Origin of the sequence: Enterobacter mori LMG 25706 (assembly GCF_000211415.1) — a bacterium.
GTDB lineage: Bacteria > Pseudomonadota > Gammaproteobacteria > Enterobacterales > Enterobacteriaceae > Enterobacter > Enterobacter mori.
This window is the reverse complement of record NZ_GL890778.1, coordinates 138,384-196,054: the sequence shown is the minus strand read 5'-3', so window position 1 is coordinate 196,054 and position 57,671 is coordinate 138,384. Positions and strand designations below refer to the sequence as shown.

Annotated in this window: 50 protein-coding genes, 1 tRNA gene and 1 pseudogene (1 of these 52 only partly in view); 26 read left to right on the top strand and 26 right to left on the bottom strand. The window is 55.2% G+C overall.

From position 1 onward, the window contains the following. From bglF to ENTMO_RS0117085, 5 genes and pseudogenes are all read right to left on the bottom strand, one after another. Nucleotides 1–1,753, bottom strand: a pseudogene (gene bglF / locus ENTMO_RS0117105) (PTS beta-glucoside transporter subunit IIABC) (it extends 213 nt beyond the left edge of the window). Nucleotides 1,754–1,777: 24 nt separating this feature from the next. Next, the gene (gene licT / locus ENTMO_RS0117100) at nt 1,778–2,611 is read right to left on the bottom strand and encodes a BglG family transcription antiterminator LicT (protein ID WP_010433577.1); all 834 of its coding nucleotides are present in this window, start codon (nt 2,609–2,611) and stop codon (nt 1,778–1,780) included. 155 nt (nt 2,612–2,766) lie between these two features. Beyond that, nucleotides 2,767–4,074, bottom strand: coding sequence for a carbohydrate porin (locus ENTMO_RS0117095; RefSeq protein WP_085928921.1), 1,308 nt, complete (start codon nt 4,072–4,074; stop codon nt 2,767–2,769). 339 nt (nt 4,075–4,413) lie between these two features. Further along, the gene (gene dusC, locus ENTMO_RS0117090; protein WP_010433571.1) at nt 4,414–5,346 is read right to left on the bottom strand and encodes a tRNA dihydrouridine(16) synthase DusC; all 933 of its coding nucleotides are present in this window, start codon (nt 5,344–5,346) and stop codon (nt 4,414–4,416) included. Between the two features lie 41 nt (nt 5,347–5,387). Then, nucleotides 5,388–6,185, bottom strand: coding sequence for an AraC family transcriptional regulator (locus ENTMO_RS0117085; RefSeq protein ID WP_010433568.1), 798 nt, complete (start codon nt 6,183–6,185; stop codon nt 5,388–5,390). A gap of 59 nt (nt 6,186–6,244) precedes the next feature. Between ENTMO_RS0117085 and ENTMO_RS0117080 the strand changes: the two genes are divergently transcribed. From ENTMO_RS0117080 to ENTMO_RS0117055, 6 genes are all read left to right on the top strand, one after another. Next, nucleotides 6,245–6,961 carry a type 1 glutamine amidotransferase gene (locus ENTMO_RS0117080; protein ID WP_010433565.1) on the top strand — a complete coding sequence of 239 codons (717 nt, stop codon included), beginning with the start codon at nt 6,245–6,247 and terminating at the stop codon, nt 6,959–6,961. Nucleotides 6,962–7,152: 191 nt separating this feature from the next. Next, the gene (locus tag ENTMO_RS0117075; RefSeq protein WP_010433562.1) at nt 7,153–7,548 is read left to right on the top strand and encodes a CidA/LrgA family protein; all 396 of its coding nucleotides are present in this window, start codon (nt 7,153–7,155) and stop codon (nt 7,546–7,548) included. After that, nucleotides 7,545–8,240 (top strand): CidB/LrgB family autolysis modulator, encoded by a 696-nt coding sequence (locus tag ENTMO_RS0117070; RefSeq protein ID WP_010433559.1) that lies wholly within the window; start codon nt 7,545–7,547, stop codon nt 8,238–8,240. Before ENTMO_RS0117075 ends, ENTMO_RS0117070 begins: the two co-directional genes overlap by 4 nt. A gap of 129 nt (nt 8,241–8,369) precedes the next feature. Then, complete coding sequence (gene cdd, locus ENTMO_RS0117065; RefSeq protein WP_010433556.1) at nt 8,370–9,254, top strand: cytidine deaminase; 885 nt, start codon at nt 8,370–8,372, stop codon at nt 9,252–9,254. 126 nt (nt 9,255–9,380) lie between these two features. After that, nucleotides 9,381–10,100 (top strand): outer membrane permeability protein SanA, encoded by a 720-nt coding sequence (sanA, locus tag ENTMO_RS0117060; RefSeq protein ID WP_010433553.1) that lies wholly within the window; start codon nt 9,381–9,383, stop codon nt 10,098–10,100. Between the two features lie 120 nt (nt 10,101–10,220). After that, entirely contained in the window at nt 10,221–11,609 is a 1,389-nt protein-coding gene (locus ENTMO_RS0117055; RefSeq protein ID WP_010433550.1) for a glutamine synthetase family protein, read from the top strand. Between the two features lie 44 nt (nt 11,610–11,653). On the opposite strand, the gene mglC is transcribed toward ENTMO_RS0117055, so the two are convergent. From mglC to ENTMO_RS0117020, 7 genes are all read right to left on the bottom strand, one after another. Continuing rightward, nucleotides 11,654–12,664, bottom strand: coding sequence for a galactose/methyl galactoside ABC transporter permease MglC (mglC, locus tag ENTMO_RS0117050; RefSeq protein WP_010433547.1), 1,011 nt, complete (start codon nt 12,662–12,664; stop codon nt 11,654–11,656). Nucleotides 12,665–12,679: 15 nt separating this feature from the next. Further along, nucleotides 12,680–14,200: a galactose/methyl galactoside ABC transporter ATP-binding protein MglA gene (gene mglA, locus ENTMO_RS0117045; protein ID WP_010433543.1), complete on the bottom strand. Its 1,521-nt coding sequence runs from the start codon at nt 14,198–14,200 to the stop codon at nt 12,680–12,682. 79 nt (nt 14,201–14,279) lie between these two features. After that, entirely contained in the window at nt 14,280–15,278 is a 999-nt protein-coding gene (mglB, locus tag ENTMO_RS0117040) for a galactose/glucose ABC transporter substrate-binding protein MglB (protein ID WP_010433541.1), read from the bottom strand. A 296-nt stretch (nt 15,279–15,574) separates the two neighbouring features. Continuing rightward, nucleotides 15,575–16,597 carry an HTH-type transcriptional regulator GalS gene (gene galS, locus ENTMO_RS0117035; protein ID WP_010433539.1) on the bottom strand — a complete coding sequence of 341 codons (1,023 nt, stop codon included), beginning with the start codon at nt 16,595–16,597 and terminating at the stop codon, nt 15,575–15,577. Between the two features lie 155 nt (nt 16,598–16,752). Then, a complete protein-coding gene (gene yeiB / locus ENTMO_RS0117030; protein WP_010433536.1) occupies nt 16,753–17,910 on the bottom strand; it encodes a DUF418 domain-containing protein YeiB in 1,158 nt (385 codons plus the stop codon). 18 nt (nt 17,911–17,928) lie between these two features. Next, nucleotides 17,929–18,597, bottom strand: a complete 669-nt coding sequence (folE, locus tag ENTMO_RS0117025; RefSeq protein ID WP_010433535.1) for a GTP cyclohydrolase I FolE — start codon at nt 18,595–18,597, stop codon at nt 17,929–17,931. 102 nt (nt 18,598–18,699) lie between these two features. Further along, complete coding sequence (locus tag ENTMO_RS0117020; protein WP_010433532.1) at nt 18,700–19,848, bottom strand: YbfB/YjiJ family MFS transporter; 1,149 nt, start codon at nt 19,846–19,848, stop codon at nt 18,700–18,702. Nucleotides 19,849–19,986: 138 nt separating this feature from the next. Between ENTMO_RS0117020 and fghA the strand changes: the two genes are divergently transcribed. After that, nucleotides 19,987–20,814 carry an S-formylglutathione hydrolase gene (gene fghA / locus ENTMO_RS0117015; protein ID WP_010433529.1) on the top strand — a complete coding sequence of 276 codons (828 nt, stop codon included), beginning with the start codon at nt 19,987–19,989 and terminating at the stop codon, nt 20,812–20,814. A gap of 99 nt (nt 20,815–20,913) precedes the next feature. On the opposite strand, the gene cirA is transcribed toward fghA, so the two are convergent. The 3 genes from cirA to yieE all read right to left on the bottom strand — a co-directional run bounded on the left by cirA (nt 20,914) and on the right by yieE (nt 25,615). Beyond that, entirely contained in the window at nt 20,914–22,884 is a 1,971-nt protein-coding gene (gene cirA / locus ENTMO_RS0117010) for a catecholate siderophore receptor CirA (protein WP_010433525.1), read from the bottom strand. 225 nt (nt 22,885–23,109) lie between these two features. Beyond that, a complete protein-coding gene (locus ENTMO_RS0117005; RefSeq protein WP_010433521.1) occupies nt 23,110–24,579 on the bottom strand; it encodes an amino acid permease in 1,470 nt (489 codons plus the stop codon). 169 nt (nt 24,580–24,748) lie between these two features. Next, complete coding sequence (yieE, locus tag ENTMO_RS0117000) at nt 24,749–25,615, bottom strand: DNA-binding transcriptional regulator YeiE (protein ID WP_010433519.1); 867 nt, start codon at nt 25,613–25,615, stop codon at nt 24,749–24,751. Between the two features lie 98 nt (nt 25,616–25,713). On the opposite strand from yieE, the gene ENTMO_RS0116995 reads away from it, so the two are divergent. Together ENTMO_RS0116995 and nfo are read left to right on the top strand one after the other, a co-directional pair. Further along, nucleotides 25,714–26,760 (top strand): YeiH family protein, encoded by a 1,047-nt coding sequence (locus ENTMO_RS0116995; RefSeq protein WP_010433516.1) that lies wholly within the window; start codon nt 25,714–25,716, stop codon nt 26,758–26,760. Between the two features lie 64 nt (nt 26,761–26,824). After that, nucleotides 26,825–27,682 (top strand): deoxyribonuclease IV, encoded by an 858-nt coding sequence (gene nfo, locus ENTMO_RS0116990; RefSeq protein WP_010433514.1) that lies wholly within the window; start codon nt 26,825–26,827, stop codon nt 27,680–27,682. Between the two features lie 47 nt (nt 27,683–27,729). On the opposite strand, the gene fruA is transcribed toward nfo, so the two are convergent. Genes fruA through fruB form a run of 3 tightly spaced genes read right to left on the bottom strand, consistent with a single transcriptional unit; the run spans nt 27,730 to nt 31,500 of the window. After that, nucleotides 27,730–29,415 (bottom strand): PTS fructose transporter subunit IIBC, encoded by a 1,686-nt coding sequence (gene fruA / locus ENTMO_RS0116985; RefSeq protein ID WP_010433512.1) that lies wholly within the window; start codon nt 29,413–29,415, stop codon nt 27,730–27,732. Between the two features lie 16 nt (nt 29,416–29,431). After that, complete coding sequence (gene fruK, locus ENTMO_RS0116980) at nt 29,432–30,370, bottom strand: 1-phosphofructokinase (RefSeq protein ID WP_010433510.1); 939 nt, start codon at nt 30,368–30,370, stop codon at nt 29,432–29,434. Next, on the bottom strand, nt 30,370–31,500 hold the full coding sequence (gene fruB, locus ENTMO_RS0116975) for a fused PTS fructose transporter subunit IIA/HPr protein (protein ID WP_010433506.1): 1,131 nt from the start codon (nt 31,498–31,500) through the stop codon (nt 30,370–30,372). Before fruB ends, fruK begins: the two co-directional genes overlap by 1 nt. A 365-nt stretch (nt 31,501–31,865) precedes the next feature. Between fruB and setB the strand changes: the two genes are divergently transcribed. Further along, nucleotides 31,866–33,047, top strand: a complete 1,182-nt coding sequence (gene setB, locus ENTMO_RS0116970) for a sugar efflux transporter SetB (protein ID WP_010433504.1) — start codon at nt 31,866–31,868, stop codon at nt 33,045–33,047. Here the strand turns inward: setB and ENTMO_RS0116965 are convergent. Next, the gene (locus tag ENTMO_RS0116965) at nt 33,044–33,298 is read right to left on the bottom strand and encodes a YkgJ family cysteine cluster protein (RefSeq protein WP_010433501.1); all 255 of its coding nucleotides are present in this window, start codon (nt 33,296–33,298) and stop codon (nt 33,044–33,046) included. The two genes, setB and ENTMO_RS0116965, sit on opposite strands and share 4 nt — an antisense overlap. 164 nt (nt 33,299–33,462) lie before the next feature. On the opposite strand from ENTMO_RS0116965, the gene yeiP reads away from it, so the two are divergent. Next, complete coding sequence (yeiP, locus tag ENTMO_RS0116960; protein WP_008500940.1) at nt 33,463–34,035, top strand: elongation factor P-like protein YeiP; 573 nt, start codon at nt 33,463–33,465, stop codon at nt 34,033–34,035. Between the two features lie 117 nt (nt 34,036–34,152). Here the strand turns inward: yeiP and uxuA are convergent, their stop codons facing one another. Next, complete coding sequence (gene uxuA / locus ENTMO_RS0116955; protein WP_010433497.1) at nt 34,153–35,343, bottom strand: mannonate dehydratase; 1,191 nt, start codon at nt 35,341–35,343, stop codon at nt 34,153–34,155. A 205-nt stretch (nt 35,344–35,548) separates the two neighbouring features. On the opposite strand from uxuA, the gene ENTMO_RS0116950 reads away from it, so the two are divergent. The 9 genes from ENTMO_RS0116950 to yejF all read left to right on the top strand — a co-directional run bounded on the left by ENTMO_RS0116950 (nt 35,549) and on the right by yejF (nt 47,129). Continuing rightward, complete coding sequence (locus tag ENTMO_RS0116950) at nt 35,549–37,015, top strand: mannitol dehydrogenase family protein (RefSeq protein ID WP_010433495.1); 1,467 nt, start codon at nt 35,549–35,551, stop codon at nt 37,013–37,015. Nucleotides 37,016–37,139: 124 nt separating this feature from the next. After that, nucleotides 37,140–38,126: a CobW family GTP-binding protein gene (locus ENTMO_RS0116945; protein ID WP_010433492.1), complete on the top strand. Its 987-nt coding sequence runs from the start codon at nt 37,140–37,142 to the stop codon at nt 38,124–38,126. A 33-nt stretch (nt 38,127–38,159) separates the two neighbouring features. After that, on the top strand, nt 38,160–38,855 hold the full coding sequence (locus tag ENTMO_RS0116940; RefSeq protein WP_029485150.1) for a phosphatase PAP2 family protein: 696 nt from the start codon (nt 38,160–38,162) through the stop codon (nt 38,853–38,855). 434 nt (nt 38,856–39,289) lie between these two features. After that, the gene (gene mepS, locus ENTMO_RS0116935; protein ID WP_010433488.1) at nt 39,290–39,859 is read left to right on the top strand and encodes a bifunctional murein DD-endopeptidase/murein LD-carboxypeptidase; all 570 of its coding nucleotides are present in this window, start codon (nt 39,290–39,292) and stop codon (nt 39,857–39,859) included. Between the two features lie 127 nt (nt 39,860–39,986). After that, entirely contained in the window at nt 39,987–41,540 is a 1,554-nt protein-coding gene (locus tag ENTMO_RS0116930; protein WP_010433485.1) for a cyclic di-GMP phosphodiesterase, read from the top strand. 64 nt (nt 41,541–41,604) lie between these two features. Further along, nucleotides 41,605–43,410, top strand: a complete 1,806-nt coding sequence (locus tag ENTMO_RS0116925) for an extracellular solute-binding protein (protein ID WP_010433483.1) — start codon at nt 41,605–41,607, stop codon at nt 43,408–43,410. A 9-nt stretch (nt 43,411–43,419) separates the two neighbouring features. Then, nucleotides 43,420–44,514: a microcin C ABC transporter permease YejB gene (locus ENTMO_RS0116920; protein WP_010433480.1), complete on the top strand. Its 1,095-nt coding sequence runs from the start codon at nt 43,420–43,422 to the stop codon at nt 44,512–44,514. After that, nucleotides 44,514–45,539 (top strand): ABC transporter permease, encoded by a 1,026-nt coding sequence (locus ENTMO_RS0116915; RefSeq protein WP_010433477.1) that lies wholly within the window; start codon nt 44,514–44,516, stop codon nt 45,537–45,539. Before ENTMO_RS0116920 ends, ENTMO_RS0116915 begins: the two co-directional genes overlap by 1 nt. Next, nucleotides 45,540–47,129 (top strand): microcin C ABC transporter ATP-binding protein YejF, encoded by a 1,590-nt coding sequence (gene yejF, locus ENTMO_RS0116910; RefSeq protein ID WP_010433474.1) that lies wholly within the window; start codon nt 45,540–45,542, stop codon nt 47,127–47,129. Between the two features lie 3 nt (nt 47,130–47,132). Here yejF and ENTMO_RS0116905 read toward each other — a convergent pair whose 3' ends face one another. From ENTMO_RS0116905 to rsuA, 3 genes are all read right to left on the bottom strand, one after another. After that, a complete protein-coding gene (locus tag ENTMO_RS0116905; RefSeq protein WP_010433471.1) occupies nt 47,133–47,477 on the bottom strand; it encodes a YejG family protein in 345 nt (114 codons plus the stop codon). Between the two features lie 279 nt (nt 47,478–47,756). Next, nucleotides 47,757–48,953, bottom strand: a complete 1,197-nt coding sequence (locus tag ENTMO_RS0116900; RefSeq protein ID WP_010433468.1) for a Bcr/CflA family multidrug efflux MFS transporter — start codon at nt 48,951–48,953, stop codon at nt 47,757–47,759. Nucleotides 48,954–48,969: 16 nt separating this feature from the next. Next, nucleotides 48,970–49,677 carry a 16S rRNA pseudouridine(516) synthase RsuA gene (rsuA, locus tag ENTMO_RS0116895; protein WP_010433466.1) on the bottom strand — a complete coding sequence of 236 codons (708 nt, stop codon included), beginning with the start codon at nt 49,675–49,677 and terminating at the stop codon, nt 48,970–48,972. Nucleotides 49,678–49,828: 151 nt separating this feature from the next. On the opposite strand from rsuA, the gene ENTMO_RS0116890 reads away from it, so the two are divergent. Further along, nucleotides 49,829–51,589: a DEAD/DEAH box helicase gene (locus ENTMO_RS0116890; protein WP_010433465.1), complete on the top strand. Its 1,761-nt coding sequence runs from the start codon at nt 49,829–49,831 to the stop codon at nt 51,587–51,589. A 125-nt stretch (nt 51,590–51,714) separates the two neighbouring features. Then, nucleotides 51,715–51,999 (top strand): 50S ribosomal protein L25, encoded by a 285-nt coding sequence (gene rplY, locus ENTMO_RS0116885; RefSeq protein WP_010433464.1) that lies wholly within the window; start codon nt 51,715–51,717, stop codon nt 51,997–51,999. A 52-nt stretch (nt 52,000–52,051) separates the two neighbouring features. On the opposite strand, the gene yejK is transcribed toward rplY, so the two are convergent. Then, nucleotides 52,052–53,059, bottom strand: a complete 1,008-nt coding sequence (gene yejK / locus ENTMO_RS0116880; protein WP_010433463.1) for a nucleoid-associated protein YejK — start codon at nt 53,057–53,059, stop codon at nt 52,052–52,054. A 134-nt stretch (nt 53,060–53,193) separates the two neighbouring features. On the opposite strand from yejK, the gene ENTMO_RS0116875 reads away from it, so the two are divergent. From ENTMO_RS0116875 to ENTMO_RS0116865, 3 genes are all read left to right on the top strand, one after another. After that, entirely contained in the window at nt 53,194–53,421 is a 228-nt protein-coding gene (locus ENTMO_RS0116875) for a YejL family protein (protein ID WP_001135586.1), read from the top strand. Nucleotides 53,422–53,440: 19 nt separating this feature from the next. Beyond that, entirely contained in the window at nt 53,441–55,198 is a 1,758-nt protein-coding gene (gene yejM / locus ENTMO_RS0116870) for an LPS biosynthesis-modulating metalloenzyme YejM (protein WP_010433458.1), read from the top strand. A gap of 73 nt (nt 55,199–55,271) precedes the next feature. Beyond that, nucleotides 55,272–55,348: transfer RNA gene (locus tag ENTMO_RS0116865), tRNA-Pro, on the top strand. 35 nt (nt 55,349–55,383) lie between these two features. Here ENTMO_RS0116865 and ENTMO_RS0116860 read toward each other — a convergent pair. Beyond that, entirely contained in the window at nt 55,384–56,571 is a 1,188-nt protein-coding gene (locus tag ENTMO_RS0116860) for an MFS transporter (RefSeq protein WP_029485149.1), read from the bottom strand. Between the two features lie 126 nt (nt 56,572–56,697). Continuing rightward, nucleotides 56,698–56,958 carry a DUF2534 family protein gene (locus tag ENTMO_RS0116855; RefSeq protein WP_010433451.1) on the bottom strand — a complete coding sequence of 87 codons (261 nt, stop codon included), beginning with the start codon at nt 56,956–56,958 and terminating at the stop codon, nt 56,698–56,700. A gap of 202 nt (nt 56,959–57,160) precedes the next feature. On the opposite strand from ENTMO_RS0116855, the gene eco reads away from it, so the two are divergent. Then, nucleotides 57,161–57,667: a serine protease inhibitor ecotin gene (gene eco / locus ENTMO_RS0116850; RefSeq protein WP_041951435.1), complete on the top strand. Its 507-nt coding sequence runs from the start codon at nt 57,161–57,163 to the stop codon at nt 57,665–57,667. Nucleotides 57,668–57,671: the final 4 nt, after the last annotated feature.

Sequence of the window (57,671 nt, the reverse complement as noted above, 5' to 3'; positions counted from 1 at the left end):
ATCGAGCTTCACGGTGTCGATTCCCACGTGGATTAACACTTCAATCCCGCTGTCGCTGAGCAGGCCAATGGCGTGTTTGGTCTGGAAAAGAGAGGCAACAACGCCCGCAAACGGGGCAACCACCCTGTTGTCGGAGGGAATGATGGCAGCTCCGCTGCCCAGCAGGCCGCTGGCAAAGGTGGTATCGGGCACCTGATCGAGCTCCAGCACGGTACCGGTCATCGGAGCCAGCACATCGTTTTCACCCGCTGGCGCAACCACCTCGAGCGCTGAGCGTGCTGGCATGCCCGCCACCAGCGTCAGGACGCAGCTCAGCACCAGCGCCACCACGGTGCCGATAATGCCGCCCCACAGCGTGGCATCTACCCCACCCGGCGGGATCATCTGGGCGATGGTAAAGACGTTAGCAAAGCCGAAGGAGTACACGTGGGTGTCGCTGAAGCCGACAATCGCGCCGCCGATTGCCCCCGCCACGCAGCCGAAAATAAAGGGTCTGCGCAGCGGCAGGTTAACGCCATAGACTGCCGGTTCGGTGATGCCGAAAATCCCCGCCGTCACGGACGATCCGGCCAGCATTTTCTGACGCGCATCGCGAGTGCGCAGGAAAATCCCCAGCGCCGCGCCGACCTGGCCGAACACCGCAGGCAGCAGCATCGGCAGCATGGAATCATGCCCCAGCACCGCCAGGTTGTTGATCATCAGCGGCACCAGTCCCCAGTGCAGGCCGAAGATGACGCAGACCTGCCACAGCGCGCCCATCGCCGCGCCCGCCAGCCACGGTGCCAGGACGTAAATCCACTGGTAGCCGTTGGCCAGCAGCTGGCTGAGCCAGGTCGCCAGCGGGCCAATCACCAGGAAAGTCAGCGGCACGGTCACGCCCAGACAGATCAGCGGCGCGAAGAAGTTTTTCATTGAGGATGGCAGCAGCCTGGTACTCTGTTTTTCCAGCCAGCAGCTGACCCACGCGGCAAGAATGATGGGGATCACCGACGAGCTGTAGTTGAACCAGGTCACGGGGATGCCGAGAAACGCCTCGGATACCGCCCCCGGCTGCTGGCTGGCATTAAACGCCGCAATCATCATCGGGTGGGTGAGTGCCCCACCGATCACCATGGTAATAAAGGGGTTGCCGCCGAATTTCTTGCCCGCGGTATAGCCCAGCACCAGCGGGAAGAAGAAGAACAGCGCGTCGCTGGCCGCGAACCAGATTTTATAGGTGCCGCTTTCAGGTGTGAGCCAGCCGCAGACAACCGCCAGCGCCAGCAGCCCTTTCAGAATACCGGAGGCTGCCAGAATGCCGATAAACGGGGTGAAAATTCCGGAGACGATGTCGATCAGGCGGCCCAGCAGGTTGCCCTTGTCGCCCTTCTCTTCCACGGCTGGCGCATCGTCAGTGAGCCCGGCCTCTTTGCGCACCGCCTGCCAGACGTCATGCACGTGGTTGCCAATCACCACCTGGAACTGGCCGCCGCTTTCGACCACCATAATCACGCCCGGATTTTTCTTCAGCCCTTCGGCATCCGCTTTCTGGTTATCTTTCAGTTTAAAGCGAAGCCGGGTCGCGCAGTGGACAAGGCTGACAATGTTCTCTTTTCCGCCAACGTGGCCGAGAATATCCGTCGCTAAAGCCTGGTATTCCATCTCGATTTCCTTACATCCGATGCCCGCAGGCACCTGTTGACTGAGTATAAAAATAAAAAAACCCGAGAACGTCCTCCTTTCGAAGGCCGCGCTCAGGTTTTGCCTGCGTTATGCAGTAACAATCCAGATTTGAGGCTTAACGCCCCTCTTTTCTCACCCGTTCAATATGAATGGCGAGGAACATAATTTCTTCGGTCGTCAGCTCGCGCTGATAGCTTTTGTTCAGGTGCTGCGCGATTTTCTCGGCGCATTTCCATGCTTTCGCGTAGTTGTCCTTTACCGCGGTATGCAGCGAGATATCGTCATCGTCCACCACGGTGCGGGTGAGCATCCGCTGGGCAAAAAACTTCAGATGCGTGACAAAACGCTGATAGCTGAGCGACTCTTCGTCGTACTCCAGCTGCAGCTGATACTTCACCAACTGCAGGATCTCCTGCATCACCCTTGTCACATGCATCACTTCCGGCATTTCGCTGTTCAGCTGCGCGGTGACCAGATGCAGCGCGATAAACCCCGCTTCATCCTCAGCCAGCTCGACGTTCAGGCGTTTGGCGATAATGGCCCTCGCCTCCTGCCCCAGCTCAAACTCCTTCGGATAGAGGCGCTTAATGTCCCACAGCAGCACGTTTTTGATCGCCAGCCCTTTCTTCTGGCGCTCAATCGCGAAGTAACAGTGATCGGTCAGGGTGATATACAAACTTTCCTGCAATTTCCCCAGCCGCTGCGCCGCCAGCCCAATGATGCGGTCGCAGGTGGTCATCACCTCCAGCGGGATCTGGCTCAGCAGCTCACCGAGACGCTGCACCAGCTCATCGCTCTGTAACGCAAATACCTTTTCAATCAGCGCGGTATCCAGCGCGTCACCCACGCGCCTCTGAAAGGCCAGCCCGCGGCCCATCACCACCTGTTCACGCCCGCGCTCATCCTGAACAACCACCACGTTATTATTGAGTATCTTGGCGATTTTCATCGGAACCCCAGAAACAAAAAAACCTGACCTCCGGCAGAAGCCAGAAAATCAGGTTTTGCCTGCCGAAGCAGTAACAATCCAGTTCTGGCACTCTATCAGTTTCATTCGTAGCCTCAATGCATCACGGGTAAAAAACGTGACGCAGATCGACATTGCTAGAACGTCACAACGGTTTTCAGCTCTGTTACCCAGGCATCCTGCGTCCGGGATACGCCGCCCGGATGGTGCCAGTACTGAATGCCCGGCTGCAGCTCCAGCCACGACACCGGACGGAAGCGATAGTAAAACTCACCATTCAGGGAGTGGCCCGGCACCGGGTGATACGCCGGATCGTTATAGTCCGACACGCCACTCAGGCTGTTCATATAGCGCTGGTTGCGGGCGTACTGGCTGCTCATATCAATCCAGGTTAGCCCGAAGCCAATCCAGTCTTCCGGCCGGGCGTCAAACAGCCCGCGGTAGCGCAGCGAGGCGGCATACACCTGATGCATGTAATTGCTACGCTGATCCGCAAGGCTCATGCTGACCGAGGTGCTTAACCCGCGATTCGGATCGTCCTTGTGCTGCGTGATCTGCTGGTTAAGCCCGGCGTACATGAACCACGTGCGGTTATGCTTCTCGTAACCGTCCGGATCGCTCGCCCCAGCCCCGCCGGATTTTCCGCGGTAGAGATCGGTTTGCGGCGCGTTGGTAAACACCACGCCGAGGTTATAGGCGCCCGGCAGACCGTTAATCAGCGGACGCGCTTCGATTTCGACCGGGAGCAAGACCCCTTTGCTGCCCTTCGTCGACCAGCTCCATGCGTGGCTGCGGCTGGAGGCGTCCGGGTTTTGCTCCATCACGCCGCCTTTTAAGGTGACGGCTGGCGTGAGCTTATACTCCAGCGTGGTGCCCCAGGTGTGAACGTTCCAGTTGTTCCAGGTCAGCGAGTTGGCCGATTTCCCGCCGCACTGGGAGAGCAGCTGAAAGTCGCACGGGATGATCTGGTCGAAGGTCTGCACCTTGTTCATCATGCCGATACGCCAGGTGAGGCGTCGGTCATCAAAGCTGCGGGCAAACGTCAGCCAGCCCAGACGGGTAATGGATTGCCCGCCCCAGCTTTCCTGGGTCAAATCGTTGAAGTTCACGCGCGGATCCTGCACACGTTTGGTGGTAAGGTCGTCGTTGTGGTTGCGGTTGACGATGTTCCCCTCGATACGCGCATCCGGGATGCCCGTCCAGCGCTCCAGATCCTGGTTGAAGGTCAGCGCGAACTGGTCAATATAGGCCACGTGGGAGTCGTGGTTATATCCGCCACCACCGTTCCAGCCAATTTCATTCAGGTATCCGAGGTTATAGGTAAAACCGTTATCGTTAAGGATTTTACGTATGCCGAGCATTTCGCCCAGAACAGGCTCCGGCGGGGCTTCGAACCCTAATACCGTTCCATTCCACTCCTGCGCCATTGTTAAAGGCGATATCATCAATAAAGCGAGGGCATAGAGATTATTTTTATTTGTCATAATAGCAACCTGTAGCTGAGTATTAGTGCGTAACCGTTCGCAGGAAATTTTTCTATTTCCCGTCGTGTTTTAATTATTCGTTCCAGCAAAAAGCGTTAGGCCAAATGGTTCTCCTGCGTGAATGACAGGCAAAAAAAAACCTAAGCGCTCCACAGCGGTGAATGCTGTGAAACGCTTAGGTTTTGCCTGTTAACCAGTAACAATCCTGCGTTGAAAACAGTGGCACCTTAACACCGTCGCGCCACCTTGAAAACCTGCATCGTTTTATATTTTAAAAAAGTGTGAGCAAATTAACGCTTATTATTTTGACTGGATCACGCGCGCAATATCCGCAGAGGTCTGTAGCGTACGGATCTCCTGAAATAAGCCTAACGCTTCGCTATATTCCTTGCGCAAATAACTGAGCCACTGCTTAATACGCGCAACGTGATACAAACCGGTGTCGCCCTGCTTTTCCAGACGGCTGTATTTTTGCAGCAGCGTGACCACGTCTGCCCACGGCATACGCGGTTCATTATATTTCACCACCCGGCTGAGGTTCGGCACGTTCAGCGCGCCGCGGCCTATCATCACCGCATTACAGCCCGTCTCCTTCATGCACGCCTGCGCACTTTCGTAGTCCCAGATTTCGCCGTTGGCGATAACCGGAATGCTGAGGCGTTTGCGGATCTCGCCAATCGCCTGCCAGTTAATGCGGTCCGCTTTGTAGCCGTCCTCTTTAGTACGCCCGTGCACCACCAGCTCGGTGGCACCGGCCTGCTGCACCGCATCGGCAATTTCAAACTGCCGCGCGTCGCTGTCCCAGCCCAGGCGCACCTTTACCGTCACCGGCAGATGCGACGGCACGGCCTCACGCATCGCCTTCGCGCCGCGATAAATGAGTTCAGGATCTTTCAGCAACGTCGCCCCGCCCCCGCTGCCGTTCACCATCTTCGACGGACAGCCGCAGTTGAGATCGACGCCATAAGAGCCCAGCTCAACCGCACGGGCGGCGTTCTCCGCCAGCCATTCTGGGTACTGCCCCAGCAGCTGAATACGCACCAGCGTACCGGAGGTCGTCCGGCTCTGGTTGTGCAGCTCGGGGCACAGACGATAGAAGGATTTTACCGGCAACAACATATCGACCACGCGCAAAAACTCCGTCACGCAGAGATCGTAATCGTTCACCTCGGTCAGAAGCTCGCGCACGAGGGAGTCGAGCACGCCTTCCATAGGGGCCAGTAAAACACGCATAGCAGTACCTGTGAAAAAAGACGCGCTATAGTAGCTGCTCTCTATATCGCTGGGAAGCGCTTCTGTTCAGGGAGAAAGTCAGCTGGCGTTGCTCCCACTACAGCACGAAACGCCTCCGCAAATGCCGCCGGGCCGGAAAATCCCAGCATCCAGGCCACCTGCTTAACGGGGTATCCGTTTGCGAGCAGGTCCAGCGAGGCACAAATCCTTGCGCGCTGTCGCCAGGTCCGGAAGCTAAAGCCTGTATCTTTGATAAACGCGCGTGAAAATGTGCGTTCAGACATAGCGGCCTGCTCCGCCAGCCTTTCCATAGAAACACCCCATAGATTGTTGGCAATAATGTCACAGGCAACACGATGTAACCGTTCATCAATAGGCATCGGCAATTCGGCCGAGATCTGCTGCGTTTCACTAAGAATGTCGAGCAGCAAAACAGCCATGCTTCGCTGACTTGCCGGTCGGTATTCCGAACTGAACAGTCCAGCAATCAACTCTTTGAACAACGCAGTCGCCTTAATCACGTGAATATCTTCTTTCCGCTTAAACGGTTTGCATTGCGTTATTAATTCCGGGCTAAACCAGACCGCGCGGAGTTCTGTTGCGGATAACACGCTGTAGGTGTGTTCCGGAAAGGGAGGGATCCACAGCGCACGCTGTGGCGGTATTACCCAGCGTTTGCTGCCGGTTTCGACCAGCATGACGCCTTTGATGGCAAACAAAAGTTGACCTTGTGAATGCTGGTGGGGCGGATCCACTTCGCCGCGCGTATAGCTAATTGCCCCTCTCGACCATCCGATGGCATCGTCGTGATTTGGCGTTTTATCGATAACGGTTGGCATTTCACATTCCTCCCTTCCTCTTATGATGCTGCTTGTACACATAACCGGAGAGAGAAGCAATGCACATTCATTTTATCATTCATGAACATTTCGAAGCGCCAGGCGCCTATGAAATCTGGGGGGAAAGCCGCGGCTGTAGTCTGAGCTACACCCGGGTTTATCAGTATGAGCCTTTACCTGAGGAACTGGAGAGCACAGACATGCTTATCATTATGGGAGGCCCGCAATCACCTGCCACCACGCTTAAGGAGTGCCCCTGGTTTGATGCGCAAGCGGAAATGCGACTCATCGGCCGCGCAATAGAGGCGGGTAAAACGGTGATTGGCGTTTGTCTGGGCTCGCAGCTTATCGGTGAAGCGCTGGGCGCAGCGTTTTGCCACAGCCCGGAAAAAGAGATCGGTAAATTTCCCGTCAGGCTCACAGATGCAGGCAAGACGACCCCCCTTTTTGAGAATTTTGGCGGTGGGCTGGACGTCGGTCACTGGCATAACGACATGCCAGGGTTGACGCCGCAGGCAAAGGTGCTCGCTTACAGCGAGGGCTGTCCTCGTCAGATCGTGCAATACAGCGAACGGGTTTACGGTTTTCAGTGCCATATGGAGCTAACGTCGGAGGTGGTTGAGCTGCTTATCGAACATTCGCAGAACGATCTCCGCCGTGCGGGAGAATTACGTTTTGTCGAAACGGCTGAAAAATTACGCTCGCATGATTACCGTGAAATGAATCAAGTGCTGTTTTCTTTTCTGGATAAACTCACTACCCAATGCAATGCCTGACTCAGAGGCATTTCTCAGGCTCGTCACTTCGCCACTGTAATTCCTTTCCTCTAAACTGTAGCCTGTCCCTGTGCGGTGATACCAGACGTTCCATTCTGGAATGTCTGGTATGCTCAAATTTCATGATGTGATCCGTGGCACATTTCTGGGTTTAATTGTATGATGAATGCGTTTCATCAAGGACTTTCACCATGAGCAAATCACTGAATACAATCTGGCAGTATCTGCGCGCATTCGTCCTGATTTACGCCTGCCTGTACGCCGGGATTTTCATCGCCTCGCTGCTGCCGATCGTCATTCCCGGCAGCATTATCGGGATGCTGATCCTGTTTGTGCTGCTGGCGTTACAGGTGCTGCCCGCGAAGTGGGTCAATCCTGGCTGCTTCGTCCTTATACGCTACATGGCGCTGCTTTTCGTGCCCATCGGCGTAGGTGTCATGCAATATTACGACGTGCTCAAAGCGCAGTTCGGCCCGATTGTCGTCTCCTGTGCGGTCAGTACACTGGTGGTATTCCTGGTGGTGAGCTGGAGTTCGCACATCGTGCATGGCGAACGTAAAGGGGTCGGGGAGAAAACAAAAAAATGATGGCCAATATCTGGTGGTCGCTGCCGTTAACCCTGGCGGTGTTCTTCGCTGCACGTAAACTTGCCGTACGCTTCAAAATGCCCTTGCTCAACCCGCTGCTGGTGGCGATGGTGGTGATTATTCCATTCCTGCTGCTCACCGGCATTCCCTACGAACGCTACTTCGCAGGGAGCAAAATTTTAAACGATCTGCTGCAGCCTGCCGTTGTCGCGCTGGCATTTCCTTTATATGAACAGCTGCACCAGATCCGCGCCCGCTGGAAGTCCATCATCACCATCTGCTTTATCGGTAGCCTGGTGGCGATGATCACCGGCACCTCGGTGGCCCTGTTAATGGGTGCCTCTCCGCAGATTGCCGCCTCTATTCTGCCGAAGTCCGTCACCACACCGATTGCGATGGCCGTGGGTGGCAGCATCGGTGGCATTCCGGCTATCAGTGCGATGTGCGTGATTTGCGTCGGGATCCTGGGCGCGGTGTTTGGCCATACCCTGCTGAATCTGATGAAGATCCGCACCAAAGCTGCACGTGGTCTGGCGATGGGGACTGCGTCTCACGCCCTGGGCACCGCGCGCTGCGCCGAAGTGGACTATCAGGAAGGGGCGTTTAGTTCGCTGGCGCTGGTGATCTGCGGGATTATCACCTCCCTGATTGCACCCTTTGTCTTCCCGATTATTCTGGCGGTGATGGGCTAAAATTTGCGATGCGTCGCGCAATTTTCATTTTGTTTTCATAAGTTGCATACATAATGAGAAGTGGATCACATATAAAGCCCCAACGGCTCCGTACACTACCGATCCATTAACCTTTATGAGGCAAACGCCATGCACCCACGTTTTCAAGCTGCTTTCGCCCAGCTTGCAGAGAATTTGCAATCAGCCCTGGCTCCGGTTCTGGCGGATGCGCATTTCCCCGCCCAGCTGACGGCGGAGCAGGTCACGACGCTGAAAAAGGCAACGGGACTGGATGAAGACGCGCTGGCTTTCGCACTGCTGCCCCTGGCTGCTGCCTGCGCGCGTGCCTACCTTTCCCACTTCAACGTCGGCGCCATTGCACGCGGCGTAAGCGGAACCTGGTACTTCGGCGGAAACATGGAGTTCCTCGGTGCGACCATGCAGCAGACCGTTCACGCCGAGCAAAGCGCCATCAGCCACGCCTGGCTGCGCGGTGAAAAAGCGTTGAGCGCCATCACCGTTAACTACACCCCTTGCGGTCACTGCCGTCAGTTTATGAACGAGCTGAACAGCGGGCTGCAGTTGCGCATTAACCTGCCGGGCCGCGCACCGCATACGCTGGGGGATTACCTGCCGGACGCCTTCGGTCCAAAAGATCTCGAGATTAAAACGCTGCTGATGGACGAGCAGGATCACGGTTTCGCCCTGTCCGGCGATGACCTGAGCGAAGCGGCCATTCGTGCGGCGAACAAGAGCCATACGCCGTACAGTCAATCGCCAAGCGGCGTGGCGCTACAGTGCCGTGATGGCCGCATCTTTACCGGCAGCTATGCGGAAAACGCCGCGTTCAACCCGACGCTGCCTCCGCTGCAGGGCGCACTTAACCTGCTGAGCCTGAACGGTTACGACTATCCGGACATTCAGCGCGCCATTCTGGCAGAAAAAGCCGATGCGCCGCTGATTCAGTGGGACGCTACCGCCGCGACGCTGAAAGCGCTGGGCTGCACCACAATCGACCGCGTGCTGCTTGCCTGAACCTTCCGGCGGGCAGAAATGCCCGCCAGTTTGCTGAAAAAGCCCTCAGTTGATTCACCGTTTCTTGCGCTAACCAGGCGGGTACAGTAGCCTGAGTGAACTTTCATCCACGAACGAGCCATCTCCATGTTAAAGCGCGTTTTTTACAGCCTGTCTGTCCTGGTCGGCATACTGCTGTTGATCGTGCTCGGTCTCGACCGCTGGATGAGCTGGAAAACCGCCCCCTACATTTTTGACGACCTCCAGGATCTTCCCTACCGTCAGGTTGGCGTGGTGCTCGGCACCGCCAAGTATTACCGCACCGGCGTGATCAACCAGTATTACCGCTACCGCATACAGGGTGCGCTGAACGCCTACAACAGCGGCAAGGTGAATTACCTGCTGCTGAGCGGCGATAACGCCCTGCAAAGCTACAACGAACCGGTGACGATGCGTAAAGACCTGATTGCCGCAGGCGTCGATCCGGCCGATATCGTGCTCGACTACGCCGGGTTCCGCACCCTGGACTCCATCGTGCGCACCCGCAAGGTGTTCGACACTAACGATTTCATCATCATTACCCAGCGCTTCCACTGCGAGCGCGCGCTGTTTATTGCGCTGCATATGGGTATCCAGGCTCAGTGCTACGCCGTGCCGTCGCCAAAAGACATGCTGAGCGTGCGCGTGCGCGAGTTCGGTGCCCGCTTTGGCGCATTAGCCGATCTCTACATCTTCAAACGTGAACCGCGCTTTTTAGGCCCGCTGGTGCCGATCCCGGCAATGCACGAAGTGCCAGAAGATGCGCAGGGTTATCCGGCGGTGACGCCAGAACAGCTGCTCGATCTGCAGAAAAAAGAGAAAAAATAGCCTCCGTTTATAGTTTCTTTACGCCGGGTGCTACGCTTTTTATCCCCTCTTTACACCAGACCTTTTACGCTGAGTTCATTGCCGCTACGGCTTCATTGAAGACTGACTATGAACTCGATAATGAACGCGTTTTTCCTGAAAAGTATTCGCCCGTACTTTAATTTCCCGGGTTTATCGCTGCCGACTGCGCTAAATTCCGGCCTCTATCTTGAGGAGAAGCTTGCCTCTCTGAAGCAGAGCCTGTCGGTGGAAGTGGCGGATTATCTCGAGCGTTACCCACAAACCAAACACATCGATGTCTGTCTCAACGATATCAACGGCATTATGCGCGGTAAGCGACTTTCCGTAGACAGCATGCTGAGTCTGGAGAAAGGCTGCTATTTTCCTCTCTCGGTCTATTCGATGGATCAAAAAGGGAAAGTCGCCGCGTCACGTGACGATGAGCCAGACCGACTTTGCATGCCGGTTGCCGGTTCCCTCCGTCCCTCTTCGCACGATCCGCTGCATACCGCGCAGATCCTTCTGACGATGAAGGACAGCGACGGGCAACCTTGTCCCCTTGAGCCACGCGTCATATTGCAGAACGTTCTGGCGCGTTTTCATCAGCACGGGCTGTACCCGGTTATGGCACCGGAAATTGAGTTCTACCTGACGGGGCCTGGCACTCAGGAGCTTCAGAATCAGGGCTGCTTTCATATGGATACGTCGTCAGCCCACGCTGCGCTGTTTGACGAGCTGGAACAGCTGGCACACCGGCAGCATATCCCCCTGACCGGAATTGTGGCAGAGGCTGAATCAGGTCAGTTCGAGTTAAACCTGAAGCACAGCCATCGGGTCGTGGAGGTATGTGACAATATCCTGGCACTGCGTCGGTTAACGCGGTTTGTCGCTGAAAAGCACGGCCTTCAGGCTAACTTTATGGCCAAGCCGTTCAGCCTCTTGTCCGGCAGCGGCCTGCATTTTCATTTCAGCCTGAATGATATTCACGGTGAAAACGTATTTACCTCACCGGCTGATGAACTCAATAGCATGATGCGCTTATGCATCGCAGGTCAGCTGGCGCTGATGCCCGCCTCCATCGCCATTCTGGCCCCCGGCGTTAACGCTTTCCGGCGCCTTCGTAAAAACCTCACAGAGCCATTATTCCACTCATGGGGTTATAACACCCGCACCGCCGCGCTGCGTATCCCCTGCTCTGATGAGAGCAACCGTCGCATTGAGTACCGTCTGGCGGGCGCTGATGCCAACCCGTATCTCGTTGCGGCAACCATCCTGACAGGCATGTTGTACGGTCTGGAAAATTTCGATGAGGATGATTTACCGGAACCGCAGCGTGATGAGCCAGAACTTCCACTGTTCCAGCAGCAGGCAATCGAGGCGTTTTCCCGCTGCCAGTATCTCACCGACAGCTTAGGCGAAGCCTTTTCAGAACAGTGGATAGCCTGCAAGCTTTCTGAACTTGACTGGTTCGAGAGCATAGTCACCGGACAGGAATCCACGCTAGCGTAAAAAAAAGCCCGCTCAATGAGCGGGCCGGATAATGCGAGATGCCATTATTTCTTACGTGCGTATTTCAGTGAGTCCAGCGCAACCGCGAAGATGATGATGGCGCCTTTGATGATGTACTGCCAGTACGGGTTCACACCGATGTAGGTCAGACCGTAGTTGATGACGGTAAAGATAATCACACCGGTGACCACGCCGAGCACGGTACCCACGCCGCCGCTGAAGGAGACGCCACCCACCACGCAGGCCGCAATCGCATCCAGCTCGTACATGAAGCCAAGGTTGTTGGTGGCAGAGCCGATACGGCCCGCTTCCAGCATCCCGCCGAAGGCGTAGAACACACCAGACAGCGCATAAATCATCAGCAGGTTCAGGGCAACGTTAACGCCGGAGACTTTCGCCGCTTCCGGGTTACCGCCGATGGCGAAAATGTTTTTACCAAAGCGGGTTTTGTTCCAAAGCACCCAAACGAAGGCCACGGCAATCAGCGCATAGAAGGTGATATAGGACAGGCGGAAGCTGCCCAGCGCGATAAATCCTTGCGTAAAGGTCGAGAAGCCGCTGTCAAAGCCCGAGATTGGCGACGCGCCCACGAAGTCGTAGTACAGGGAGTTAATACCGTAAACGATGATCATCGTACCCAGCGTGGTGATAAATGGCGTCACGTTCAGGTAAGCAATGATGATGCCGTTGATCAGGCCGATCACCGCACCGATGGCGCAGACAATCAGGATCACCACGAAAATCGGCATGGTGGCCATTTCCGGGAACACCTTGTTGGCGTTTTCCATCGACTGCAGCAGCGTTGCCGCAATAACCGCCGCCAGCCCTACCTGACGTCCTGCTGACAGGTCAGTCCCCTGGGTGACAATCAACCCCGCCACGCCCAGCGCGATGATGATACGCACGGAGGACTGAGTCAGAATGTTACTCAAGTTCAGCAGGCTTAAGAACGTAGGGTCCTGGAAGATAATAATGGCCAGTAATACTAAAAGAACAACGTAAATACCGCCTTCTTTCAGATAAGTGAGAAAACTTTTCTTATTTAACGCACTCATGAGGAGCCCCTGATCTTAAAGGTGCAAAGACGCAAGACGCAAAATTTCGTTTTGCGTTGTCGTTTTGGTGTCAACAATACCGGCAACGAGACCATTGCTCATAACCAGAATACGGTCTGTGATCCCTAACAGTTCCGGCATTTCGGAAGAAATAATAATGATCCCTTTATTCTTTTTCGCCAGCTCAGCAATCAGCTGATAAATTTCAAATTTTGCACCCACATCAATACCGCGGGTTGGTTCATCCAGCATCAGAATTTCTGGCTGGGTCAATAACCAGCGGCCAATAATGACTTTTTGCTGGTTCCCACCCGAAAGCGAACCAATTTGCGTACGATGGCCTGGCGTTTTGACGCGCATGGAGTCAATTACCCACTGGGTATCGCTCTTCATGCGGGAATTATCCAGCAGACCGATTTTACTTTTATAGTTACGAATGTTCGAAATTAACGAGTTAAAGTTAATATCGAGATAGGCATAAATACCGGTCGAGCGACGCTCTTCCGTCACCAGCGCGAAACCGTTATTAATGGCTTCGTTGGCGTTATGGTTATTAATTTTTTTACCGTGCAGCGTAATGGTGCCGCCCGATTTTTCCCGGATACCAAACAGGGTTTCCACGATATCGGTACGTTTGGCCCCCACCAGCCCGGCAATGCCCAGAATTTCGCCTTTGTGCAGGTCGAACGAGATATCGCGAATGGACGGCTGGCGCAGCGAGGTGAGATTGCGCACTTCCAGAATCACTTCGCCCGGCTTGTTTTCTTTGTCCGGGAAGCGCTGGTTCAGGGAACGGCCGACCATCATGGCGATGATCTTGTCCATGTCCAGCCCTTCCAGCGGCTGAGTGGCAATCCACTGGCCGTCGCGCAGGATGGTAATTTCATCGCACAGCTGGAAGATCTCTTCCATTTTGTGCGAGATATAGACAATGCCACAGCCGCGATCTTTCAGTTTGCGAATAATGGTAAAAAGGTGATTAACCTCTTTTTCCGTTAATGACGACGTGGGTTCATCCATGATGACGATCTTCGCATCATAGGAGAACGCTTTGGCAATTTCGATCATCTGCATCTGGGAAACGGATAATGTCCCCACGCGGGCGCGCGGATCGATATCAATATCCAGCTCATCGAAAATCGCTTTGGTGTCGCGATACATTTTATCCTGATCGACAAACACACCTTTGGTTGGGTAACGTCCCAACCACATGTTATCCATTACCGAGCGTTGCAGTACCAGGTTTAATTCCTGGTGAACCATCGAGATGCCGTTTTCCAGTGCTTCTTTCGCTGAATGGAAATCGATCTCTTTCCCCTGAAAAAGAATGCTGCCAGAATCTTTTTGATAGATCCCAAAAAGACATTTTAATAATGTTGATTTACCCGCACCGTTCTCCCCCATCAAGGCATGAATAGAGTGAGGACGCACTTTTAAATTAACATTATCGAGTGCCTTAACTCCGGGGAAAGACTTGTTAACACCGGTCATTTCCAACAAGTATTCACCGGACGACTGAGTAGTTGTGCTGACCATAATTATACCTTGTTGGCCTCGCATATCGCGTTATAAAAGGGCGCAACGAATTGCGCCCAGTGAAGACAAAACAAAGATCTTATTTACCGATAAACTCAGCCAGGTTGGACTGGTCTACGCCCACGTATGGCACGCGAACGATTTTGTTTTCAATTTTCCAGGTCGTGCCGTCAGCAGCACCTTTACCGTCGGCCAGGTTTTTCGCCAGGTCGAAGGTGGCTTTCGCCTGGTTGTTGGCATCGTTCAGAACGGTACCGGCCATCGCACCGGATTTAACCAGCGCCAGCGCTTCTGGCAGCGCATCTACGCCGAACACAGGAATGGAGGATTTGTTGTGTGCTTTCAGGGCTTCAACGGCACCCATCGCCATCGCATCGTTGTTCGCGATCACGACTTCGATTTTGTTGGCGTTCGGGCCAGACAGCCACGCGTCCATCTTATCTTTCGCCTGAGCGGTATCCCACATGGCGGTATCTAACGCCAGCTGCTGGGTTTTCAGGCCCTTGTCGTTCAGTTCTTTAATAACGTAGGTGGTACGGGCTTCAGCGTCCGGATGGCCTGGCTCGCCTTTCAGCAGAACGAACTGAATTTGACCGTCTTTGTTCAGGTCCCAGTTCGGGTTCGCCGCCCAGTGTTTCGCGATCAGATCGCCCTGAATAATGCCGGACTCTTTGGAGTCAGTACCGACGTAAAACGCTTTGTCGTAGCTATCCAGCGCCTTACGGGAAGGTTCTTTGTTGAAGAAGACGATTGGCACGTTCTGGCCGCGCGCTTTCTCAATAACCGTACCTGCTGCAGCCGGGTCAACCAGGTTGATCGCCAGGGCTTTCACGCCTTTCGCCAGCAGAACGTCGATCTGGTCGTTCTGTTTGGACTGGTCGTTCTGGGAGTCGTTCATCAGCAGCTGAACGTCTGGCGCTGCTTTCGCATCTTTCTCAATTGCTTTACGCACAACGGACATGAAGTTGTCGTCGTATTTATAGATGGTCACGCCAATACGGGTATCCGCAGCGTGCGCTGCTGCACCAAAAAGCATGCTTGCCATTACAGCAGACAGGGTCAACACCTTCTTATTCATGGTATCTCCGGTTTTTTTTTATGCAGGGTAGTTCTTGTGAATAACGGTCGGCGGGCAGGTGTTAATAAAACGTTACTGATCGCCGAAGTTCACTTAAAAAATTTCTATCTTCCGTGTTCGGTAACGCTCCAGAAATGCGTTTTATTCGTTGTTTTCGGCTCACTGGCTATGGTGAAAATGATTAATCACCGTTACATAGCGTTTCAGCCTCTAAAACGCTGACATCATAGTCAGCGGCTTGTTGAGATACTGTGAATTTACTCACAGATTGAAAACGGTTACATCACGCCACATAATTAGTTAGTGATCGGAGCCACAGTTTGCCGAATAGAGACAGAATGCCGCCTGACTAAAGTTGGCATGAAACAGTGTGTTGCATCCGGATCCAGCAGGCCTGCGGCACCCTGTAACGCCAGTTCTGTCGCCAGTTTTGCCATCGAGGCAATGGGGTAACGCACGGTGGTTAACTGCGGGTCGGTGTAACGGGCAATCGGGATATCATCGAAGCCAATCAGCGACAAATGCTGTGGCACCGCAATTCCGTTGTCTTTCAGCGCAGTCAGCGCCCCCGCCGCCATGCTGTCGTTATAGGCAAACACGGCGGAAAGCTGCAGATTACGGCCCAGCAGCTCGACCATTGCGGCTTCCCCGCCCTGCATATCCGGCGTACCGGTTCCTACCCAGCTTTCCAGCGGGACAATGCCGTGCTCTTTCAACGCATTCTGCCACCCTTCCCGACGCATTCCGTCGTCTTCAATCTGGTGGCTGGAAGCAAGATACCCGATGCGCTGATGGCCGTTGCTGATGAGCATCCGCGTCGCCATCATCGCGCCGCTGACGTTATCCAGCCCAACGCAACGGTGCGCGTAGCCTGGCACAATCCGGTTGATTAACACCATCCCGGGGATCTGCTCCATAAACCCGGCCAGCTCTTCGTCGCTTAACGCTTTTGAATGCACAATCAGGGCATTGCAACGCTGGCGTATCAGCACCTCAATGGCATGACGCTCTTTTTCCGCCTCGTGATAGCTGTTGCCAATCAGCACGTATTTCTGGTGCTGCTGGGCGACAACGTCCACCGCTTTAACCAGCGCGCCAAAGAAGGCATCGGACACATCCATCACCACGACGCCAATGGTATCGCTCACCTGCGTCGCCAGCGCCTGCGCGTTGGCATTTGGCCGGTACCCAAGCTGGGTCACGGCTTTCATTACGGTTTCACGGGTTTCAGGGCTGACCAGCGCGCTGTTGTTCAGCACGCGAGAGACGGTAGCCACGGAAACGCCCGCCAGGCGGGCGACGTCACGAATGGTGATCATGTTCACCATCCTTCATAGGATTGCAGCAACTCACAGACACCCCCTGTGTTTAGCAAGGAGGCTATTTTGGCAGCGAGAAAGAGGGGACTACGTGAAGAAGCTCACACAGGTGAAAACGCTTACATCCGTTTTGTTAATGATTGTGATCCAGATCGTTATCCGGATGTATTACGCAATGATACACCCGAAGCATGTGCGGTTAATTTTCGCCAAACCCACTCCAGCGGTCCCTGGCGGAAATAACGCAGCCAGATAACGGAAAACGCCAGGTTAACCATCCAGACCGGAATAACAAACGCCAGCAGCGTGAGTCGGTCGAATTTCATAAACAGGCCAAATCGGTAGAACAGCGTGGTGCAGATCAGCGTTTGCAGGATGTAATTGCTTAACGCCATGCGGCCAACGCAGGCCACGGCGCTGACAATCCACAGGCGGGAAAGCTGCGGCCAGAAGCCGTAGATCAGCGCCGCGTAGCCAATGGTCTGGAACGGGGCGCTAAGCTCACGCGGCACCTGAAGCAGGAAGGCGCACCAGCGGTAATCCCAGTGAAGATGCCACTGCATTATCACCGCCGGGAGATTAATCAGCACGCCGAGCAGGACCAGACCCGCGCCCGTGCGGCGATAGTGGCGCAGGCTGAATTCGCCCTTCAGCCAGCCGGTGCGCATCAGGGATGCCCCCATAAGCATCATCCCTGCCAGCTGCCAGCCGTACTGCGCGCCCAGCGCAAGAAGATTATCACCGAGCATATCGGCACGATTACCGATCGCCTCAGCCCCCCCTTTCAGCTTCCAGAACTGCTCATACTGCAGGTTGGCCGCGTCGGGGATCCACGAGCGGTTTGTTGAATCGCCAGAGATAACGCCCAGCAGAAACAATACGCAAAGCCCCATGACATAGAGCATCACGCCGGTGTTGAACAGGCTTTTTACGCTGGGCGCATCGCGGATAAGACGCCAGCAGATGAGCCCAACTAACCCGTAGGCGAGCAGAATGTCACCATCCCAGAAAAACAAACCGTGAATAAAGCCGAGGATCGCCAGCAGCGTTAAACGAGACTGGATCCAGCGCGTGCCGCGTTTGAGCAGAAGCTGTAACCCTGCGCCAAACAGCAGCGCAAACAGCGTCAGGAATTTAACCTGCGCAAAGAGATCGAGGATCGCCCATGTCCAGGCATCGCTTCGGGTGATATCGCCGTACCAGGCGGGATTGAGATAAGCGGCCTTCGGCAAACCGAAGGCGCTAATATTGAGCAGCAGGATACCGAGAATGGCGACGCCGCGAACAAAATCGAGCGTGACGTTTCGCTCCATGGTCCCTGCCCTGTCTGATTAATTGTGGTGACGCACGGCGCGCAGGAACTCCTGGCGGGTGTTCTGGCTCGATTTAAACAGACCGCCCAGCGACGTGGTGGTGGTTGCGCTGGTCGCATCACGCACGCCACGCGCTTTCACACAATAGTGCACAGCGTCGATAGAGACCGCCACGTTACTGGTGCCCAACAGCGTTTGCAGCGCGGTCAGGATCTGCTGCGTCAGACGCTCCTGCACCTGCGGACGCTGGGAGAAGAATCGCACGATACGGTTGATTTTGGACAGGCCGATTACCGTATCTTTTGGAATATATGCCACGGTCGCTTTGCCATCGATGGTCACGAAGTGGTGCTCGCAGGTACTGGTGAGCGTGATATCGCGCACCGTCACCATCTCATCGACCTTCATTTTGTTTTCAATGACGGTGATTTTCGGGAAATTGGCGTAATCAAGGCCAGAGAAGATCTCGTCTACGTACATTTTCGCGATGCGCTGAGGCGTCTCCATCAGGCTGTCATCGCTCAGATCGAGATTCAGCAGTTGCATGATCTCGGTCATATGCCCGGAAATCAGACGCTTACGGGTTTCATTATCCAGTTCCTGAACCGGGGGACGCAGTGGCGTTTCAAGACCGCGCGCAACCAGGGCTTCATGGACCAGAGCAGCTTCTTTACTGAGTGATGACATTCTTTTCTCCTGCAGGTGTGGCGTCTTTTGCCCTCGTTGTGGCAAAAGTGTGCGCTCATTGTGCGTGAGGCGGCGCACATAATCCAGTATTCACGACGATAATTATTGCAATTGCTGCTGCCTTTCAGCCTGACGGTTCCAGACCAGTGCCCCGCCGATGAACAGCGCGATGCCCGCCAGCCCCAGCGCAGGCTCCAGCCGATGCGTTAACCAGGTGGAGAGCGCGGACGTCACAGGGCCAATCAGCTGGCCGATGGCATAGCCGGTGGTGAGCAGTCCCGCCATATAGCGCGTGTGGTTCGGTGCCAGCTCGCGACCGTAGAGCAGAGAAAGCTGCACGGCACATAAGAACCCGCCGCCGACCAGCAGACCGCCCGTCAGCAAACCGCCAATGCCCGGCAGCAGCCAGGCGGCCAGCACGCCTGCACCCTGTAACCGCAGAACAATCGCCAGCCTGCGGTTAGCCGTGGATGTATGACGCAGTAGGATGCTGAGCACGATGCCGATGACGGCAGCGAAACCGAAAATCGGCCAGACAAACTGGGCAAACAGGCTGCCTGGAAAACGCACCGCCGCCATTTGCGACAGGAAGGTCGCCGGGAGGATATAGCCAAACCCCGCGAGGCTGTAGCTCCAGACCAGGCGCTTTAAATCCGCCGTCAGCACCAGCGGCTCCGGTGCGGTTCCAGGCCGATGGAGTTGCCCGGATCGCGGCAGGTAGCGTGCTACCAGTGCAATCAGCACCAGCGCCAGCACGCCGTAAATCTGCCATGCCGCCCCGGCAGAGAGCGCCTTCGCCTGAATATAGACCGCGAGCAGCCCGCTCAGGGCAATGCCTGCGCCCGGCCCGGCAAAGACAGCGGCGCTAAGCCCCGGTTTACCCAACTGACCCAGCCGTTCGTTGGTCCAGGCGGCTATCAGTACCATAGACCAGCCGCTCATGCAGCCAATCACGAAGCGCAGTAAACCATGAGCCATGGCGTTATCCGCCGCAGCCGAGAGCAGCGTCAGCGCAACCGCGCCAGTGATGCCCAACCAGAGGCGTGTTTCCACAAAGCGATGGGCGCGCATGGCATCCCACGCCCCGACCAGATAGCCCAGATAGTTCATCGCCGCCACCAGACCCGCACTGGTTAGCGTGAGTTGCCCGGCGGCAATCATCAACGGTACCTGAGGCGTAAAGGCAAAGCGCCCGATCCCCATTGCCACCACCAAAACCAAAAATCCGCTGAGCGCGATACGCAGCGCCATGACCGCTCCAGTTGTTAAAGAAAAGTAAATTTATGATGCAGTATCTGAGCGTAAGGGGAAAGTGAAAGTTACTCACAGGTCAATGAAAACTCTGTATTATGGATTTTATGAATACGTATCATCATTAAGGAGCCTTGCATGGAACTGCTCGAAGAGCACCGTTGTTTTGAAGGTCGACAGCAGCGCTGGCGGCACGACTCCACCGTACTGAACTGTGCGATGACGTTCAGCATTTTCCTGCCGCCGACGGAAAAACCGCCGGTTCTGTTCTGGCTTTCTGGCCTGACCTGCAACGACGAAAACTTCACCACCAAAGCGGGTGCGCAGCGTATTGCGGCAGAGCTTGGCATTGCGCTGGTGATGCCAGACACCAGCCCGCGTGGGGATGAGGTCGCCGACGATGCCGGATACGATTTAGGCAAAGGCGCCGGATTTTATCTCAACGCGACCGAGCAGCCGTGGGCGAGCCACTACCGCATGTATGACTACATTCGTGACGAGCTGCCTGCGCTGATTCAGGCGGAGTTTGCTGTGAATGACCGTTGCGCCATCAGCGGGCACTCAATGGGGGGTCACGGTGCGCTTATCATGGCGCTGAAAAACCCTGGGAAATACACCAGCGTGTCGGCGTTTGCGCCGATTGTGAACCCAACGCAGGTACCCTGGGGGCAAAAAGCCTTTACCCATTATCTGGGCGATAATGCAGAAACCTGGCAGGAATGGGACAGCTGCGCGCTGATGCTGGCAAGTCAGACAGAGGATGCGATACCAACGCTTATCGATCAGGGTGATGCGGATCAGTTCCTCGCCGGACAGCTACAGCCTGCGGTGCTGGCTGAAGCGGCTCGCCAGAAAGACTGGCCGCTAACGCTGCGCATTCAGCTGGGGTATGACCACAGCTATTACTTCATCGGGTCTTTTATTGAAGATCATCTCCGCTTCCATGCGGAGCACTTGTTCGCATAAGTGCGTGCGATTGCCGGGTGGCGGCTTCGCCTTACCCGGCCTACGTTCGTGGTTTTTGTAGGCCCGGTAAGCGAAGCGCCACCGGGCATAAAGGTTACATCAGAACGTATAATCCACGCCCACAAAGTAGCGACGACCATCTTCCGTATAGCTGTAATCGTCACGGCTCAGGTCTTTATCCAGCAGGTTCTGCACGCCTGCGCGCAGCTTAACGGCTTTCGTTGCCTGCCATGCCGCACCAGTGTTCCAGATAACGTAGCCGCCCGGCGTCGGTTCACCGCTGGTAAGCGCGCGTTTCTCGCCTTTATAGTTACCCTGCACATAGAACGACCAGTCCTGAGTTGCCTTCCAGTCAACGGTTCCGTTGGCGGTGTGGAACGGCAGTTCGGAGAGCGGCTTGTTGCCGCCGTTGCTGATATCACGACCATCGTTGTAGGTGTAGTTCAGCGTGACTTTCCAGTCTTCCGCAATCGGGAATTTCAGCTCGGTTTCCACCCCACGGATACGCGCCTTGTTGACGTTGTAATAGCGGAAAATGGGTTCGCCGTCGGCGTTCAGCCCAACATAGTTCGGGTAGCTTTGCGCCTGGTTCACGTTAGCCGTACGGCTGATGCTGATGCGGTCGTCCACGTCGTTCTGGAAGGTGGTGATGCTGGCCTGCACGCCTTCTAGCCAGCCCTCTTCCCCGCTGTAGTAGAGTCCAAGCTCGAAGCTTTCGCTGGTTTCTGGCTTCAGATCCGGGTTACCGACAATCTCGCAGGCGCCGCGGCAGGAACCGGTGATCCAGTCCGGGCTGAGCTGCAGCAGCGATGGCGCTTTAAACGCGGTGGCCCAGCCCCCTTTCACCGTGACGGTGTCGGTCGCGTTGTAGACCAGATAGGCACGCGGGCTCCAGTGGTCGCCGTAGGTTTCATGGTCATCCATACGGATGCCGGTGGTCAGCGCCAGCGGCTCGAAGATACGCCATTCATCTTCAAGGAACAGCGCGTACTGGCTTGCCGAGGTTGTGCTGCTGGTACTCCCCGTCAGGTTGACCGGATCCTTCAGCTTATCGTGACGCCACTCGCCGCCGAAGGTCAGCAACTGATTGATTTCGCCCAGCGGCAGGACGTATTTCCCGTCAACCGCGTTGCTCTCGGAGGTAATCGGACTGCTGTTGCCCGGGTTTTTGTTGTCGACCTTCTCGCCGTACACCTTCAGTTCACTGTTGCCCACGCCCCAACGGCCGTTGTGGCTCAGGGAGTAGTTCTGGCGCTCAAGGCGGTTTTTGTCGAGGGAGTCAGAGTCGCGATCCTGGCGGTCGAAGCCGTATCCCGCGGTAAAGTCATGATTTTCCGTCGGCGTCCAGGCGAATTCGACGTTGGCATCGCGGCTGGTGAAGCCTTCGATGCGCGGCGTTTCACCGCTCGCGGAGGTAGAGGAGCGTTGCTGATCGTCTTTTTCACGTTTAGACACGCTGCCGTAGGCTTTAAGCCCCAGCACGCCATCCACCAGCGGGCCGCTGGTGTAGAACTGACCGTTATTGGTGTCACCGCGGTCGCGGTGTTCCTGAATGGTTGAATCCGCGCTCAGGGTTCCGGTCCATTTCTGACCGATTTTTTTGGTGATGATGTTGACCACGCCACCCAGCGCATCGGAACCGTAGAGGGAGGACATCGGGCCGCGCACCACTTCGATCCGCTCGATAGCGTCGACAGGCACCCAGTTCAGGTCAAAATCGTTGTGGCGGAATACCGCATTGCGGGAGCTAACGCGTTTGCCGTCGACCAGAATCAGCGTATAGCTGCTGTCCAGACCTCGAATACTGACCCCTTTGCGGTTGTCCCCTTCGTTTGTGAGCTGCACGCCAGGCACATCCTGTAACACATCTTTCAGGTTCTGAACGGGCTTACGCTTTAAGTCTTCCTGAGTAATGACGCTAATGCTCGCCGGTGCGTCTTTCAGGTTTTGCTCGGTCGCGGAGGCCGTTACAACCAGTGTGTCGCCAGATTCCGCAGCGATGACAGGCAGTGCCAGGGACATTGCGGACGCACAAAGTCCTCCCCTGACGAAGGGATTCAACCTAAACATTCCATATCTCCATGAGGTAAATACAACTAAATCAACTAATTATTGCTCACAACGCCTTAGGGGCCGCCCGCATCTTCGGCAGGTCGGTGTGCTGCTTATTATTTCGTAACGATAAAGCAAACGATAACTATTATCAATTCAATTGTTAAAAATTATATCCGTTCTGCATACTGTGGAGATAAAAAAGCCCGCTCAGGGGAGCGGGCTAAAAGAGAGGAACTGCGGTTATTGTTTAAATCGTTCCGGGAAATCCATTTCACTGTAGCGAACGAAGTGGGTTCCTTTCGTCAGTTTGTAGCCAAACCAGATGATCAGGAACAGCGGAATACCGATGTAGGTGGCCGTAACAGCGCCCCAGTCAATGGAATCCGCAAGGAAGGCTTCATAGTTCTGCCCCAGGGTAATAATCAGGCACAGAATGAAGGCGAAAATCGGCCCCAGCGGGAAGAACCCTGAGCGGTACGGCAGGTTATTCAGGTCATGGCCCTGCATCACATAGCCGCGACGGAAGCGGTAGTGGCTGATAGCAATTCCCAGCCAGGCGATAAAGCCCGTCATCCCGGAGGTATTCAGCAGCCACAGGTAGACCGTCTGATTACCAAACATAGAGGTCAGGAAGCACAGACCGGCAATCACCGTAGTTGCATACAGCGCATTACGCGGTACGCCGCCACGTGACAGTTTGGCGAAAATACGCGGGGCTTTACCGTCGCAGGCCAGGGTGTACAGCATACGGGTGGATGCATACATGCCGGAGTTACCCGCAGACAGCACCGCTGTCAGGATCACCGCGTTCATCACCGCCGCCGCCGAGAGCAGACCCGCGTGCTGGAAGACCAGCGTGAACGGGCTGACGCTGATGTCTTTGACATCGTTACGCAGCAGGCTCGGGTCGGTATACGGAGTGATCAGGCTGATAATCAGAATAGCGAACACATAGAACAGCAGAATACGCCAGAACACCTGACGCACCGCGCGCGGAATGTTCTTCTCCGGGTTTTCAGACTCACCGGCCGCAATACCGATAAGCTCGGTTCCCTGGAAGGAGAAGCCGACAATCATCGCCACGCCAATCATCGCCGAGAAGCCCCCGGCAAACGGCGCATCGCCTATCGTCCAGTTACTCCATCCGGCAGGCTGAGCGCCTTTAAAAATCCCCACGATCATCGCCACGCCGACAACGATAAAGATGATGACGGTAGCCACTTTAATTAAAGAGAACCAGTATTCTGCTTCGCCGAAACCGCGCACGGAGATGTAGTTCAGCAGGAAGATGACGGCCAGGAACAGGGCGCTCCAGATCCAGCCCGGGGTATCCGGGAACCACCAGTTCATCACCAGCTGCGCGGCGACCAGGTCAACGGCGATAGTGACCGCCCAGTTGTACCAGTAGTTCCAGCCCAGCGCGAAGCCGAAACCTTCTTCAACGTATTTTTGCCCGTAGGTTGAAAACGAGCCGGACACCGGCATGTAAGCCGCCAGTTCGCCCAAACTGGTCATCAGGAAGTAGACCATCAGGCCAATCAGGATATAAGAGAAGAGTGCCCCACCCGGGCCTGCTGCCGAAATCGTTGCGCCAGAGGCAACGAAAAGACCTGTACCGATTGAACCGCCGATAGCGATCATCGTCAGGTGACGCGCCTTAAGTTCGCGACGTAGCGCGGGCGCTTCTGTGGTTTTAGTTTCTGAAACCATGTGAAAATGCTGTCCATTTATTAAATGAGGCGCGATTGTAGCAGACGATCTCCGTTCCTTCCGGCAGAAATACCCAGTTATAAGAGAGCTTCATGACTCGGCCAGGATTATAAGTAAAGCATAATTTTTCCCTCTCCCCTTTGGGGAGAGGGCTATGGTGAGGGGAAGATTACATCTCGCAATAACGCAGAAAACGCTGCAGAGAGCTGGAAAGGTGTTTCTGGCGATGGTGAATGCACCACAGCGTGCGCACCAGCTTCGGCAGAGGAATGGGAATTTCGACCAGCGATCCGACCTCAAGCTGTTCAGCGATCACGCGCCGCGAAAGACAGCTGATGCCCAGTCCATGACGCACCGCGTGCTTAATGGCCTCTGAGTTGCCCAGCTCCATCCCCAGCTGGAACTGCGGCAGATGGGAGAGCAGCAGGTAATCGACGATTTCACGCGTGCCAGAACCCTGCTCGCGCAGGATCCACTGCGCCTGCGCCAGACGTTCCAGCGTCACCTCGCCCTGTAATAAAGAAGAGGCCGGGGAGGCAAACACCACCAGTTCATCTTCCAGCCAGGGTTCGGCAATGATATCCACGTTGTGGCACGGCCCTTCAATCGGGCCAATATCGACGCGGAAATCGATCACCGCGTTAATCACGTCCTGGCTATTGCCCACGCTCATCTCCAGCGGCAGCGTCGGGAAATCACGGCGGTAGCGGGCAATCACCTCCGGCAGGATGTAGTTACCAATGGTGCTGCTGGCAAACACGCGGATCGCGCCGTTGTCTTCGCGGAACAGCTGTTCAATTTCGATGGCCTGTTCCAGCAATGCCAACGCGCGCGGGTAAAGCAGACGGCCATGTTCGTTGACCACCAGCCGCTTCCCTACCCTGTCGAACAGCTGCACGCCCAGCTGCCCTTCGAGATCGGTCAGCGCCGCACTGACCGCAGACTGCGAGAGCGCCAGCATCTGCGAAGCCTGGGTCGTCGATCCACTCTTCAGCACTTCAGCGAAGACTTCCAGTTGACGCAATGTAATGTGCATGGTTGTTTACCACTTATATAGATTAATTATAAATATATAATCAATTTTATTTTTAAGCCAGTGCGCCGTAACCTTTAAGCCAGACAAAGGAGAAGGTTATGTCAGAACTCACCTTACAACATCATCGTACAGTGTGGCACTTCGTGCCGGGTCTTGCGATCAGCGCCGTGATAACCGGCGCAGCATTATGGGGCGGCAGCATTCCCGCTGTTGCGGGCGCAGGTTTCAGCGCCTTAACGCTGGCCATTTTGCTCGGCATGGTGGTCGGGAATACCCTATACCCGCACATCTGGAAATCCTGCGACGGCGGTGTGATTTTCGCCAAGCAGCATCTGCTGCGTCTCGGGATCATTCTTTACGGCTTTCGCCTCACCTTTTCGCAGATTGCGGATGTGGGTGTGAGCGGGATTGCCATTGACGTCCTGACCCTGACCAGCACCTTTTTACTGGCCTGCTTTATCGGTCAGAAAGTCTTTGGGCTGGACAAGCACACCAGCTGGTTGATCGGTGCCGGGAGCAGTATCTGTGGGGCAGCGGCGGTGCTGGCAACAGAACCCGTCGTTAAAGCCGAAGCCAGCAAGGTAACCGTGGCGGTGGCGACGGTGGTGATCTTCGGTACGCTGGCGATCTTCCTCTACCCGGCGATGTACCCCCTGGTCGCCCACTGGTTTAGCCCGGAAACCTACGGCATCTATATCGGTTCGACCATGCACGAAGTGGCTCAGGTAGTCGCAGCAGGACACGCCATTAACCCGGAAGCCGAAAACGCGGCGGTGATTGCCAAAATGCTGCGCGTGATGATGCTGGCCCCGTTCCTGATTTTCCTGGCCGCGCGGGTTAAACAGCTGGCTCCGGCTGGCGGTAGCGAGAAGAGCAAAATCACCATTCCGTGGTTTGCTATCCTGTTCATCGTGGTGGCAATCTTTAACTCCTTCCACCTGCTGCCGAAAGCGGTAGTGGATATGCTGGTGACGCTGGACACCGTGCTGCTGGCGATGGCGATGGCGGCGCTGGGTGTGACCACTCACGTCAGCGCGCTGAAAAAAGCCGGTGCGAAACCGCTGCTGATGGCGCTGGTGCTCTTCATCTGGCTGATTGTCGGCGGTGGCGCGATTAACCTCGCCGTGCACAGCCTGATGGCATAAACCACTACATCCTTCTCCTGTTAACCCGCTATCATAAGCATTTCGGGTTAACAGGAGTCCCTTTATGAAATACGTTGGAGCGCACGTTAGCGCCGCCGGTGGCCTTGCGAATGCCGCCATTCGCGCCGCCGAAATCGAGGCAACCGCTTTCGCCCTGTTCACCAAAAACCAGCGCCAGTGGCGCGCCGCCGCGCTTACCGCTGAAGTGATTGATGATTTCAAAGCCGCCTGCGAGAAATACCACTACGGGCCTGGCCAAATCCTTCCCCACGACAGCTATCTGATTAACCTCGGGCACCCGGTTCAGGAAGCGCTGGATAAATCACGCGAGGCGTTTCTTGATGAAGTGCAGCGTTGCGAACAGCTGGGGCTGACGCTGCTGAACTTCCATCCCGGCAGCCATCTGATGCAGATTGACGAAGATGCCTGTCTGGCGCGCATTGCCGAATCCATCAACATGACGCTGGACAAGACCAAAGGCGTTACCGCGGTGATTGAAAATACCGCCGGTCAGGGCAGCAACCTCGGCTTTAAGTTCGAACATCTGGCGGCGATTATTGACGGCGTGGAAGACAAATCCCGCGTGGGCGTGTGCATTGATGCCTGCCACGCGTTTGCGGCCGGGTATGACCTGCGCACCACCGAGGCAACGAAAAACACCTTCGAAGAGTTCGAGCGCATCGTGGGCTTTCAGTACCTGCGCGGCATGCATCTGAACGATGCAAAAAGTGCGTTCGGCAGCCGCGTTGACCGCCACCACAGCCTGGGCGAAGGCAACATCGGCCATGATGCGTTCCGCTTTATCATGCAGGACGCCCGCTTCGACGGTATTCCGATGGTGCTCGAAACCATTAACCCGGATATCTGGGCGGAAGAGATTGCCTGGCTGAAGGCGCAGCAAACCGCTGAACAAGCGGCATAAAAAAAGCCGGGTGCGTAATGCAACCCGGCTTTTTTGTTGTTTATCGCTTACGCTGCTTTTGCCACAACTTCCGCTTCCGGACGTTTCAGCACCGCATAAGACAGCCCCGCCACCAGCGTACCGGCAACAATCGCCAGCAGATAGCCCAGTACCGGAGTGATTGCGCCTGGGATCAGCAGCACGAACAGACCACCGTGTGGTGCCATCAGCTTAGCGCCAATCGCCATAGAGATTGCACCCGTTACCGCGCCACCGACGATACAGCATGGCAGAACGCGCATTGGGTCACGAGCTGCGAACGGAATCGCGCCTTCGGTAATGAAGCAGAGGCCCAGAACCAGCGCCGCTTTGCCGCCTTCCTGCTGTGCTTTATCGAACTTACGACGGGCAATGATCGTTGCCAGACCGAGCGCCAGCGGTGGCACCATACCTGCCGCCATGATCGCCGCCATCGGCGCGTAGGTCTGGGTACTCAGCAGGCCAACGCCAAAGGCGTACGCCGCTTTGTTCACCGGCCCCCCCATGTCGGTACACATCATGCCGCCGAGGATTGCGCCCAGCAGAACCGCGTTAGCGGTGCCCATGGTTTGCAGCCAGTGGGTCAGACCCGCCAGAATGCCCGCAACCGGCTTACCAATCAGGTAAATCATCGCCAGACCGACCACCAGGCTGGAGATCAGCGGGATAATCAGGATCGGCTTCAGCGCTTCCATACTCTGTGGCAGCTTCAGCTTAGCGCTAATCAGCTTCGCGACGTAACCCGCCAGGAAACCGGCAATGATACCGCCGATAAAGCCAGAACCGGTGCGCACCGCCAGCATACCGCCGATAAGACCCGGCGTCAGACCCGGACGGTCAGCAATGGAGAAGGCGATAAAGCCTGCCAGTACCGGTACCATCAATGCGAACGCGGAGCCGCCGCCGATCTGCATCAACGCAGCCGCCAGCGTGCCTTCTTCTTTAAACGCGGTAATACCAAATGCGAAGGAGAGCGCGATACACAGACCGCCAGCCACCACCATCGGCAGCATGTAGGACACGCCGGTCAGCAGGTGGCGATATGCGCCAGCAGACTCTTTTTTCCCTTCGGTCGGGGTTTTCGCTGCCCCGGTCGCCTGATACGGCCTGGCTTCCACCAGCGCCTTATCAAATTCCTGAGCGGTCTTTTTCAGCGCCAGACCGGTAGAGGTGCGGTACATTGGCTTACCGGCAAATTTCGCCAGAGCCACTTCGATATCCGCCGCCACGATCACCAGATCGGCTTCCGCCACTTCTTCAGGGGTAATCGCATTGCCCGCGCCAACCGAGCCGCGCGTTTCAACTTTCACCCACCAGCCGCGTTTTTTCGCTTCGGTTTCAATGGCTTCAGCCGCCATAAAGGTGTGCGCCACGCCTGTCGGACAGGCCGTAACCGCGACAACGCGTTTCGGACCGGAAGCCGCAGCCGGGGCCGCCGCCACAGGCGCACTGTACACAGTGGCGTGACCTTTCGCTTCGCTCAGGAACAGCTCAGGATGTGCCACCGCGCGATTAATATCGCCCAGCCACACTTTTTTGCCGTTCAGCGCGCTGTCTGCGGGGATTTTATCACCCAGGACAATCGCCAGTTCGGCATCGCCTGGGTTATCAATGATATCCAGGTGTGCTTTTTGTGCCGCCGCGCCCAGCAGGGTCTTCGCCATGTAGGCGCGAGCCTGTCCGAGACCGGAGTCAATGATCAGCAGCGTTTTCATTATTCCTCTCCTGCTGTTAGTTAAAAGGTTTTAAGTCAACGCGCGCCATCATCGCGGCTAACTGGGTACGATCGGTAATACCGACATTGCTCTGGCTCACGGCCAGGGCAGCAACGGCGGTGGCAAGACGTAGCGTATGTTCACTGGATTCACGCATCAGCAGACCGTAGATCAGGCCACCAACCATGGAATCCCCCGCGCCAACGGTACTCACGACTTCCATTGACGGCGGTTTGGCAATCCATTCACCTGAAGCGTTAACCCACAACGCCCCTTCTGCACCCAGCGAAATCACCACGTGAGCGATACCCTGCTCGCGCAGCGCATGGGCAGCTTCAATCACATCCTTTAATTCTGGCAGCTTACGGCCTGCCCAGATCTCCAGTTCGCGACGATTTGGTTTCACCAGCCACGGAGAGGCTTTAAGACCCGCCACCAGCGCATCGCGGCTGCTGTCAAAAATAATGCACGGGCACTGGCTGCGCAGGCGCGTCATCCAGTCGGTGAAGGCTTCCGGGCTCACGCCGGACGGCAGACTGCCGCTGACGCATACCATGTCGAACTGGCCAAGCCAGGTCAGGGAGTCGGTGACAAAGCGTTCCCAGTCAGCAGGCGTCACTTCGAAGCCAGAGAAGTTGAGATCGGTGACTTCGCCGTCTTTCTCCGTCAGCTTAACGTTGATGCGGGTACGGCCCTGAACGACCTGGAAACGGTTGGCAATGCCCAGCTCGCTGAATAGCTGCTGGAAACCGTCCTGGTTATCTTTTCCGAGGAAGCCGCCGACGGTGACGTCGATACCGAGGTCTTTCAGCACCTTCGCGACGTTAATCCCTTTACCTGCCGCATGCAGGCCAGTGGTACGCACGAGGTTTACTTCGCCGCGTTCAATTTCCGGGCAAAAGCCCACCAGGTCGTAAGCCGGGTTCAGCGTAATAGTCGCAACACGTCTGCTCATTATGCGCCCTCCCCCAGACCTGCCGCGATGGCATCGCCAATCGCTTTCAGCGCCTGTTCAGCATCGGCACCCTGTGCGGTGAAGCGCAGACGGTGGCCTTTCTTCACGCCCAGCGCGACAACTTTCATCAGGCTTCGGCCATTCGCCGGTTTGCCTGAGCCATCCAGGTTGGTCACGGTAATCTCGCTTTCAAATTGTTTAATGGTGTTCACCAGCATGGTGCCCGGACGAGCGTGCAGGCCGTGTTCATTACGCACCACGAACTCTGCGTTCAGCACGTCATCGGTCAGCGCATCGTCACTGGTCAGCAGCGCAAGCACGGTGGCTGCATCAGCGTTCAGCAGTTTTTCAGCTTTGTTGTTCAGCAGCAGATCGCTCAGGCGCTTCAGTACCGCAACCGGCTGGTCATCGACCATGGCCACGGTGACCAGCATCGCGGCGCGCTCGCCATCTACGTCAAACGCAGTAGCGGCGCGGCTGACAGCAACTGCACTGCGCAGGTTGCCTTCAGCACTGTCGTTCAGCCAGACGCCCTGGCCCAGATTCAGCGGCTTATCATTGATAGCGCGCGTAACGAATGTCGCATCGGCCGCACCGGCTTCCTTCAGGCGACCCGCGTTCAGCGCTTGCAGGGTCACCAGGTCAGAGGCTGCAACATCCAGCGTCAGGGTTTCATTATCCAGTTTCAGCGCTTCGCTCTGTTTTTCACCCATCAGCAAGGCGCGCAGCTCTTCAGCCGTGGTGACAGACTTCAGCTGTTCCGCCACCGAGTCATCGCTCAGCACGTGCGTCAGCTGGCGCAGCAGGCCCAGGTGTTCGTCGCTGCTGGCGGCGATACCGATAGCCACATAAGCCACCTGACCGTCGCCCCAGAGCACGCCCTGCGGGAACTGATAAACCTGCACGCCCGTTTTCAGCACCTGGTCGCGGGTGTCGGTGGTGCCGTGTGGAATAGCGATGCCATTCCCGAGGAACGTTGAAGTCTGCTGTTCGCGGGCCAGCATGCCGTTAACGTAACCCTCCGCCACGTTACCTGCCTGCACGAGGGCAGCGGCAACCTGGCGAATAGCCTCTTCTTTCGTCCCGGCCTGTGCGCCCGGGTGAATATCCTGAACAGATAACTGGAACATGGTTCTCCTCTCCTGCTGAACTTGAATCGTTTCAGCCTTAATGAGAAAAAATGCGCTAACCTGCTCCGTCAGTTAAAACAAGATAGCGCTGAAACGTTTCAAAAAGTCTTGCTCTTTCTGTATAGCGTTGCAAGGAAAGTTACATTTGGCTGTTCAGAATTTAGAGTTACAGCACATTTCTCCTTTCTTCAGCTGAATATTGCTGACGTTCAGCACGTCAGTTTCAGCTAAGTTCAGCAACCATTTTCAAATTGAAATGCCATTTTGATTTTTTGTAGCAAAAGTGACCGCACCCTCTGTTTATTTAATGACTGGCGGCGTAAACTCCGCGTCTTTCTGACCCACGCTAATCCTGATACGAAAACATGCATAACACCCCCGCTGCCGCCTCACCAAAGCCCCTTGATTTGACGTCAACGGCGTTTTTGATCGTTGCTTTCCTTACCGGGATTGCCGGGGCCTTACAAACGCCCACGCTGAGTTTATTTCTGACAAATGAAGTCCACGTCCGTCCGGCGATGGTCGGCTTCTTCTTTACTGGCAGCGCCATCATCGGCATCCTGGTAAGCCAGTTTCTGGCAGGACGTTCCGACAGAAAGGGCGATCGCAAAAGCCTGATTGTCTTTTGTTGCCTGCTGGGGGTATTCGCTTGCGTGCTGTTTGCCTGGAACCGTAACTATTTCATTTTGCTTTTTGTTGGGGTATTTCTGAGCAGTTTTGGCTCTACCGCCAACCCGCAGATGTTTGCCCTTGCCCGTGAGCATGCCGACCAGACCGGACGCGAGGCGGTGATGTTCAGCTCAATCCTGCGTGCCCAGGTGTCGCTGGCATGGGTCATTGGTCCACCACTGGCTTATGCGCTGGCGATGGGCTTTGGCTTTACGGTGATGTACCTGAGTGCGGCCGTGGCCTTTGTCGTGTGCGGCACAATGGTGTGGTTCTTCCTGCCCTCAATGCGTAAAGAGCCGAAACTGGCGACAGGCGCGCTGGAAGCACCGCGTCGTAACCGCCGCGATGCCTTGCTCCTCTTCATCATCTGTACGCTGATGTGGGGCACCAACAGCCTTTATATCATCAACATGCCGCTGTTTATTATTGATGAACTACACCTGCCGGAGAAGCTGGCGGGCATCATGATGGGGACGGCCGCTGGCCTTGAGATCCCGACCATGCTGATTGCTGGCTATTACGCAAAGCGCTTTGGGAAACGTTTTTTAATGCGCATCGCGGCGGTCGCCGGGCTGCTGTTCTATGTCGGGATGCTTACAGTGCATACGCCCGCGCTACTGCTGGCTTTACAACTGCTGAACGCCATCTATATCGGCATTCTCGCCGGGATTGGCATGCTCTACTTCCAGGATTTAATGCCGGGTCAGGCAGGCTCTGCCACCACCCTTTATACTAATACCACCCGCGTGGGCTGGATTATTGCGGGCTCGATGGCCGGTGTCGTGGCGGAGATCTGGAACTACCACACGGTATTCTGGATTGCCCTGGTAATGTGCGTTCTGACGATAACCTGTCTGACGCGGATCAAAGACGTTTAGGGCGCGGTGAGCACTTCCAGCTCAAGCAGGTACGTCATCGCCTGCGCTCGCGTAATGCCGCACATGTCGGCGGAAGGCTGAAGCCCGGAGCACACCTTCGGGCGCAGGGGCGACCCAAAGATCATACAGAGATTAGCGTCAGAAAGCTGAACGCAGCGGGTATTGGCAGGCTTGCCCTCCGGCATTCCTGGAATGGGGCTTGAAATGGACGGTGCAGTACAGCACGCGCCACAATCTGAACGACAATCCATAAATGCTCTCAGTCAGTGATGAACGCCCGCGCAGTCGGGCATTGGGCGCACAGTAACACCTTTTTTGTATTGATAGCAAAAGCCGCGAATTCCGCTTGCCTGAAAGGCCGCGCGCGAGTAATTTGGCGCGATATTTTTTACCTCCCGTAAACAGGATTACTGCAATGCCAAGAGCGAACGAAATTAAGAAAGGTATGGTACTGAATTACAACGGCAAACTGCTGATTGTGAAAGATATCGATATTCAGGCACCTAGCGCCCGTGGTGCAGCGACGCTGTATAAAATGCGTTTCGCCGATGTGCGTACCGGCCTCAAAGTGGAAGAACGCTTTAAAGGTGACGATATCGTCGATACCGTGACCCTGACCCGTCGCTATGTTGATTTCTCCTACATCGACGGCAACGAATACGTGTTCATGGACAAAGAAGATTACACCCCGTACATCTTCACTAAAGATCAGATCGAAGAAGAGCTGCTGTTTATCCCTGAAGGCGGTATGCCGGATATGCAGGTGCTGACCTGGGACGGCGTGCTGCTGGCGCTGGAGCTGCCTCAGACCGTGGATCTGGAAATCGTGGAAACCGCACCGGGCATCAAAGGCGCGTCAGCCAGTGCGCGTAACAAACCGGCTACCCTGACCACCGGGCTGGTTGTGCAGGTGCCAGAATACCTGTCTGCTGGCGAGAAGATCCGCATCCATATCGAAGAAAAACGCTATATGGGTCGCGCTGACTGATTGCGGCATTTATCGGGTGGCGGCTTCGCCTTACGCGACCAAAAAACACAAAAACCGGCTCTCAGGCCGGTTTTTTATTTCAGGCCCGGTAAGCGCAGCGCCACCGGGCAACAGAGCTTACAAAAGCTCCGGATACTTCGTCATCTTCAGCGCCAGCTCAACGCCGCGCACTTCTGCCATTCCTTTCAGGCGACCAATCGCCGAATAGCCTGGGTTGGTTTTCTTACGCAGATCGTCCAGCATCTGGTGTCCGTGATCCGGACGGAACGGAATGGGACGCACATCGCCCGCGTGCTTACGGCGCACTTCTTCCGCCAGAATGGCGTCCACCACCGCCACCATATTCACGTCACCGTTCAGGTGCGCGGCTTCGTGGAAGGTTTTTGGGTTCTCTTCGCGGCAGGTTGCACGCAAATGCGTGAAGTGAATACGATCGCCAAAGGTTTCAATCATCCGTACCAGGTCATTATCCGCACGCACGCCGTAAGAACCGGTACACATCGTAAAGCCGTTATAGATGCTGTCTACCGTCTCTTTCAGCCACTGCATATCTTCAATCGTCGACACGATACGCGGCAGGCCGAGGATAGGACGCGGAGGATCGTCCGGGTGAACAGCAAGACGCACGCCGGACTCTTCTGCCACCGGTACTATCGCGCGCAGGAAGTACGCCATGTTTTCGCGCAGCTGGTTTTTATCGATATCACCGTATTCCGCCAGACGCGCGCGGAACTGGTCCAGCGTGTAGCCTTCTTCAGCACCCGGCAGCCCGGCAATGATGTTGCGGGTCAGCTTTTCAATATCCGCTTCACTTGCCGCGTGGAACCACGCGAGCGCCTGCTGCTGCTCTTCTGCGGTGTAATCCGCTTCAGCACCCGGACGCTTCAGAATGTGCAGTTCAAACGCCGCAAACGCGATCTGGTCGAAACGCAGCGCTTTTGAACCATCCGCCATCTGGTATTCAAGATCGGTACGCGTCCAGTCCAGGATAGGCATAAAGTTATAGCAGACCGTATCAATGCCGCAGGCCGCCAGATTACGGATACTCTGCTGATAGTTGGCAATCCAGGTCTGGTATTCACCCGAATGGGTTTTGATATCCTCGTGGACCGGAATACTTTCCACAACTGACCAGGTTAACCCCTTCTCCGCCAGCAACGCCTGACGCTTTTGAATTTCCTCAACCGGCCACACTTGCCCGTTAGGAATATGATGCAGTGCCGTGACAACGCCTGTCGCGCCAGCCTGACGCACATCATCAAGAGAAACCGGATCGTTCGGCCCGTACCAACGCCAGGTTGGTTCCATTGACTCACCCTCTCAAGTTGTTATACCAATATGGTTTACTGCAATGACGACTACCATACATGTTTACCGCGAAGGGTCAACACAGCGCCACACATTGATTGATCAAACTCACAGAACGGGGATATTTACGGCTTACCAATTCAATTTGTTGTCATATAACTTTACACTGCCATTGTTAATTAATGGTTAATCAGGTGTGTATTTCATGAAGACAATTGCTTCCACCTCGCTTCCTGCCCGCGTGCAGCAGCCTCGCTACGATCGCCAGCAATTACGCTCGCGCATTGTCCATTTTGGCTTCGGCGCATTTCACCGCGCGCATCAGGCGTTGTTAACAAACCGGGTGCTGAATGAGAAAGGAGGCGACTGGGGTATTTGTGAAATTAGCCTCTTCAGCGGTGATGTGCTGATGAGCCAGCTGCGCGCGCAGGATCATCTCTTTACCGTGCTGGAGAAAGGTGCGGAGGGGAACCAGGCTATTGTTGTCGGCGCGGTACATGAATGTCTGAATGCCAAACTCGATTCGCTGGCGGCCATTATTGAGAAATTTTGCGAACCGCAGGTTGCGATTGTCTCCCTCACCATCACGGAAAAAGGCTATTGCATCGATCCGGCGACCGGCAAGCTGGATATGCACAATACCCGCATTCTACACGATCTGGAAAACCCGACCGAGCCGCATTCCGCACCGGGGATCCTGGTCGAAGCCCTTCACCGCCGTCGCGAACGCGGCCTGCCGCCGTTTACCGTTCTCTCCTGCGACAATATCCCGGACAACGGCCACGTCGTAAAAAACGCCGTGCTCGGGATGGCGCAAAAACGTTCCGCTGAGCTGGCCGGGTGGATTGATGCTCACGTGAGTTTCCCGGGCACGATGGTCGACAGAATTGTCCCCGCCGCAACGGAGACCTCGCTTGCGGAAATCACGCAGGAACTTGGCGTTGAAGATCCCTGCGCCATCAGCTGCGAGCCGTTTATCCAGTGGGTGGTCGAAGATAACTTTGTCGCCGGACGCCCTGAGTGGGAAGCTGCAGGCGTGCAGATGGTGAAGGATGTTCTCCCGTGGGAACAAATGAAGTTGCGGATGCTCAACGGCAGCCACTCTTTTCTGGCTTATCTGGGATACCTCGCCGGATACGCACATATCAATGAATGCATGGAGGACGCGAGCTTCCGCGAAGCCGCCCGCCGCGTAATGCTGAACGAGCAGGCTCCCACTTTGCGCATCACAGACGTGGATCTCACGGCCTATGCCGACAGCCTGATCGACCGTTTTGCGAATCCCGCATTGCAGCATCGAACCTGGCAAATCGCGATGGACGGCAGCCAGAAGCTGCCTCAGCGCATGCTGGATGGGATCCGTGTCCATCTCGAACGTAAAAGCGCGTGGCCGCTGCTGGCGCTGGGGGTTGCAGGCTGGATCCGCTACGTCAGCGGCACGGATGAGCGCGGAGACGCGATTGATGTTCGCGACCCGCTTAGTGATAAAATCCAGTCAATCGTCAAGGCCAGCAGTGAAGCGGAGCGCGTGAACGCCCTGCTGACGCTGAGCGAAGTCTTTGGACAGGATCTGCCTCATAACAGCGTCTTTGTAAATGCGGTAAACGAAGCATATCAGCGCCTGACCCGCTACGGTGCGCGTCAGGCTGTTATTGAAACGTTAAATATTTAACCATTCTTGCCCTTAAGGCGAACGGAAAACCTCTCCGTTCGCTCTTCCCCCTTCTCATGACGCTTTTTTTTCGCCAGGATGATGGCTAATTGTTATAGCATCACAGTAAGTCATGGGAGCGCATGTGACCAAAACCAACCTCATCACCGGTTTTCTCGGCAGCGGAAAAACCACCTCAATTTTGCACCTGCTCGCGAATAAAGACCCGGCAGAAAAGTGGGCCGTACTGGTCAACGAATTTGGCGAAGTGGGCATCGATGGCGCATTGCTGTCTGACAGCGGGGCAATGATCAAAGAGATCCCGGGCGGCTGTATGTGTTGCGTGAATGGATTACCCATGCAGGTCGGGCTGAACACGCTGCTGCGCCAGGGTAAACCGGACCGTCTGCTGATAGAGCCGACCGGGCTGGGCCACCCTAAGCAGATCCTCGATTTGCTGACCGCCCCGGTTTACGAGCCGTGGATCGACCTGCGCGCCACGCTGTGTCTTCTGGATCCGCGCCTGCTTCTGGACGAGAAGGCCGTGGCCAATGAAAACTTCCGCGATCAGCTCGCCGCGGCAGATATCATCGTGGCGAATAAAGAGGATCGTGCAACGGCTGAAAGCCAGGCTGCGTTTGATGCCTGGTGGCAACATTTCGGCGGCGATCGTCAACGGGTTCACACCACTCAGGGCAAAATTGACAATGCCCTGCTCGATCTCCCCCGTCTGAACCTGGCGGAACTGCCCGTCAGCGCGGAACACGCGCATAGCCACGCGGTGAAGCAGGGTCTGGCGGCCCTGAGCCTGCCGGAACATCAGCGCTGGCGTCGTAATCTCAACAGCGGTCAGGGCTACCAGGCTTGCGGATGGATCTTCGATGCCGATACGGTTTTCGACACGATCGGGATTCTGGAATGGGCCAGACTTGCTCCGGTCGATCGCGTCAAAGGCATTATGCGAACTCCGGACGGGCTGGTACGCATCAATCGCCAGGGCGCAGATTTCTTTATCGAAACGCAAAATGTTGCCCCCCCGGACAGCCGGATAGAGTTAATTAGTGCGGTTAACGCCGACTGGAACACGCTGCAGACCAACCTGTTGAAGCTTCGTTTAAGTTCCGACGGCTAACGTTGCCCCAGATTTCAAACGATGCTGAACGTTATGACGACTCGATTTCCCTTAATACTGCTGCTGAATGCTGCCGGTCTGGCACTCTTTTTATCCTGGTATCTGCCGGTGAACCATGGTTTCTGGTTCCCGCTGGATTCCGGTATTTTCCACTTCTTCAACCAGGCGCTGGTGAAGAGTGAAACCTTCCTGTGGCTGGTCGCGATTACCAACAATCGCGCCTTCGACGGCTGTTCACTGCTGGCCATGGGCTGCCTGATGCTCTCTTTCTGGCTGAAAGAAGATAAAACAGGACGTCGCCGCATAGTGCTCACAGGCTTGGTCATGCTGCTGACTGCGGTAGTGATTAACCAGCTGGCGCAACATTTGATGCCGGTAAAACGCGCAAGTCCTTCGCTCTATTTCCCGGATATTCACCGCGTCAGCGAATTACTGCATATCCCGACTAAAGATGCGTCTAAGGACAGTTTCCCCGGCGATCACGGTATGATGCTGCTTATTTTTTCAGCATTCATGCTGCGCTATTTTGGCAAAAAAGCCTTTGCGACGGCGCTGGTAATTGTGGTCGTGTTTGCTTTCCCGCGCGTCATGATCGGCGCTCACTGGCTGACGGATATTGTTGTGGGTTCGCTCTCTGCGGTGCTGATTGGTTTGCCATGGGTGCTGATGACGCCGTTAAGCGATCGATTAATAGCCATTTTTAATCGTTACTTGCCTGGCGATAAGTAACAAGTTCTAAACAAATAACCAATCGTAATTAACGCAAACTATCGGGGATCATTTCGTTCCCTGATAGTCCCCTCTCTTCAATTGCCCCGCGCCGTCATATTCTTGTCATCTCATTCATGTTGAAAATGAAGCAATTGCCTGAGTTGGAGCCGCTTCTGACGGCATTTTGGGGCATTTACGTTTTTTTACTCTCGGTATCACAATTTCTTATAAAAAATCGGACTTTTTTGCTCGCAATGCCCCTTGCAATCGGTTAATCTCGAACTCGTTTTGCCCCACTGAGATAATTATTATCATGGTGAATAAATTTGTGCACTGCGCCACAAATCTGACCAGAAAGAATTGTCTCAATGTGAACAGCTAATTAGTCTCGTCACGTTTGGCATTTTTATAACGATATTTATCGTTAAGGACTTCAAGGGAAAATAAACAAAATGGTCAAATCTCAACCGATTTTGAGATATTTCATGCGGGGGATCCCGGCGATAGCAGTAGCGGTTCTGCTTTCGGCATGTAGTACATCGAACACCGCTAAGAATATGCATCCTGAGACGCGTGTTGTGGGAACAGAAGATTCCTCGTCACTGCAAGCCTCTCAGGATGAATTTGAGAATATGGTGCGTAATCTGGACGTGAAGTCCCGTATTATGGACCAGTATGCTGACTGGAAAGGCGTGCGTTATCGTCTTGGTGGCAGCACGAAAAAAGGCATTGATTGTTCCAGTTTCGTACAACGAACCTTCCGTGAACAATTTGGGTTAGATCTTCCGCGTTCAACCTATGAACAGCAGGAGACGGGCAAGTCGATTTCACGTTCCAAACTGCGTACCGGTGATTTAGTTCTGTTCCGTGCGGGTTCTACGGGTCGACATGTTGGCATCTACATTGGCAACGACCAGTTCGTTCATGCTTCCACCAGCAGCGGTGTGACCATTTCCAGCATGAATGAACCGTACTGGAAGAAGCGCTACAACGAAGCGCGCCGTGTATTGACCCGCAGTTAATATGATGATTGTATCGTTGGTTATCCCTTGGCTGGCGATATAATAAAAAAAAGCACTGCTTCGGCGGTGTTTTTTTTTGCCCGTTACACTGAATACATTCAGCGGCTACTCAGGAATCACGATCTCTATGTTCACCCGCTACTTTTCCAGTCATCGCAAGATACTGTTTCTCAGTATTGTCACAGGGCTCTTTGTCGCCCTGCTCCTGGGCTCATTGCAGTTTTTCTGGAGTTACCACAAGCGGGAAGTCAGATTCGATACTCTGATTGAAGATGTGAGCATCTACATGGAGAGCTACTTCGGAGAGCTAAAAGAGTCTATCGATCTCCTCCAGCCGCTTACGCTGAACAATTGCCATGAGGTTAACGCTGAACTGACTTCACGCGCTGCCTTCAGTATTAATGTGCGCGCCTTCCTGCTGGTCAGAGACAAAATAGCGTTCTGCTCTTCCGCCACAGGGTCGATGAATTCCCCGATGGAAGCGCTTATACCCGAGCTGCACATCAACAAACCGATCGATATTGCCCTGCTGTCCGGCACGCCCATGCTGCCGAATAAACCGGCCATTGCCATCTGGTACCGTAATCCGTTGGTTAAGGACGGCGGCGTCTTTACCTCGGTGAATCTCAATCTGACACCGTACCTGCTCTATGCCGCGCGTCAGGACGAGTTCGCGGGTATTGCCATCATCATTGGCGACAACGCGTTGTCGACAATGTCCAGCACGCTGGTTAAGGCGGAAGATCTCCATGAACACGCCGCCCGCACCGCCGCGCTGAAAGACATTCCTCTGACGATCAAGATTTATGCCGAAGCCTGGACCAGCGATGAAATCCTCTTCGCCCTCTTCTTCGGGCTGGTGTGCGGCATAGCCGCCGGAACGCTCAATTTTTATATCCTGACCATACGTCTGAATCCGGGTAAGGAAATTTTAACCGCGATTAAGCACAATCAGTTCTATGTGGTGTATCAGCCCGTGGTCGATGCTAAAGAGCTTAAAATGCGCGGTGTGGAAGTCCTGATGCGCTGGAAGCACCCGACGATGGGCGAAATCCCACCGGATGCGTTTATTAACTTTGCTGAAGCGCAAAAGCTGATTGTTCCTCTGACGCTGCATCTTTTTGATCTCATTATTCGTGACGCACCGGTATTACAAAGCGTATTGCCTGCGGGAGCCAAGCTGGGGATAAACATTGCGCCAGGGCATTTGCATGCGGAGAGTTTTAAAGAAGATATGCAACGCTTCAACGCCTCGCTGCCGCCCGATCATTTCCAGACGGTACTGGAAATCACCGAGCGCGACATGATTAATCAGCGCGAGGCCAACCAGCTTTTTGAATGGCTGCACAATGAAGGCTTTGAAATCGCGATTGATGATTTCGGGACCGGCCACAGTGCCCTGATTTATCTCGAGCATTTCACAATGGACTACATCAAAATCGACCGGGGTTTTGTCAATGCCATTGGAACCGAAACCGTTACTTCGCCCGTACTTGATGCCGTATTGACCCTCGCAAGGCGACTGAACATGTCCACCGTCGCCGAAGGGGTGGAAACGCCCGAGCAGGCGGCCTGGCTGCGCGAGCATGGCGTTAACTTCCTGCAGGGATACTGGATCAGCCGCCCTATGCCGCTGGCGCAGTTTCGCACATGGCAACCCAATATGATGTCCGGTGAATAATTTCACAATGGCGGCGACGTCACTTATTATTCAGTTTTAATGTGAACGAAGGATCCGCCACGAGATGTTTATGCGCGTCGTAGTGATGTTAATGGCAGTGGTGAGCCTGTCCAGCCAGGCGCAGACCATCAAAGAGAGCACGGCATTCGCGGTGATTGGCGAACCTAAATGCGCGGTTAATTTTACCCACTACGATTACGTCAACCCCGCCGCGCCTAAAGGCGGAAACGTGACGCTCTCGGCCACGGGCACCTTCGATAACTTCAACCGCTTTGCCCTGCGCGGCGTGGCGGCGGCGCGTACGGAGTCCCTCTATGACACGCTGTTTGTGACGTCAGACGATGAGCCGGGCAGCTACTACCCGCTGGTGGCGGAAAACGTACGGTACGCGGATAACTTCGCATGGGCCGAAATTTCACTCAACCCGCAGGCGCGTTTTCATGATGGCACGCCGGTTAGCGCCCGCGACGTGGCCTTCACATTTCACAAGTTTATGACAGAAGGGGTCCCGCAGTTCCGTCTGGTGTACAAAGGCACCACCGTGAAAGCTATCGCCCCGCTGACCGTGCGTATCGAACTGAGCGAACCAAACAAAGAGAATATGCTGAGCCTGTTCTCCTTGCCCGTCATGCCTGAGTCCTTCTGGAAAAACCACAAGCTGAGCGACCCGCTCTCCACACCGCCGCTGGCGGGTGGTCCGTATCGCATTACCGACTGGCGAATGGGGCAGTATGTGGTCTATTCCCGGGTCAAAGATTACTGGGCTGCAAATCTTCCGGTAAACCGTGGCCGCTGGAACTTTGACACCCTTCGCTATGATTATTACCTTGACGATAACGTGGCGTTTGAGGCGTTCAAGGCGGGTGCGTTTGATTTGCGCGTGGAGAGCAGTGCCAAAAACTGGGCTACGCGCTATATCGGGAAAAACTTTGCCAACGGTTACATCGTTAAAGACGAGCATAAAAATGAATCGGCCCAGGATACCCGCTGGCTGGCGTTTAACATCCAGCGCCCGGTATTCAGCGACCGTCGGGTGCGCGAGGCGATTACCCTGGCGTTCGATTTCGAGTGGATGAACAAGGCGCTGTTTTACGGCGCCTACAGCCGCGCTAACAGCTATTTCCAGAACACTGAATATGCCGCTCGTGACTATCCTGATGCCGATGAGCTGGTCTTGCTGGCTCCGCTGAAGGCGGAACTCCCGCCAAAAGTGTTTACGAGCGTGTTTGAACCGCCTAAATCCGACGGTAAGGGTTTTGACCGTGACAACCTTCTGAAAGCCAGCGCGCTGCTGGATGAGGCGGGATGGCACCTGAAAAATCAAAAACGGGTGAATGTGCAAACGGGCAAACCGCTGAGTTTCGAGCTCCTGCTCGCTTCAGGGGCAAATGACCAGTGGGTACTGCCGTTTAAGCAGAATCTCGCCCGGCTGGGGATTACTCTGAATATCCGCCAGGTGGATATCGCTCAGCTCACCAACCGCAAGCGCAGCCGGGATTACGATATGATGCAGAGCCTGTGGGCCGCGCAGCCGTGGCCCAGCGGCGATTTGCAAATTTCATGGGCCTCCAGCTATATAAACTCCTCCTACAATGCCCCCGGCGTTAAGAGCCCGGCGATCGACGCGCTGATTGAGAAAATCGTGGCCGCGCAGGGCGATAAAGAAAAATTGCTTCCGCTTGGCCGCGCGCTTGACAGGGTGTTAACCTGGAACTACTACATGCTGCCAATGTGGTACATGGGCGAAGATCGCCTTGCCCGTTGGGACAAATTCTCGCTGCCCTCTGTACGCCCTGTCTATACGCTGGGTTTCGATACCTGGTGGTATGACGTGAACAAAGCCGCCAAACTGCCCGCAGAGCGGCGTTAAGGAATAACAATGGGTGCTTATCTGATCCGCCGCTTGCTGCTGGTTATCCCGACGCTGTGGGCCGTCATCACGATTAACTTTTTCATCGTCCAGATTGCCCCTGGCGGACCGGTGGACCAGGCTATCGCCGCCGTGGAATTTGGCCACAGCGGGGGAATGCCCGGCGGCGGCGGTGAAGGGATGGGCGCGAGTCACGCAAGGACCGGCGTGGGTAATATCAGCGAAAGCCACTACCGCGGCGGGCGCGGGTTGGATCCAGAGGTGATCGCCGAGATCACCCATCGCTACGGCTTTGATAAACCGCTGCATGAGCGTTATTTCAAGATGCTCTGGGATTACGTCCGCTTTGATTTTGGCGATAGCCTGTTTCGCAGCGCATCCGTGCTGACGTTAATTAAGCAAAGCCTGCCGGTTTCCGTCACCCTTGGTCTGTGGGGAACGTTGATTATCTATCTGGTCTCCATTCCGTTGGGCATTCGAAAAGCGGTCTACAATGGCAGCCGCTTTGATATCTGGAGTAGCACCTTCATCATCATCGGCTATGCGATTCCGGCGTTTCTGTTTGCGGTTCTGCTTATCGTCTTTTTCGCCGGGGGGAGTTATTTCGATATTTTCCCGCTCCGGGGATTGGTGTCAGCTGATTTCAGCACCCTGCCGTGGTATCAAAAAATCACCGATTATTTCTGGCACATCACGCTGCCGGTGCTCGCGACGGTCATTGGCGGTTTTGCAGCGCTGACGATGCTGACCAAAAACGCCTTCCTTGATGAAATCCGTAAACAGTATGTTGTCACCGCGCGCGCAAAGGGCGTGGGTGAAAAACAGATCATGTGGAAGCATGTTTTCCGCAACGCGATGCTGCTGGTGATTGCCGGATTCCCGGCCACCTTCATCAGTATGTTTTTTACCGGCTCGCTGCTGATAGAGGTGATGTTCTCCCTGAACGGTCTGGGACTGCTGGGCTATGAGGCCACCGTCTCGCGCGATTACCCGGTCATGTTTGGCACACTCTATATTTTCACCCTGATTGGCCTGCTGCTGAATATCATCAGTGATATCAGCTATACGCTGGTCGATCCCCGAATCGATTTTGAGGGCCGCTGATGCCGCGTTTAAGCCCCGTCAACCAGGCCCGCTGGGCACGCTTTCGCCACAACCGCCGCGGCTACTGGTCGCTGTGGATCTTCGCCGTGCTGTTTATCTTAAGCATGTGCGCCGAGCTGATTGCGAACGATAAGCCGCTGCTGGTGCATTTTAACGACCGCTGGTATGTGCCTGTGTTGAACAACTACAGCGAGAGTGATTTTGGTGGCCCGTTTGCGACCCCGGCTGAATATCAGGATCCGTGGCTTCGCGATCAAATCGACAGGCACGGCTGGGCGCTCTGGGCCCCCATTCGCTTTGGCGCAAATAGCATAAACTTTGCTACCTCAACCCCCTTCCCTTCGCCTCCCTCCGCGCAGAACTGGCTGGGAACCGACGCGAACGGCGGTGACGTGCTGGCGCGCATTCTCTATGGCACGCGGATTTCTCTGCTTTTCGGGCTGATGCTGACGCTCTTTTCCAGCGTCATGGGCGTCGTTGCGGGTGCCGTTCAGGGCTATTACGGCGGAAAGCTCGATCTCTGGGGGCAACGCATCATTGAAGTCTGGTCGGGAATGCCAACGCTGTTTCTGATCATCCTGCTGTCCAGCGTAGTGCAGCCTGGCTTCTGGTGGCTGCTGGGGATCACCGTCCTGTTTGGCTGGATGGCACTGGTGGGCGTAGTGCGCGCGGAATTTCTGCGCACGCGTAACTTTGACTATATCCGCGCCGCACAGGCGCTGGGGGTCAGCGATCGGGCGATTATTTTCCGCCATATGCTCCCCAACGCCGTGGTCGCAACCCTGACCTTTCTGCCCTTTATTTTGTGCAGTTCCATCACCACCCTCACCTCGCTTGATTTCCTTGGTTTTGGGCTGCCGCTCGGCTCGCCATCGCTCGGCGAACTGTTGCTGCAAGGCAAGAACAATCTTCAGGCGCCGTGGCTTGGCATCACTGCGTTTCTCTCAGTGGCCGTGCTGCTTTCGCTGCTGATCTTTATTGGCGAAGCCGTGCGCGATGCCTTTGATCCCGACAAGGCGGTATAGATGACGCAACCTCTTCTGAGCATTGAAAACCTCTCTATTGCCTTTTCGAAGCAGGGCGAGACCCGCACGGTGGTGAATGATCTGTCACTGCAGATCCAGCGCGGCGAAACGCTGGCGCTGGTGGGGGAATCGGGTTCCGGTAAGAGCGTTTCGGCCCTCTCCATCCTGCGTCTGCTCCCTTCCCCGCCGGTCAGCTATCCGCAGGGTGACATTCTGTTCCATGGCAGTTCGCTGCTGCATGCGGATGAACAAACCCTGCGCGGGATCCGCGGCAATAAGATTGCCATGATTTTTCAGGAGCCGATGGTCTCGCTCAACCCGCTGCATACGCTGGAAAAACAGCTCTACGAAGTGCTGTCACTTCACCGGGGCATGCGCAAAGAGGCGGCGCGGGGTGAAATTCTCGATTGCCTTGAGCGCACGGGCATTCGCAATGCCGCCAAACGGCTGACCGATTTTCCGCACCAGCTCTCCGGCGGAGAACGTCAGCGCGTGATGATCGCCATGGCGCTGCTGACGCGTCCTGAACTGCTGATCGCCGATGAACCGACGACGGCACTGGACGTGACGGTTCAGGCGCAGATATTGACGCTGTTGCGGGAACTGCGTGACGAGCTGAACATGAGTCTGCTGTTTATTACGCACAACCTGGGCATCGTAAGAAAGCTGGCTGACAGCGTGGCGGTGATGCAAAACGGACGATGTGTTGAGCAGAATACGGCAGCCTCGCTGCTGACGGCACCTCAACACCCCTATACGCAGCGCCTGCTCAACAGCGAACCCTCCGGCGATCCCGTTCCCCTGGATGCCGACAGCGAGCCGCTGCTGCGCGTTGAGGGGCTGGGCGTTTCATTTCCCGTTCGTAAAGGCATTTTACGGCGCGTTGTCGATCGGAACCCGGTTCTGAAAGATATCCGCTTCTCTCTGCGTCCCGGTGAATCGCTGGGGCTGGTTGGTGAGTCGGGTTCTGGCAAGAGCACCACCGGTCTGGCGCTGCTGCGCTTAATCGCCTCGCAGGGTGAGATCCTCTTTGACGGCATGCCGCTTCACACCCGGAACCGTCGCCAGATGTTGCCCGTGCGTCCACGCATGCAGGTTGTTTTTCAGGATCCCAACTCCTCGCTTAACCCAAGATTGAGTATTTTGCAGATTGTTGAAGAGGGTTTACGCGTTCATCGCCCCACGCTGAGCGCTCAGCAACGTGAAGAAGAGGTGATGCTTGTCATGGCTGAAGTGGGATTAGATCCCGCCACGCGCCACCGCTATCCTGCGGAATTTTCTGGCGGTCAGCGCCAGCGCATCGCGATTGCCCGCGCGCTGATCCTGAAACCTGAGTTGATCATTCTTGATGAACCCACCTCTTCACTGGACAGAACCGTACAGGCGCAGATCCTGACGCTGTTAAAAGGGTTACAGGAGAAGCATCGGCTGGCCTATATCTTCATCAGCCACGATTTACAGGTGGTGCGGGCGTTGTGCCATCAGGTGATTGTGTTGCGGCAGGGAGAAGTCGTCGAACAGGGAGAGTGCCAGCGCGTATTCACTGCGCCGACGCAGAGCTACACGCGCCAGCTACTGTCAGCAGACTAGCGCTCAGAAAGGATATTGACCAGAGAAAGGCTCGGCAATCGCCACGCCGAAGTTTTTCAGACGGCAGGTGGCAGCGAATTCATCCTGGCTGTTCACAAACAGGCAAGGCTCGCCTTCGCATTCCAGCACGGAGCTATCCACTTCGATATCCGTCAGCGCCTGACTGAGGCGCTCCATGACCGGCCATGCATTTTCGTCGCTCGGACTCAGCAGTTTGAGCGCAACCAGACAATTCTCGCACCCTGCGCCGCTTTGCGGAATCGGTTCAACTTTCGAACCTGCAAAACCCGCCGACCAGCGATAGCTCTGGGGCAAGCGATGGACAATGGAGAGTTGTAATGTATTCACGTTCGTTCCCCGGAAGCAAAAATTACTTCACAATTTATTTACATTTATAGTATCACATGATTGCAAACCTGCACTATTTAGCGGTTTTTATAGGCATTGCAGGCTCGCGTGGGCGCTATATGTACCCGTTTCTGCGATCTAACTCAACCTTTTTAAATACAATGATGTGACTTTTTACATAAATAGATTTTACATAAAAGAAACAAACACAGGGTAAACGAACAGCGCTTTGGTTGACATGCATCAACAAAAAGGCCCGAATCGGGCCTTCAGTGTGCTTTAGCGAGCGGCTTTACGCGGCCGACTGGCATAAAGATAGAAGAGAATGGAGCTGGTTGCGCAGAAAGCGATTGCCCACAGCATCGGCCATGCAGTGTTAAACGTGGCCATCGAGAGCAGCGCCCCAACGACAGCGCCAATCCCAAAGCGGAACGTCCCCGCCAGTGACGACGCCGTGCCTGCCATATGCGGGAATTCGTCAAGGATGACCGCCATCGCGTTGGAAGAGATCATCGACACGCAGCCGACAAACGCCGCCACGCCCACCACCAGCGCCCAGAAGCCAATCCCCAGAAACGCGCTCACCACCATCCAGATAGCCATTACGAACTGGATCCACAGCCCGGCGCGGAACATATTGATCGCCCCTACCCGCCGTACAAAGCGGCTGTTGATGATGGTCATAACAAACAGGAACACGATGTTCAGCGCAAAGTAATAGCCAAAGTGTTGCGGCGAAACGTGGTTCAGTTCGATATAAACAAACGGCCCGGCGCTCAGGAAGGAGAACAGCCCGGCGAAGCTGAATCCGCTCGCCAGCATGTAGCTCAGCACGCGCTTATGGCGAAACAGCGAGGCAAAATTCCCCATTGTGGTACGAATGTGGAACTTCTGCCGACGCTCGACGGGAAGCGTTTCATCAATAAAGAAGAAAATCATCGCCGAGGCCAGCAGCGCGGCAACCGCCAGGATCCAGAAAATGGCGTGCCAGCTGAACCATACCAGCACGGCACCACCGACCATCGGGGCCACCAGCGGCGCAATGGTGGTGACCAGCATGACGAACGACATCATGCGGGAGAACTCTTCTTTCGGGTAGACATCGCGCATCAGGGCGTTGATCACCACGCTCGCGGCGGCGGCGGCCAGACCGTGGAAAAAGCGCATGATAATCAGCTGATCGATACTCTGCGCCAGCGCACAGGCGACGGCTGCGCCCGCAAAGACCAGCGTTCCGCCCAGGATAACAGGCTTGCGCCCAAGGCTATCCGCCATCGGCCCATACAGAAGCTGACCGATAGCAAAACCGAGAATATAGGTACTGAGCGTCATCTGCGCGCTGCCCGCCGGTACGCCAAACTGCGCGGAAATCACCGGCAACGCGGGCAGATACATATCGATGGAGAGCGGCATCAGCATCGCCAGCAGGCCAAGGATGAAAACGATTTTGAAAGACGAGTGTGGCCTGGTGGTCACAGAGTTCTCCTGAAATTTAGCGTGAAGGCAGACCGACGCTGGCGATCTCTTCTTCCGTTAACGTGCGGTATTCGCCCGGCTCGAGTTCCGGGTCAAGCTCAATCGCACCAATACGTTCACGATGCAGGCCCACAACGTGGTTGCCCACTGCGGCGAACATCCGTTTCACCTGGTGATAGCGACCTTCGCTGATGGTCAGACGCACTTCCGTCGGGGTGATAACTTCAAGCACCGCCGGTTTGGTCAGATCTTTTTCATTATGCAGCTGAACGCCTTTGGTGAATTGCTCTGCCGTGTCATCCGCTACCGGCGACTCCAGCGTGACCAGATAGGTTTTCTCGCAGTGATGGCGCGGAGAGGTGATGCGGTGAGACCACTGACCGTCATCGGTCATCAGCACCAGACCGGTAGTATCGATATCCAGACGACCCGCGGCATGCAGCTTGTGCGCCACTGGCTCATCGAGGAAATAGAGCACCGTCGGGTGATCCGGATCGTCCGTTGAACAGACGTAGCCTTCCGGTTTATTGAGCATGAAATAGCGCGGACCGTGCTGCTGGGTCAGCGGATTGCCGTCATACTCCACCTGATGTTCAGGCTGGAGTTTGAAAGCGGTGTCTTTCACAATATCGCCATCCACGGTAACGCGGCTGGCGCGAATCTCGCGCCCGGCAATAGCGCGGCTTACGCCGAGTTGCTGAGCGATAAACTTATCAAGTCGCATGAAATCTTTTTAGCCTTAATGGTGCTGGAAGTCGGACAACGCGCCCGAAAAAGAAGCAGTCAAGAACGGTTCAGTATAATGGTCTGGCTGCGCCACTCAAGGGAAAAAGTTTCGTGGCATACTATGTGCGGAATAACGAAACTGAGACACCATGACTTTTACACTTCGCCCCTATCAGCAAGAAGCCGTCGACGCCACCCTCGCCTGGTTCCGTAAACATCGGGAACCGGCAGCCATCGTGCTCCCGACAGGTGCAGGCAAAAGCCTTGTCATCGCCGAGCTGGCGCGTCTGGCACGCGGGCGCGTGCTGGTGCTGGCGCACGTTAAAGAGCTGGTAGCGCAAAACCATGCCAAATATTGTGCGCTTGGACTTGAGGCCGATATTTTCGCCGCCGGGCTGAAGCGCAAAGAGAGTCACGGCAAAGTGGTGTTTGGCAGCGTGCAGTCAGTCGCCCGTAACCTGGACCTGTTTCGCAGCGAGTTTTCACTGTTGATTATCGACGAGTGCCACCGCATCAGCGATGACGACGACAGCCAGTATCAGCAAATCCTGACGCATCTGAAGGAAGTGAACCCTCACATTCGCCTTCTCGGCCTGACGGCCACGCCGTTTCGTCTGGGGAAAGGCTGGATTTATCACTTCCATTATCACGGCATGGTGCGCGGGGATGCAAAAGCCCTGTTCAGCGACTGCATTTATGAGCTTCCGCTGCGCTACATGATTAAACATGGCTATCTGACGCCGCCGGAGCGGCTGGATATGCCAGTGGTGCAGTACGACTTCAGCCGCCTGCAGGCGCAAAGCAACGGGTTATTCAGCGAGGCCGATCTTAATCAGGAGCTGAAAAAACAAAAGCGCATTACCCCGCACATCATCAGCCAGATTGAAGAGTTTGCGCAGACGCGCAAAGGGGTGATGATCTTTGCGGCCACCGTTGAGCATGCCCGAGAAATTACCGGGTTGCTGCCCGCTGACGACGCGGCGTTGATCACTGGCGAAACGCCCGGTCCGGAGCGCGACAGCCTGATCGAGGCCTTCAAAGCGCAGCGGTTTCGCTATCTGGTCAACGTGTCGGTGTTAACCACCGGGTTTGATGCGCCGCACGTTGACCTGATTGCTATTTTACGCCCGACCGAATCGGTGAGTCTGTATCAGCAGATTGTGGGCCGCGGCCTGCGCCTCTCGCCGGGCAAAACCGACTGCCTGATTCTGGATTACGCCGGGAATCCGCACGATCTGTACTCCCCGGAGGTCGGCACACCGAAAGGCAAAAGTGACAACGTGCCGGTCCAGGTGTTTTGTCCCGCCTGCGGGTTTGCCAATACCTTTTGGGGGAAAACGACCGCTGACGGTACGCTGATCGAACACTTTGGCCGCCGCTGTCAGGGCTGGTTTGAAGACGATGAAGGCCATCGCGAGCAGTGCGATTTTCGTTTCCGCTTTAAAAACTGTCCGCAGTGCAATGCCGAAAACGATATTGCCGCCCGTCGCTGCCGGGAGTGTGACACGATCCTGGTCGACCCTGATGACATGCTTAAGGCTGCGCTGAAGCTGAAAGATGCCCTGGTGCTGCGTTGTTCCGGCATGGCGCTGCAGCCTGGTGCGGATGAAAAAGGCGAATGGCTGAAAATCACCTACTACGATGAGGATGGCGCAGACGTCAGCGAGCGTTTTCGGGTGCACACACCGGCGCAGCGAACGGCTTTTGAGCAGCTCTTTATCCGCCCCCACACCCGTACGCCGGGGGTGCCGTTACGCTGGATAACCGTTGCCGATATCGTTCATCAGCAGGCGCTGCTGCGCCACCCGGATTTTGTTGTCGCCCGCCGAAAAGGCCAGTTCTGGCAGGTGCGTGAGAAGGTCTTCGACTACGAAGGACGCTTCCGCCGGGCAAATGAATTGCGCGGTTAACGGGACTTTTCGTTGATGTGAGGGGCATTTGAGTATAAAATGCCGCCCGCTTCACATCCGTGAGGCAGAACACTCACCTGCTGCTGGGTCGCCTGTAGTAGGGTTTTAAATACAGAGAGAAATCAATGTTCACTATCGAAGCAGAAGTACGTAACGTGCAGGGTAAGGGTGCGAGCCGCCGCCTGCGTAACGCCAACAAGTTCCCAGCTATCGTTTACGGTGGCGAAGCTGCTCCAGTTGCAATCGAACTGGACCACGACAAAGTATGGAACCTGCAGACCAAAGCTGAATTCTACAGCGAAGTTCTGACCATCGTTGTTGGCGGTAAAGAAGAAAAAGTGAAAGTTCAGGCTGTACAGCGTCACCCGTTCAAGCCAAAACTGTCTCACATCGACTTCGTTCGCGCGTAATCGCAAACTCGTCGAATAAAAACCCCGCTTCTGCGGGGTTTTTTTATGGCTGCTATTTACCGCCAGAGGTGCGGCGCTGCAGCTGATCGCGCAGGTTCGGCGGCGTGCCTTTGATGGTCAGCGTGTCGGTGGCCGGATCCCAGAAGATGCGTTCCCCCAACAGCATGGCGTCAAAGTTGATGGTTAATCCACCGCCGCTACCGGCAAATTTGGTGAGCTGACGCAGCGTACTGCGGTCCGCCGGGAAGCTCTCTTCCAGTTCATAGCCTTTTTCAGCCGTAAATTCCTGGAAGCTGACTTCACTCACACCTGCCAGCTCTTTTGACAGTGATTCCAGCTCAATCTCTTCGCCTGCCTGCAGCTGCTCGTTGCAGTAGCTGTAAACCTGCTGACGCACGGTCTGACGCTCGGATTTATCGAGCTGCGCTTCCGCCGTAAAATCATCAACCGCCTGCAGCAGACCTTTGTTCTGCGCTTTGGCATTCAGACCTTCGCTGGCACCGAGGAAGTCCATAAAGAAATCAGCGACTTTGCGCCCCACGCGCCCTTTCAGGAAAGTCAGATAGCGGGTCGATTCCGGATTGGTTTCCCACTCGGTCAAATCAATACGCGCCACGATATCCGCATGGTTGATATCCAGATAGTGCGTCGAGCTGATGTCCAGCTGCTCATTCACGCGCATGGTGCTTAAGTTGTTCGGCACGGTCACCAGCAGGTATTCCACCGCCAGGTAACGGTAATGGCAGAACAGGACGATACCGCCATCGGCGAACGGATATTTTGCCAGCTCGTCACGCAGACGCCCGGTTGCGGCACGGCTGAATGCCAGGAAATCTTCTTCGCCCTGACGCTGAAGACGCAGGCTATCCGCCAGTTCGCTCTCTTCGCTGAACAAACCATAGGCTTTATTTTTAGCACTGTAGACGCGGTGCAACTCTGCCATCATTTCCACAACGGTCGCCGTGGGTTCAAGTAACGAATCGCGCAGCACCACTTCAAGGGTTTGCTCATCACGCTTGATAAGCTGGTGCAAGGCAATCTGGTTGATTTCCAGACTCATGATAAACTCTCCTTTTAGACCGGGCGGTATTCAACCACCACCAGCGCATGTGTGCAACAGAAGATAAAAAAGGGGAAAAAAAGCTGTTGCTACGGTAATATGTCGCCCTTCTCTCAACAAACTGATTTTGATTTATGCCACAACATTCCCGCTACAGTGACGAACACGTTGAACAACTGCTCAGTGAGCTGGTCAACGTACTGGAAAAACATAAAACGCCAACCGATCTCTCCCTGATGGTTTTGGGAAATATGGTTACCAACCTTATCAACACCAGCGTTGCTCCGGCTCAACGTCAGGCGATCGCCAAATCTTTCGCCCAGGCACTGCAGTCCTCGGTTAGCGACGACCAGGCACACTAAGGGAAACGAACAACAGTTTATGGTGACGAATCGTCAGCGCTACCGTGAAAAAGTCTCCCAGATGGTCAGCTGGGGGCACTGGTTTGCCCTGTTCAACATTCTGTTGGCGATGGTTCTCGGCTGCCGTTATCTGTTTGTGGCGGACTGGCCCACCACGCTTATCGGACGTGTTTACTCCTGGATAAGCCTGGTCGGTCACTTTAGCTTTCTGGTCTTCGCCACCTATCTGCTCATCCTGTTCCCTCTGACGTTTATCGTCATGTCGCAGCGTCTGATGCGGTTCTTGTCCGCCATCCTTGCGACCGCGGGCATGACGCTTTTGCTGATCGACAGCGAAGTCTTTACCCGTTTCCACCTGCATCTCAACCCTATTGTCTGGGAGCTGGTCATTAACCCCGATCAGAACGAGACCGCACGTGACTGGCAGCTGATGTTTATCAGCGTGCCCATTATTCTTCTGATTGAGATGCTGTTCGCCACCTGGAGCTGGCAGAAGCTGCGAAGCCTCACCCGGCGGCGCCATTACGCGAAGCCCGTTGCCGCGCTCTTTTTCATCTCATTCATCAGTTCGCACCTCATGTATATCTGGGCGGATGCGAACTTCTATCGTCCTATCACCATGCAGCGCGCCAACCTGCCGCTCTCGTATCCGATGACGGCACGTCGTTTCCTTGAGAAACACGGTCTGCTGGATGCGCAGGAGTATCAGCGCCGCCTGGTCGAGCAAGGTAATCCGGAAGCGGTCAGCGTGCAGTATCCGCTGAGCGATTTGCGCTATCGCGACATGGGCCGCGGGCAAAACGTTCTGCTGATCACCGTTGATGGTCTGAACTATTCGCGCTACGAGAAGCAGATGCCCGCACTGGCGGCGTTCGCGGATAAGAACATCACCTTTACGCAGCATATGAGCTCGGGCAACTCAACCGACGCGGGTATTTTCGGCCTGTTCTATGGGATATCGCCGAGCTACATGGATGGTGTACTGTCTTCACGCACGCCAGCAGCATTGATCACCGGGCTTAACCAGCAAGGTTATCAGCTGGGGCTGTTCGCGTCCGATGGCTTCAACAGTTCGCTGTACCGTCAGGCTCTGCTCTCTGATTTCTCTCTGCCTGCCGCGCAGAGCCAGTCTGACACCCAGACGGCAAACCAGTGGATTAACTGGCTGCAGCGCTACGCTCAGGAAGATAACCGCTGGTTCTCCTGGGTTGCGTTTAACGGCACTACGGATGACAGCAACCAGAAAGGCTTCACCCGTCGTTACACTCGTGCGGCAGGTGATGTTGATGCACAAATTGCGCGCGTGCTGACCGCCCTGAACGACTCGGGCAAGCTGGACAATACGGTAGTGATTATCACTGCGGGCCATGGCGTGCCACTGGGCGACGATATGGAGAGCATGGCCTGGTCACGTCCGAACCTGCATGTGCCACTGATCGTTCACTGGCCGGGTACCCCTGCGCAGCGCATCAATATGCTTACCGATCATAAAGATGTGATGACCACATTGATGCAGCGCTTGTTGCACGTCAGCACGCCGGCTAACGAGTACTCTCAGGGGCAAGATCTCTTTAGCGCCACTCGTCGTCACAACTGGGTGACTGCCGCAGGTGGCAATACGCTGGCGGTCACGACGCCAGAGCTGACGCTGGTACTGAACAGTAACGGGAGTTATCAGACCTATAACCTTAAGGGCGAGAAGCTGAAGGACCAAAAACCACAGCTCAGCCTGCTGTTGCAGGTCCTGACGGACGAGAAACGGTTTATCGCTAACTGATTAATAATAAACCAGTTAGCGCGTTCTTCCCCTTGCATTCAAAAAGGAATCGAGTAGTATTCTTTTCATGCGTCGGCACGTAGCGCAGCCTGGTAGCGCACCGTCATGGGGTGTCGGGGGTCGGAGGTTCAAATCCTCTCGTGCCGACCAAAACTTTTAAAACCAGCCTTTTACGGCTGGTTTTTTTATTGCAGCGCGTCCGGCGTTTTACGCAAGTAAACCAGCGTAGCCAGGCAAATCACCGCCCCGGCATAAAACGTATATTCTGCGCCTGCCGCTTCCCAGATCACTCCTGCCCCCACGCTGGCAATAAGCAAGCCAACGCCACTGACCATGCTGAAAATGCCGTAGGCGGTGCCGCGTAAATCCGCTGGTGCAGTTTTCGCAATCATTGCCGCCAACAGTCCCTGCGTCATCCCCATGTGCAAGCCCCACAGCGCGACGCCTAAAAGAATCCCGCCCCAGTGGGAACTCAGCGCCAGCACAACGTCGGCACCTATCAATACCACCAACCCCCACTGCAGCAGCCGGGTGTGGCTCATTGAGTCTGAGAGCTTGCCAAAAGGATAGGCTGAAAGGAAATAGAGCAGGTTCATAGCCACCATCACCAGTGGGATCAACGCCAGCGGGACGCCCGACTGCTGCGCGCGAAGCACCAGAAACGCTTCACTAAAGCGAGCCAGAGTGAAGACGGCCCCCAGTCCAATGACCCACCAGCAGCCTTTGCCCAGCCGCTTCAGGTTCTCTTTTTTAATCGGATTGGTTCGCTTATGTTCGACAGGGGTTTTCGGTTCACGAAGTCCGAAGAAAAGTAACGCTACGGCGAGCACGCCGGGGATCACAGCGATCCAGAATATGGTGCGAAAATCGTCGTTCCACAGCAGCATTAACCCGACGGCCAGCAAGGGGCCAAGGAATGCACCGATGGTATCCATAGACTGGCGCAGACCGAACGCCGCACCGCGCAGTTCGGGCGGCGTCACGTCAGCGACCAGCGCGTCCCGCGGTGCGCCGCGGATGCCCTTCCCCACCCGGTCGATGAGTCGTGCCCCCAGAATCATGCCGGACGACGAGGCGATGGCGAACAGCGGTTTGCTCAGCGCGCCCAGCCCGTAGCCCAACACCGCCAGCCCTTTTCGCTTGCCGAGGTAGTCGCTGATTGCACCGGAAAAGACTTTAATAAACAGCGCCGTGGCTTCTGCCAAACCTTCAATAAGACCGATGAAAATCACGCTGGCACCGAGCGTTGTGACCATAAACAACGGCAGCAGGCTGTGAATGATCTCCGAGGAGATATCCATCAACATGCTAACTCCACCTACAACCCAGACTCCTTTCGGGATCCGGCTGAGCGTTGCAAACCGGGATAACATTGAGCATCTCCTGCTTTCTGTAGAACAATCTCGTTCGACACAGAATATCCTGGAAATGCGAATAAATATCATCAGACATAAAAAAAGCCAGCCCGGGAGGCTGGCTTGATTCTCGCCGATAAACGATCAGTGCTTATCACGTCCGCCCAGGAAGAAAATGCCCAGCGGAATGGCAAGCAGAACGGTGAACACCAGGCTGTAAACAAAGATCATCGCCGATTGCAGAACGTACATGCTGGTCGTCCATGCAGAGAGGGGAATGTTGTACTGTTCAATGACGCCAACAATGGTTGCCCGTCCAACGCATGCAGCAGCAATCATAAACACAACCAGCAACGCCAGCAGGAATTTACGGCCTTCAGGTGTTTTCAGTTTTGCGCGAACCATCTCTCTTCCCTTTACAGATGAATAACATTATCTGAGGCTTAAAATAACACGATCTCCCCACCGACTCCATACCAGCATTAAAAACCATTTTTAATGCAAAAATGCAGTTTATTACACTGCACTCAATGAAAATATAAGTAAATCACTCCAATCATTCATGGTGGTTATGTTAATCTCGGCAGGATCGTTTTGACTGAAAGGAATGACTGTGAAAAACGCACCTAAATTTGCTATCGCTCTTATCGCCGCCTGTGTCAGCACCGGGGCTTTCGCCAGTAACACGCAAAGTGAACAGCCGCTTGAAAAAATCGCACCGTATCCGCAAGCGGAAAAAGGGATGAAACGTCAGGTAATTCAGTTACCGGCGCAGCAGGAAGAAGCGAACTTTAAAGTCGAGCTGTTAATTGGCAAGACGCTGGAAGTGGACTGCAACCAGCACCGTCTGGGCGGTCAGCTGGAAAGCAAAACCCTGGAAGGCTGGGGTTACGACTACTATGTCTTCGACAAAGTGACGTCGCCGGTTTCCACCATGATGGCGTGCCCGGACGGCAAAAAAGAGAAGAAATTTGTCGCCGCGTATCTGGGTGATAACAGCCTGCTGCGCTATAACAGCAAGTTGCCGATCGTGGTCTATACGCCTGAAAACGTGGAAGTGAAGTATCGCGTGTGGAAGGCAGATGAAACTGTCGGACAAGCGGTAGTACGTTAAAAAT

Bases quoted from the DNA above. Each gene is read 5' to 3' on its own strand.
- sanA (WP_010433553.1), top strand. From the start codon at position 9,381: ATGTTAAAGCGCGTTTTTTACAGCCTGTCTGTCCTGGTCGGCATACTG.
- ENTMO_RS0116930 (WP_010433485.1), top strand. From the start codon at position 39,987: ATGTTCACCCGCTACTTTTCCAGTCATCGCAAGATACTGTTTCTCAGT.
- ENTMO_RS0116925 (WP_010433483.1), top strand. From the start codon at position 41,605: ATGTTTATGCGCGTCGTAGTGATGTTAATGGCAGTGGTGAGCCTGTCC.
- ENTMO_RS0117075 (WP_010433562.1), top strand. From the start codon at position 7,153: ATGAGCAAATCACTGAATACAATCTGGCAGTATCTGCGCGCATTCGTC.
- ENTMO_RS0116890 (WP_010433465.1), top strand. From the start codon at position 49,829: ATGACTTTTACACTTCGCCCCTATCAGCAAGAAGCCGTCGACGCCACC.
- ENTMO_RS0117055 (WP_010433550.1), top strand. From the start codon at position 10,221: ATGAACGCGTTTTTCCTGAAAAGTATTCGCCCGTACTTTAATTTCCCG.
- ENTMO_RS0116860 (WP_029485149.1), bottom strand. From the start codon at position 56,571: ATGTTATCCCGGTTTGCAACGCTCAGCCGGATCCCGAAAGGAGTCTGG.
- fruA (WP_010433512.1), bottom strand. From the start codon at position 29,415: ATGAAAACGCTGCTGATCATTGACTCCGGTCTCGGACAGGCTCGCGCC.
- galS (WP_010433539.1), bottom strand. From the start codon at position 16,597: ATGATCACCATTCGTGACGTCGCCCGCCTGGCGGGCGTTTCCGTGGCT.
- dusC (WP_010433571.1), bottom strand. From the start codon at position 5,346: ATGCGTGTTTTACTGGCCCCTATGGAAGGCGTGCTCGACTCCCTCGTG.
- ENTMO_RS0117005 (WP_010433521.1), bottom strand. From the start codon at position 24,579: ATGGTTTCAGAAACTAAAACCACAGAAGCGCCCGCGCTACGTCGCGAA.
- fruB (WP_010433506.1), bottom strand. From the start codon at position 31,500: ATGTTCCAGTTATCTGTTCAGGATATTCACCCGGGCGCACAGGCCGGG.
- rplY (WP_010433464.1), top strand. From the start codon at position 51,715: ATGTTCACTATCGAAGCAGAAGTACGTAACGTGCAGGGTAAGGGTGCG.
- fruK (WP_010433510.1), bottom strand. From the start codon at position 30,370: ATGAGCAGACGTGTTGCGACTATTACGCTGAACCCGGCTTACGACCTG.
- licT (WP_010433577.1), bottom strand. From the start codon at position 2,611: ATGAAAATCGCCAAGATACTCAATAATAACGTGGTGGTTGTTCAGGAT.
- ENTMO_RS0116965 (WP_010433501.1), bottom strand. From the start codon at position 33,298: ATGGATTGTCGTTCAGATTGTGGCGCGTGCTGTACTGCACCGTCCATT.
- uxuA (WP_010433497.1), bottom strand. From the start codon at position 35,343: ATGGAACCAACCTGGCGTTGGTACGGGCCGAACGATCCGGTTTCTCTT.
- nfo (WP_010433514.1), top strand. From the start codon at position 26,825: ATGAAATACGTTGGAGCGCACGTTAGCGCCGCCGGTGGCCTTGCGAAT.
- mglA (WP_010433543.1), bottom strand. From the start codon at position 14,200: ATGGTCAGCACAACTACTCAGTCGTCCGGTGAATACTTGTTGGAAATG.
- ENTMO_RS0117085 (WP_010433568.1), bottom strand. From the start codon at position 6,185: ATGCCAACCGTTATCGATAAAACGCCAAATCACGACGATGCCATCGGA.
- ENTMO_RS0117020 (WP_010433532.1), bottom strand. From the start codon at position 19,848: ATGGCGCTGCGTATCGCGCTCAGCGGATTTTTGGTTTTGGTGGTGGCA.
- ENTMO_RS0116940 (WP_029485150.1), top strand. From the start codon at position 38,160: ATGACGACTCGATTTCCCTTAATACTGCTGCTGAATGCTGCCGGTCTG.
- ENTMO_RS0117080 (WP_010433565.1), top strand. From the start codon at position 6,245: ATGCACATTCATTTTATCATTCATGAACATTTCGAAGCGCCAGGCGCC.
- yeiB (WP_010433536.1), bottom strand. From the start codon at position 17,910: ATGGAGCGAAACGTCACGCTCGATTTTGTTCGCGGCGTCGCCATTCTC.
- eco (WP_041951435.1), top strand. From the start codon at position 57,161: ATGACTGTGAAAAACGCACCTAAATTTGCTATCGCTCTTATCGCCGCC.
- yejF (WP_010433474.1), top strand. From the start codon at position 45,540: ATGACGCAACCTCTTCTGAGCATTGAAAACCTCTCTATTGCCTTTTCG.
- yieE (WP_010433519.1), bottom strand. From the start codon at position 25,615: ATGCACATTACATTGCGTCAACTGGAAGTCTTCGCTGAAGTGCTGAAG.
- yejK (WP_010433463.1), bottom strand. From the start codon at position 53,059: ATGAGTCTGGAAATCAACCAGATTGCCTTGCACCAGCTTATCAAGCGT.
- rsuA (WP_010433466.1), bottom strand. From the start codon at position 49,677: ATGCGACTTGATAAGTTTATCGCTCAGCAACTCGGCGTAAGCCGCGCT.
- ENTMO_RS0116855 (WP_010433451.1), bottom strand. From the start codon at position 56,958: ATGGTTCGCGCAAAACTGAAAACACCTGAAGGCCGTAAATTCCTGCTG.
- ENTMO_RS0116920 (WP_010433480.1), top strand. From the start codon at position 43,420: ATGGGTGCTTATCTGATCCGCCGCTTGCTGCTGGTTATCCCGACGCTG.
- mepS (WP_010433488.1), top strand. From the start codon at position 39,290: ATGGTCAAATCTCAACCGATTTTGAGATATTTCATGCGGGGGATCCCG.
- ENTMO_RS0116950 (WP_010433495.1), top strand. From the start codon at position 35,549: ATGAAGACAATTGCTTCCACCTCGCTTCCTGCCCGCGTGCAGCAGCCT.
- setB (WP_010433504.1), top strand. From the start codon at position 31,866: ATGCATAACACCCCCGCTGCCGCCTCACCAAAGCCCCTTGATTTGACG.
- mglC (WP_010433547.1), bottom strand. From the start codon at position 12,664: ATGAGTGCGTTAAATAAGAAAAGTTTTCTCACTTATCTGAAAGAAGGC.
- ENTMO_RS0116995 (WP_010433516.1), top strand. From the start codon at position 25,714: ATGTCAGAACTCACCTTACAACATCATCGTACAGTGTGGCACTTCGTG.
- mglB (WP_010433541.1), bottom strand. From the start codon at position 15,278: ATGAATAAGAAGGTGTTGACCCTGTCTGCTGTAATGGCAAGCATGCTT.
- ENTMO_RS0117070 (WP_010433559.1), top strand. From the start codon at position 7,545: ATGATGGCCAATATCTGGTGGTCGCTGCCGTTAACCCTGGCGGTGTTC.
- cdd (WP_010433556.1), top strand. From the start codon at position 8,370: ATGCACCCACGTTTTCAAGCTGCTTTCGCCCAGCTTGCAGAGAATTTG.
- cirA (WP_010433525.1), bottom strand. From the start codon at position 22,884: ATGTTTAGGTTGAATCCCTTCGTCAGGGGAGGACTTTGTGCGTCCGCA.
- folE (WP_010433535.1), bottom strand. From the start codon at position 18,597: ATGTCATCACTCAGTAAAGAAGCTGCTCTGGTCCATGAAGCCCTGGTT.
- fghA (WP_010433529.1), top strand. From the start codon at position 19,987: ATGGAACTGCTCGAAGAGCACCGTTGTTTTGAAGGTCGACAGCAGCGC.
- ENTMO_RS0116915 (WP_010433477.1), top strand. From the start codon at position 44,514: ATGCCGCGTTTAAGCCCCGTCAACCAGGCCCGCTGGGCACGCTTTCGC.
- ENTMO_RS0116875 (WP_001135586.1), top strand. From the start codon at position 53,194: ATGCCACAACATTCCCGCTACAGTGACGAACACGTTGAACAACTGCTC.
- yeiP (WP_008500940.1), top strand. From the start codon at position 33,463: ATGCCAAGAGCGAACGAAATTAAGAAAGGTATGGTACTGAATTACAAC.
- yejM (WP_010433458.1), top strand. From the start codon at position 53,441: ATGGTGACGAATCGTCAGCGCTACCGTGAAAAAGTCTCCCAGATGGTC.
- ENTMO_RS0117095 (WP_085928921.1), bottom strand. From the start codon at position 4,074: ATGATATCGCCTTTAACAATGGCGCAGGAGTGGAATGGAACGGTATTA.